This window comes from Streptomyces endophyticus, from assembly GCF_035798155.1.
Lineage (GTDB): Bacteria > Actinomycetota > Actinomycetes > Streptomycetales > Streptomycetaceae > Streptomyces > Streptomyces endophyticus.
The window spans coordinates 1-56,424 of the sequence record NZ_JAOZYC010000166.1 but is presented as its reverse complement, the minus strand read 5'-3'; the positions used below and the strand labels follow the sequence as shown (position 1 = coordinate 56,424).

Here is a 56,424-nt window from a genome sequence, read left to right as displayed (position 1 = left end):
GCCGAACACGTTCGGCATGATCAGCCGCGTTCCCGAACCGGTGAGCGACACAATCACACGAGGGGGCAGCCGAGTTGAACTCCAACGGTGCGAGCGCGTACACATACGACAACAGGGCCTGCCGGTACAGCTCTTGGCTTCGACAACCACTGAGCTACCGAGGGGCCCTGTCTCCATGCCCACGACCCGCGACGATCACCCGATCGAGACTCCCGTTCGACGCACACACCTCAAGATCGGAACGACAACAACCACTAAGTGAACACGGAGCCCCCGTTCCGTCCACCGGCCCGACAGTGACCGTGGCCCTCATAGGGCACCTGAAGGTACGTCGGCGCAGCGGAACAGTTCCCGGGCCCCGGCCCCGTGCAGGACAAAGTCAGAGCAAATTGATGGCCCGTCACAAAATGATGGACCGTCCGTGAAACGATGCCGAGTATGGATGACGGTGAAGAGCGGCAGCTGAAGGACGCGATGGCGGCCCTGCGCGAGGCGGAGGACGACGTGGCCCGTGCGCTGCGCGCCTATCTCGCTCCCGATCCGGTCACCGGGCGTCCCGTGCACGGCAGGATCGGCCGTGCCGCCCATCTCACCGGCTGGGGCGAGCAGCGGGTCAAGGAGATCGCCAACCCGGCCCTCGCCGAACGGCGCCGGGCCAAGCGGGCCGACAGCTGATCCTCGGCCCGTAGGCCACCCCGACCCGCAGCTGATCGTGTTCGGGGCTGCCGTCCGCGGTGCTCTGGGCGAGACAGCCAGGTGCACCCCAATCAGTGCTTTACCGGCTGGCTCCATCCCTCGATCAAGAGGATCCGCGCCTGCCTCTACTTACGACATCATCCGAGGCTTATGGATCAGACTGACTGGATATGACGTTGTTGTCGGTCCTATGGTCCTGGGGGGAATCATGGAACCCGTCACGCTGATAGCGACGGCGTTGGCAGCAGGCGCGGCTGCTGGCACACAGGACGCTGTGTCCGAGTCGGTGCGCGGCGCGTACCGGCGTCTGTACGAACTGGTCCGGGGCCGGCTGACCGGGCGTTCGGGCGAGCTCGATGGAGCCGTGGAAGCGCAACGTGCACGGAACGCGTCCGACGACGACCCGGTGGCGCCCGAGTTGCGTCAGCTTTTGGTCCTCATCGACGCAGCCCATGACCAGCAGCTGCAGTCGTTGGCCGACGTGGTGTTGCAGCGGCCGGAGGGGCCGACGGTGGACACGTCCAACAGCAATGGCTGGAACGTGTGGAACAGCAACAACAAGGGCGTGCAGAACGGCCCGCACGGGTGGCAGCAGAACACCTTCAACAGTTGAGTGACGGCATCGGCGCAACGTTTCCGGCCGTCGCCGGTCGCGCTGGGGGAGGGGCAGGCATGCGGCTCCTGGGGTGGCTTCTCGTCGTGTTCCTCGCGATCAGGGTGGGCCTGTGGGCTCTCTCGGCAGTGGGAGACTGGTCGGTGGCGCTGGCGGGTTCCCTGGCGTCCTTCTCGCTGGGAGTCCTGGCAGATGTCGCCGTGTTCGGCGCCTACACGCTCGGCACGGTCGTTGCACTGGGACTGGGGCTGACGCTCGTCCACGGCGTCATCGCGTTCCGTGACCGGCGCGGCCGCAAGGGCCAGGCTGTCCGGCAGGCCCGCCCCGAGGCAGACATCCCCCCGCACACGCCAGCCCGTCGTGCCGCTCCCGCCCCTGCCAACACGGCTCCGACACCGTCGCCTCCGGCAGAATCGGGGAACCCGCACACACCAGCCCGCCGTGCCACCCCTGCCTCTGCCAACACCGCCGCAGCCCCTGCAGACGCGGGAAACGCGCCCGACCTGTCGCTCCGCCCCTATCGCCGCCGCCGGACCAGTCCGCCGCCCCGCGCCGTCGGCCTCGGCAGGTCTGACGACCACCCGCAGCCTCGGCCCTGGAGCGCCGGAACGAGCGCAGCCCGCCTTCGCCCGAACCCCCAGGCGCCAGCACCGAGTGCCCCCCGTTCCTCAACGGCTGTCCCCGGCCCGCCCGGCCGCCCAGCGACACCGGCCACGGACACCGCCGAGACCGCAGCACGGACACTGCTCATCCTCGGCTGCCGGGGAGTCCAGGCAGGCAATGACAACACCCAGTTCAACTCGTACACCTACGAGTTGCAGGAGCCGTCCATCGACTTCTCGGCCGTCCTCAGGAAACCCGAGGTCCGCGAGGCATTTGAACGTCTGATCATGGACCCGGAGAACGAGGAGCTGCGGGCCGCGGCGGAACAGGCTCTGCGGGCGGGCCGCTGGGGAAGGCCCGAGGTGCTCGACCTCGGCCCCCTGGACAGGGCCTCGCTGGCATCCGGCACCGACCGTGACCTCAAGACGATGCAGGGCTTCATCACCATACGAAACTGCCAAGGGGTCCAACTAGGCGACGAATGCTTTCAGTTCAACGACTTCCTGTACGTCTGCCGGCGGTCGACCGTGGACACCCACGCTCTGCTCAAGGGGTCTTCCAAGGTCGCGAAGTCGTTGACCGAGGCGGTCGTCCCCAACCCCCAGAGTTGGGGAACGGCCGAGAGCCTGAATGCCACCGTGAAGGCCGCGCTCCTCTCCCACGAGGCGGTCGCCGCGATCCCGGACCGGTCAGTCCGCGTCAGCCGTGCCACCAATACTGTGCGGGACCGCGACGGCGTCAGCATCGGCAGCCGTTGCCGGACCACCGAGTTCAAGTCCCTCACGGTCGAAGTACGCAAGCCGTCCCGGATGCCCGACGGTGTACTGAGCGCTTCGAAACGGTTGATCCGACAACGGCAGAAGGCTCTGCGTGAGACCCCGCACGAGGCCGCGCCGCTTCACGCACCTACGCCAATAGCCGCCCCACGGACCTGGACCGAACGCGCACGGCCACCACGTGTCCGTAGGCGCAGGCTCTCCCCGCCGAGCCGGCAGAAGCCACAGGCTGTCACCGCCGCCCCGGATCGGTCGGCCGACGTCAGCGCCGGCAACCGTCCCCCGACCGCCGAGTCCAAGTCCCCCACGGCCGAAGGGCGCAAGCCGTCCCGCATAACCGACGATGCGCTGAACGCATCGAAACGTTCGCCCCGCGAACGCGACAAGCGTCTGCGCGAGGCCCCGCACGAGACAGCGCCGCTTGACCCCACCACGCCACTAGCCGCCCCCAGGGACTCGGTAAAACACGAACCGTCAACGGATGCCTATTGCGAGGTGCTGCCCGACCCTGCGGACCTGCCGGAGTCACCGTCCGAATCGCCAACGCGGAGTTCGCCCTCAGCCGGACACGGATTCAGCCTGTAGAACGCCACCGCGAGCAGTCCGCCACGGCATACCGCAGAGGACGAATCCGGTTCCTCGACGACGCCTCGCGCGACCCGCACGGGGCGCTCGGCAGGCGGCCGGGTCGAAACCCCTCGCCGCGGTGGTGAGCGCAGACCGACGCCCCGGGCCGACCGGCCCAGCAGTTGACCAGCGCAATCTCACACCCGCCGTCTTCCCGCGCACTGTTGAGGGTCCTGCGCGATCGTGTGGGCCATCTGGCTGCGCGGCAAGGGTTGGCGCCGCGCCGCCCCCCTCTTGGGGTTTTGGCCCGGGATCCGCCGGATGGGATGTGCCCTCGGTGGCGGCCTGGAGGGCTGGGCGCGGTGGTTCCTGGCCGGCCGCGGTGTGCAGGGTGTGTGTCTTCGTCGCCTGTCGGCGGGGCCGGCGCGGGGTCCGCTGCCGCGCGGTCAATGCCTGCTTCGCTGGCGCTTGTTCACGCTCGGTGGTATCTGTGGGGGCCATGTGAGGACCGCGGCCTCGTGGTCTCGGAGGCCGCACCGTGCATGCGCGTCCGCGGCCCGCTGGCCGGCCCGGACCGCCTGCTCGCTGCCGGACGGAGCCCAGTTCCGGATGACCGCGATCCCGCCGCCCGGCGTCCCCGGTCTGCTCTCCCGCCGTGAACTCACGGTCCTCGCCGACTGCTCCACCCTGCTGGTCCAGGACGACGGCGCCGGCCTGGGCGAACCCGGGCCCGCCTGGTTCGATGCACTGGCTGAGAACTGGATCAATACTGTTCCCGGCGTATCGGCGTATCGGCGTATCGGCGTATCGGCGTGGTCGGCGTCGGGGCCGCCCGCCCTTTCGAGGTTCCCGTCGCCGTGGACGTGCGCCGCACGCCCCCGGTAGGCGGCACGGAACTGCAACGGGCCGGTCACGTCACGCAGGCCGGCCTCGCGCTGCCCTCGGGACGCCTGCTGATCTCCGTGCAGGACACCCGCGGCACGATTCCCCGCATCCCTCTGGCCCCCGGGAACTACGCCGTGCGGATCTGCTCGCACGGTCTGGACACCCTTTCGGGGGACGGTCTGGAGGGTGAGGACCGCTACCACGTCGTGCTCTGGCCCACCGGCGTGGAGCTGTCGGCCCGGGTCCTCAAGCGCTGCCCCGGACCGCTGCCCGGCGGCTAGTACTTGCACCGCTCGGGCCCGTACGAGCCCAAGCGGACAGGACCGCTGCCCCACAGGGCCTGACCAGCGCGTGATCCGACGCGCCGCCGGTGATGAGGGAGAAGACGTACGTCTTCGGTCCGTAGCGCCGGCGAGGAGTGAGCCCGTCGGGCGGTAGAGGACTGGGCGACTGCAGACCACGAAGGTCGTCTCGGTGCCGGCACTCCAGTGGAGACCAACGTCCCGGCAGGCCGGGACGTTCACCCCTAATAGGTGGCACGTACATGAATGAGTATTGGGGGTGCCGGTAGGGCTGATGCCGCTCCTCCGGAGGGCGGCACCCCTGCTGGCTCTTTCACGAAGGAGCAGCCCGATGGGCATGGGTAAGAAGGTCGTTCTCGGCGGAGTCGGAACACTGGCCGCGGTCGGCATCATGTCGGCCGTGGTCAGTGGCGGGGGAGACGCCGAGGCGGAGGGCAAGAAGGACAGCTCGGCCAGCTCGAACTCATCGGCCGGCAAGAAGAGCGACGACAGCCCGCTGACCTCGTCGACCAACCAGAAGAACGCGCCGAAGGACGACATCAAGCTCGGCGACGTCACCGTCGACGAAGTCGGCTGGGCATCCGTGCCGGTAACGATCACCAACCACAGCTCCGACACCTCCGACTACACCGTCGAGATCGAGTTCCTCGACGCAGGCGGCCAGCGCGTCGACACGGCCACCGTCATGGAGACCAAGGTCGCTCCCGGCCAGGTCGTCAACGCAGACGGCCAGGGCCTCAAAGGAGTCCCCGCCGACGTCACGGCAAAGGTCATCAGCGTCGACCGCTACGCCTCCCTCTGACGCACGACTGCCGCCATCAGGTCCTCTGCCCCAGGAGCAGAGGACCTGACACGTCTAGCGAAGAGAGAAGCAGACCAGGCAGCCGCAAGACCACTTGCACGGCTTCGGGCCCTGGTCGACTGCGTGCATCGATGGCGGCCCAGCGCTGCGCCGAGTGTGCGCCGCCGTCGAGAGCAGCGCATCGATCGCCCCCAGGGCGGCACGCCGCCGCGTTGCGCCCACACTGGATCCGGGACGAGCGGCGCCATATCCGGACCTTCACCCTGTCTCCTCGCACTCAAGTCACCCCACTTTGAGGCGTCCCCACCAGATCAAGGCACCGCTATGAGCAACTCCACCTGGAACAACGGAACCGTCCACTCCGGCGACGAACAGACGCTGTGGGACGTCAAGAGCCAGAACGCCACCGCTGTGGCAACGAGTGGCCGCGTCGCGCTGAAGTACAAGCTCACCACGCACTACCTCTACTTCGAAACCGGCGGAGTCACCGGTACAAAGCAAGAACAGGTTCCCCTCATCCACGTGCACGACGTGGATGTCAGCCAATCCTTGATCCAAAAGAGCCGCAAGGTCGGCAACGTCCTGGTCCACGTGGTCCGAGACTCCGGCCTACGGGAAACTGCGGTACTCGACTCGATCCCCGAACCGATTGCCGCACGCGACTCCATCAACCGCGCCGTGCACCAGATGCGCGGAGTGGTCCACCAGCACCGCAAGGCCGAACAACAGCAGCTCAATACCCACAGGTTCGACGTCACTCCCGGCAGCGCCACCATGCCGGCTCCGACGATGGCCGGCGTGCCCATGCCCCCGGCACAGCCTGCCGCCGACCAAGACCCCCAGGCGGTCATGGGTCTGCTGCGCCAACTCGGTGAGCTCCGTGATTCGGGCATTCTGACTGCCGATGACTTCGAGGCGAAGAAGGTCGAGCTCCTCTCCCGTCTCTGAACACGTCACACTTCCGTCCCGTGAGAGGTGGGACGCAGCGTTACCCATGGACGTGTGTTGTCCATGGCTCGGGCCGCCCGCCTCGACATCGACGTATACCCCTCTAACCATCCGTCCGGTACCGGCCGGTTCACGGCCGTGCCTGTCGCTGGACCGTCGAGTGCGGCATCAGCTGGCTCATGAGAAACCCGCCCGTTCACAGCTGTTCGACGGGAGAATCCACGGCATGGACGCAGGACTCGCCGCGCTGCTCGGCACCGCCATCGGCGGAGCGCTCGGCGATGGCGGCGTGCTCGGTGCGGCTTGGCTCACCGGGCGTCTTCAGATGTCCGCTCAGCACACGCAGTGGCGACTTGAAGGCCGCAGGGAGGTGTACGGGGTGCTCCTCTCTGCGGCTGTGGCCTACCTGGAAGGAGCTGCGACTGCGTCAGCCGCCGTTTCCATGGAGACGGCGGCTGACGACGGATGAGCGTGCAAAAGAGTTGTTGGACGCTCTGCACCGGTCGCTGCCCGCAGTCGCCATTGAGGGGCCCGAGGTCGTGGCCAGCGCTGCCAAAAGGCTGACGAGGGCGGCCGACGACATCGACGCCGCAGTCGGTCTCTACCTGCTCTCGGCAGCGCACGGCACGAGTTCCGGGAACAGGGTGGTTGAGGCTACCGGACTCCAAAGGAACCAAGAAGCACATCGATCGCTTCACCCTGTGTGCTCGGGAAGCCTTGGATTCGCCGAGCATCGTGTACAAGAAGGCCCAGGCCTGACCTCAGCGCCGAACTGTCCCGAGTGAGACGCCAACGTCTTCATTGAGTCCGGTGCTGAGGTTGTTCCATGAAGCGCCTGGCGGCGTTCATGCGGTGGTGTGGGGCTGTGTGGTCAGGGTTGTGGTTGGTCGAGGTACTGGTCGGCCCAGGCGCTGATGATGTGCGCGGCGCGCTGTGCCTGCCCCCGTGCGGTGAGCAGGTGGTCGGCGCCTTCGAGGGAGATGAAGCTGCGGGGGTGGCGGGCTTCCTGGAAGATTTCGGCGGCGTTGTCGATGCCGACGGTGGTGTCGGTGGGGGAGTGTGCGACCAGCAGTGGAAGGTCCAGCTCGCCGATGGTCTCGCGCAGGTGGGCCTTGCGGACGTCTTCGACGAAGGCGCGTTTGAGGACGAGGGTGCGTCCGCCGACGAACCATTCGTGGGAGCCCTCGTGGAGGACGCGGTCCAGGACGGAGTCGTACTGGCGCTCGACGTGGCTGGGGTCGACGGGTGCGGCGATGGTGGCCAGGGCGCGCAGGCCGGGGATGTGGGTGGCGGCGGCGATGGCGGCGGCGCCGCCCCAGGAGTGGCCGACGAGGAGGTCGACGGGGGTGCCGCGCTCGGCCATGTAGGCGGCGGCGCGGATGGTGTCCTGGACCTTGACGGTGAAGGAGCCGTCTCCCCAGTCGCCGTCGGAGTCGCCGATGCCGAGGTTGTCGAAGCGCAGCATGCCGATGCCTTCGCGGGCCAGTTGTTTGCAGACGCGGGAGGCGGCGGGTGAGTCCTTGCCGAGGGTGAAGCCGTGCGCGAAGAGTCCCCAGCCGCGGACCTCGCCTTCCGGCAGGTCGATCACTCCGGCGAGTTCGGGGCCGACGACGCTGGGGAATCTCACTTTTTCTTTCATGTGTGGTGCTCACCTAGGCAGGAACTGATCGGGGGACAGGGGGCGGGGCGGACGCCGGCCGGCGCCGCTGCGGGCCGGTGAGCAGCATGCCATGTACTGATCACCGCTTTCGACTGGCCGGACGCCGGCCGGGCCGGGGGAGGTTCCGAGGCGGGTGCGGCGGGGCCGCGCGGGCCCGGTGGACGCCGCCCGTCCTATCCGGGGGCATCGCGACCTCACCCGGGGCATCGCGCCCTCATCCGGGGGGCATTGCGCGGTCGGGGGGCACGGTTGTGCCGGGGCGGGGAATGGGCGGCGGCTGTGGTGCGGGAGCGCGCAGGGCGGGTCGGGGGGGGGATTTCTTCGGCGGCCCGTGGCGGGGTGCTGGCGGGCTGGGCGTTCGTGTTCCGGCACGACTGGCAGCATGACTGGCGTCGCGTCAGGCAGTGCGGTTGTCCCGGGAGGTCTGCCGGACACGAGCGCCGGCCCGGCCCGCCTGCCGGCTTGATCGGCAGCCTGTCCGCCTGGCGGCGTGACTCGTCACAGTGCCGCCGTGCGGTGGCCCCGGGGGGGGAACGTAACCGGGGGCACGGGCGCCGGCCGGCCTGCCACGCGCTGATCGCCGCTTTCGACAGGTTCGGACGCCGGCCGGGCCGGGGCAGGTCCCGGAGCGGGGGGGCATGCCGGGTTCGCGGGCCGGCGGCTGTCCTGCGGGACCGCGAAAGGCACCACGCAGGACGGGGGGCGTGGCCGGCCCGGCCGCGCCCCCCCTCGTCCTGCGCGTGGCTGATCTCGCAGGCGGGCGGGCCGCGTTAGTCTCCTTGTGTGCAGGAAAGCCGCAGCCTCCGCGTCGAGGACCGGTGCCGGTGGGCGGCGGTGCTGATCGCTTCTTCCGCCGGGGGTGTGCAGGGTCTGAGGACGCTTCTGGGCGGGCTGCCCTGCACGCTTCCGGTTCCGGTGCTGGTGGCCCAGCATCTCCACCGCTCCCGTGAGACCCGCCTCGTGCAGATCCTGGCGCGTTCGACGCCGCTTGAGGTCGGGCTCGCCGAGGACGGGGAGCGTCCGCGGGCGGGCACGGTGTACATCGCCCCGCCCGACCGGCATCTGTGCGTACGCGCGGGCGGCGGGCTCGCTCTCACCCGTGAGGGGCGGGTCAACTCCGCGCGTCCGGCGGCCGATCCGCTCTTCGAGTCGGCGGCGAAGGAGTTCGGTCCCCGGGTGATCGCGTGCGTTTTGACCGGCGCGGACGGTGACGGTGCCCGCGGGGTGGAGGTGGTGAAGGCGCACGGGGGCACCACCGTGGTGCAGGATCCGGCGACGGCCGACTTCCACGGCATGCCCGCGGCGGCGGTCCGCACGGGGCGGGCGGACTTCGTCCTGCCCCTCGAGGAGATCGCGCCGGCCCTCACCCGGCTCCTGCGGCACGGCGCCGGCACCCTGCCCGGACCGGACCGCCCCGGGGCGTAGGCGGCGAGAGCGCGTGTGCGGGGGCGGTGCGTGCCGGGCGGGCGGCGACGGCGACGGCGACGGCGACGGCGACGGCGACGGGGGGTCCGACGCCGGTGGCGCCCGCGGGGCCGGTGGTGGGGCTGAACGGCCCGTCCTGGCCGGTGGTGGTCTCATCTCGAATGCGGCGGCCTGACTGGCTCGTTCGGGCAGCAACAGTGTCCGGTGGCCGGTGGTGGCCGGTGGTGGCCGGTGGTGGCGGAGGGTGTGGGGCCGAACGCCCGTCCTGGCCGGTGCTCTCTTCCCGGGTGCGGTGGCCGGGCTCTCTGGTCCGGGTGGCAGCGGTGTCCGGCGGCCGGTTGTGGAGGCGCCCGCTCGTCGCGTGGGGCGGTGTCCGTCACGGCTGCCCCAACGGGGCTCCGCGCCGGGGGTGTTGTGCGCGACACTCTGCGGGATGGATGAGCCCAGGAGCGCTGAGGCCGAGGCGGAGCACCCTGTGCTGGGGCGTCATCGCCGCACCTACCGTCCGCCGCGCCGGGGGCCCTGGGCGTATGTGCGCCTTGTGCTGCGGCTCGTGCCCTTCTGCGCCCTGGTCTTCCTCCTGGCGGTCCTCTTCGGCACGTTGTTCACCTGGGGGGATGATCCGGCCGCGGCCCAGGTGCCGGCCGTGCTGGCGCTGGTGGGGCCGCTCGCGGTGAGGGGCCTGTGGCACCGGCGCCACGCGCGCGTTCAGCTGCGCCTGTACGAGGGCGGGGTGCTGGCCGTCGCCTCCGGCGGCCGGGAGGCCGTCTATCCCTGGGCGTCGACGATGCTGTTCACGGACGGCGCGCGACGCTACAAGCTCGCCAACTCCGGGGGCACGGTCATCACGCTGGGGGCGGCCGACCGCGGCCCGCTGCTGAACGCGACCCGCATCCGGGGCCTGCGCACCGCCACGTTGATCAAGGGCCTCCAGCTGCCGGACGAGGACGAATGGGGCCCGGCGATCCGGCAGGGCGTGCGGGAGGCGCTCCTGGCGCCGGCCACCGCGGCGGTCCGCGGCGGCGCCGACGTGCCTTTCGGGGTCCTCGTGGTGAGCCGGGACGGGCTGCGGGTGCGGCGCCGGCGCGGCCGCGACGACGTCACGTCCTGGCAGGACATCGTCTCGATCACCGTCACCGACGGGGGCGGCCTGGAGGTGTCCTCGCGCGGCCCGGACTTCCCGACCCACTACGCGATACCCCAATACCGGGTCCCCCATCTCGAGGTCCTCCTCGCCATCGCCCACCACCAGCGCACCCACTGGACGCCGGCGGCCCCTGCCCCGCTGTGGGTTCTCAGTTTGTGGCAGGTCCTAGCGTTGTGATCTCGACCCGCTGCCTGTAATCCCGTAGTTGTTTGAGATTGATCTTGCATTTCGCAGAAGCGTGCCCTGGCCTGCGGTGACTACATCATCCAAATGTGTGGCCATGGCTCGCCGTTGTGCTGAACTGCAATCCCTTGGAACTTTGAGATTCCCCGGTCCTCTTGAGAACCTCTGTGGATATTCCCCCGGAAGTCGTTGGGTTCTCGGTGTTGGCTAGCGCTGTTGGCAGAGACGGGTCGGCGCACGCCGGGGCTTCCAGCTGTGACCCTGAGCGCCCGCGGAGGGTCGTCTGGAGAAGCTCCGCGGGCAGCACTTGCAGAGGGAAGCTGGACGTCAACTGCGGGAGACCTTCGTCCACTCAATGAGTTTTTGCAGGACCGACAGCAGTGCTTCATGCCGCGACGGTGGAAGAAAGATCCAAGTAAGGAATGTGGGCGCCATGAGCAGCACCACGAGTACCACGGGGAGCAGCCGCAGTGCCATCAACAGGTAGCGCGGACTGATGGACTCCAGAATTGCGAGGACCGGTGCCACTACAACTCCCTCCCCGTAAGGCACCTTGGCATGACATCCGCCACACGAATGTACCGGCGCCTGCCACTGGAAACATCCTTCACTCCATGTCCCTTCCTGTTGAATTCGCTCGTCGGAACGGTCCGCCCCGGCAGATGAGTTGGGAGCCGGCAAGCCTCTTCGTACGCCTGTTCTCTGGGCTGGTGGAAACGCCACAAGGGCAGGCGCGCCAACTGGTTGTCGTGCCGTGAGCGGTGCGGCATCGTGGGTTCTCCGGTGGTTTGTAGTTTCCAGGTCATCCCGGCGGTTGCCCGGTCTATAGATGTCCCATCACGCGACTTTCCACGGACTGACCAGCGGTGATGAGTACCAGAAAAATCACACACGGAATCTTCTCTTTGTCCGTGGACTAGAGGGCAGCTGGGCATCTAGGAGGCGCGCAGCACGGGCGCGCACCACTGTGAGCCTGGAGAGGGGGGCCAGGCATGGGGGCCGTGGAGGGGGCTGAAGGGCGGCAATCGCTCGTTGATCTAAAACCCGAAGACCAGCCGCACGACGGCAGCCTGGACGGCTCGGAGGTGATGGGCGATGGCACCCTCGTCGCGGACTCGGCGGCCGGGCCGGGCATGCTCCAGGGCCAGCCCGAAAGCGTGCTGTCCGGGAAGCACAAGCAGGAGCCCTCGATACAGGACGACGAACGCAGGGCTGCCGAGGGTGCCGACCGCATCGAGGCGGATCGGGTGCTTGTGGAACACCTTCGCGCGCGGGGGTTCACCGGCCCGTCGTATCAACAGTTCGAAGCGGCGCTCGTCGACTACGCGCTTCCCGTGCTGAAGGGCTGGATGCGCACCGGGGAAATCTTCAGAAAGTGCCGCGAGTATGGGCGCCCGGTCCGGGCGGACGAAACACTGGCGCGCTGGGAGCGGGACGAGCAGGAGGAGCTGGCCGCGCTTACGGTGGCTCACGCACTGAAGCAGTTTCGGGATCGCGCGCTCATCGCAGAAGGGTGGCGACCCACTGGTGGGGCGAGCATCACCACGTACTTTGTGGGTGCTTGCGTCCTCCAATTCCCCAATCAGTTTCATAGCTTGATGAGTGAGAAGCGGCGGTGGGAGGCCGGCGTGTCCAGCGCCTCGGCTGATGACCCCACCGGCCAGCCGCCTTTTGACGACCCCAGTCACCTGGCGGCCCTGCGCGATGAGGTCGACCAGATGCTTGGACTCTTGCCGCCGGAGCTGCGCAAGGCGGCCGAGATGATCCGCGACGGTTACACCCATGCGGAAGCCGCTAAGGCGTTGGGTATAACCCCAGGAGCATTGAGCGAACGGTTCCGCAGGATCCGGCCGCGAGCCCGCGCGACAGTGAGGAGGCCGGCATGACGGACAACCCGACATCTACGGGTGCCGCAAAGAAGCGGGTCCGTCGCGACGCGCAGCTTCAACGCGAAGCTGCGGGCACCCTTCCCCCGGAAGGTGCGCCGTACTTCGATGAACTACGGCGCACAGCCGCCCTGATAGAAGCCTCGTCGCTGGGCGCATCTGCATTGTTGGAAGATGACGTGCGTACAGTCTTGCGGCACCGGCAGCACTTGGAGGACCAGGAGCGGTCGATGACCCGCCTTCTGGAGGACCTCGCCGAGGATCCGGACTCGGCTCAAAGCGACTCCCGCAACAAACCCCCGGAAGCGGCGGGAAACAAGAGTGTCGTGGCCGGGACACCGCAGGCCCTGCCGCGCCCGGTCCAGAACGGGAGAACCCCCTTCGGGGCACTCGCCGAACCTGGTCCGGCCGACGCGAGCGAGGTGCGCCGCCTCCAGCAGCGGATCCAGGAGCTGGAGAGCGAACTGGCCAGAATCCAAGCAGAGAACGATGCGCTGACAGCAGCCGCTTCGCACGAGTCGCTACTGGAAGACATGGACACCTCGAGCGGCGAACGGGAGCCGATCTCACACGGCAGCAACCGCTAGGACCTGTCGTCGACATGCCTGAGCAGGGCGGCGTGGTGTGAGCAGCCATCGTGAACCGACTGAGGAGAAATCGGAGCCACTCGAGCCGCTGACGCCCCGTGCGGCCCTTGGCCCGTCTCGACCTCAGATACCGAACTGGGCCAGGAGATCACGGTGGAGGAGGTCGGCGGCGCCGCTTGCTTCCGTGTCTGATCCGGCGGGGGAGAGCACGGCGTGCACGGGCTGGGTGTGGTGGGAACGCCGCGAGTACTCGGGTACGCCTTCCATGCCGTGGCCCCAGTAGGAGGCTGTACTGGCTTCCAAGGGGCGGGGTCCATGCGGGGCGACGAGGGTGACGGTGAGTTGTTGCGTGGAGTCGAGGCGCAGCTCGCGCTGATGCTCTTGTACGAGAGCGACGATGTCGTAGCAGCAAGATTGCAGGAGGCGGTCGGAGACGGTAAGTGGCTGGGTGGCATCGCCTGGCTCGGCGTCTCTCCCACGAAGCCACTGGCTGATCGCGGCGACAACGGTTCCGTCGTGATGGAGCTCGACCAGGACCTCGCGGTTGAAAGGCAGCTCAAGTGTGCTGCACACCCAACGGCGCAGCCCAGGGCGGGGGTTGTACAGCGTGTCACCCATGCCGTGCAGGGCGGCTGGCACACGCTGCCCTGCAAGCAGCCGGGTTGTGCGGTCCTTGGCCCTCGTCAGCACGCCACGTGCCTGGTCCCGGTCCGGCTCGAACGCCCCGCGGGGCAGCGGGCGCTGGGGGCGGGAGACTGCCACGAGCCAGGCCGCAGGCGTCGGACTCTGCGCGCTGATCGACTGGACGGTGAAGTCGAGGTGCCGCTGGATCTCGTGTTCGGCCAGTCCGACGCGGGCAAAGCGTTCACGGTAGGCGCGCTCAAGCTGATGTTCCGCCATCCAGGCCGTGTGGTCGTTGGCCCGATAAGGGGCGACCGCAGCCTGCTGCTCCTTGTCGCGGGCCGCCGTGCCATAGACGAGGTGCGGTGCTGCCTCACTTGCCGGTACGTCGATGATCAGTACGGTCTTGCTGCCGTCGGTCAGCTCGACCATGTCGAGATCGGGGAGGTAGGGGTGCACGTGGTTGCGTATCCATTGGCGGTACTGCTCTGTGTTCGCACCGGCGGGCACACCGACAAGCTCGATGGTCTTGTCCTGAACCCCGAAAACCAGAAGCCCGCCACGCGTGTTCGCCATCGCGGCCACGTCCTTGGCCAACTCGTTCCAGCGGCCTTCCCGCGGAGGCTGAGGCAACTGCTCCTTCCAGTCCAGGTCGTCGAACTCCGGCAGCTGGCCTTCTGTCGCGCGGCGCACCATGTCGAAAGTGAGAGGCCCGGGCTCGGCCCCAAGGTGCGCGTGGATTCGTGTCCATGAACGTGTCATACGCGCACAGTAGAAACTCTTCTCGCGGTATGTCAGAGATTTGTCGGGTCCCCGGGCCTTGCTGCCCAGGCCCACTGCCTTCGGGCGGGCGCTGCAGGGGGGCTACCGCCCCAGGCGAAACGGCTGAGAGCACTCGGAAGGATAACGAGGAGCCGATGTCGGTGCCCGGTGACACCATCAAGGCCGTACGGACAGCTGGGGCGCCGCATCGCACACGACACCGCAGTCGCCCTCAACGAGCAGCTCGGGAGATGGGATGGACGTTGCCGCGGAATCGGCCCGGCTCAAGACGGCCGTGCCCTCGGTCTACCTGGACCAGTGGGTGTGGGTGCGCCTGACGCTCGCGGCAGGCGGCGCCCCGCGCGAGCCGTCGGACACGCAGGTTCTCGACGCCGTGCGCCACGCCGCCGAAGCAGGTGTCGTCTTCCCACTGTCCGCTACCCACTACCACGAGACAACCCGGATCACGCACCCCCGCCAACGCACAGACCTGGCGCGCACGATGGCGTCGATCTCACACTGCCGCACGCTCTGTTCCGAGCGGATCCTGCTGCGCGATCAATTCCTTGAAGCCATGCACATGAGCTTCGGTAAGCCGGCCTTCCGGCGCACACCACCCCAGCCCCTGGGCATCGGAGCAGGGTGGGCCTTCACCGGGAAGCGTCTGCAACTCCACCTGCGCCGAGCCACCCACATCGTCGACCCCGCCACCTTGCCGGAAGGAGTGGCAGACGGCTTCCGCCGGGCCACCCAGTACACGGAGTACCAGCTCCTGGCCGGACCCCAGGACGAAGACGTACCCCACCTGCGTCAACTGGGCTACCGGCCCGAGGAACTCGAAGAGGGCCGCCAGAGCAGGCTGGGTTGGGAGACGTTCTTCGCCGACCTGCTGGCCGAAGACCCCATCAGTGCAGCCGAGCTGCGCGTGCGGGTCCAGGCGCGCGAGATCATCCACGAACACCTCAGGCTGCTGACCGAACTGTGCGCCGAGTACCGCATGGACCTGCTCCAGGCCACCGGCGTGGACCCGGCCCGCCCCAAGGCATCCCGCGGCCGCATGACCGCGTTCGTCGACAGGGTCCCGTCCGTCCGCGTTGCCGTGGACGTGAAGGCTCACCGATTCCGCAACGCGGCCAAGGAATGGGACCTCAACACGGTCCACGACATCGACGCGGTGAGCCTGGCCGTGCCCTACTGCCATGCCGTCGTCCCCGACCGGGAGATCGCAGATCTGCTGGGCCGTTCGAAGGCCGGCCCGCGCAACGGTACCCACGTGCTGCGCGGCCTGCGGGACCTGCCTGGTCTCCTGGCCGACCTGACCCGCACGGCGGCGGCATCGCCCCACCGCGTCAGCGACAAGGACTGGATGGGGCAGGGCGAGGAGTTCTGCATGACCATGGAAGATCTCCAACGCCACGGAACCACGCCCGCCAGCAGCTGACGTCTGTCGCCGGCGTTGTCAGTGCGGCGTGCTTGAGTGAACGCGAAGCACACTTGTGTTTGCGAGACAGGCCCGACCGCAGGAGGACTTGCCACGTGGCAACGTACAGCCCCGACTATCTGAAGCGATTGCTGGTGGCCGTCGAGAAGTTCGAACAGGCTTTTGAGCAGTGGATGCAGACGCAGATCGAGTTCAATCATGCCGAGTCGCGCGGCTTGTTCCCCACCGTCAGGACCAAGGGCGGGCAGGATCAAGCGACCGTGCAGCGGCTTGAGCTGGATGTTGCGGAGGCGGCAGGCGGGGCTGCCAGAGCTGTCCACATCACAGGCGCGCAGATAGGCGTCGCCGGTATCGGAGCCGTCGACCCCGTTGCGAACTGGGCGCTCATGTCTGAGCCGAAGGCGCTCGTCTCCCCGAAGGATGTCCGGACCACGGCGGCGACGGTCCGCGGCCGCCTGAACGCGATGATCCTCGAGTCGGAGGCGGCAGCAGAGACGGCGCTACCTGCCTTCGCTCCGGCTCAACTGCACCCTGTGGTCTGGTCGGCTGCAGCGGCGCACTGGACGACACACCAGTACCGGGTCGCGGTGCGCGAGGCCGCGGAGGCACTCACCGTGCACTGGAAGACCCGCCTCGGCCGCTACGACGCGGACGACACCGTGTTCTGGCAGCAGACGCTCTCCGCGGGCGAGCCCCAGGAAGGCAGGCCCAAGCTCGTGTGGCCCGGCGATCCTTCCAGCAAGACCACCAAGAGCATGCGGGGCGGGCTGGAACCACTGGCGAAAGCCCTCACCAATCTGGCGACCGGACTCAACCTCACGGTCAGGAACGTCACCACACACACTCGCAACGAACTCAGCGAGCAAGAAGCCATGGAACGACTCGCTGCCTACAGCTACCTTGCCCGGCTGCTCGACACCTGCGACGCCCGCCATGCCGGTGATACGGCCGAGGCGGTCTGAGCCGCCGGAACGCCAAACTTGAAGACGCAGCCGGCCGAGGCGCACGAATCCGACAGCCCCCGGGGGGGGGGGCGACCGCGAAGCAGTCCTGCGTCCATCTGCCGTCAGCCGCCGATTTCAGTGTCCTCCAACAGCCCACGCGTGATGTCCTCGCTGCCCTCCTCGATGGCTGTCATGGCCGCCTGACAGAGCAGTTGGGACAGCAGCTTGAAGTAGCCGCCGGTGCGCTCATGCAGGTACTTCGCCTCGCTCACCAGGGCGTGCGGGGTGAGGTGGTGCAGGGCGAGGTCGTCTTCGAAGCTGCGCAGGATTTTCGGCCAGGTCTCCTGGTCGCCGGCGTAGAGAGGGATGGGGTCGAGCCAGGTCACCGGCAGCCGGCTGGGGTCGACCTGGGGGAGGAGCCGGTGTTCCTTGCCGCCGTTGTCGGTGAGGACGGGAGCGCGCTGGGACAGGCCCTTCATGACTTCCCCGGCGTGAACGGCTTTGTCCTGGGCCGCTTGCAGGATCGTGCGGGAGCCGGTTCCGCAGAAGATCGTGGTGATGCCGAGCTTTTCCCGCAGCTTCCCCAAGTAGAGGAGAAAGGGCACGAGCTGGTCGGGGTGGATCCGCTGCAGGCCGTCGACCAGGAGCAGTTGGGTTGAGCGCATCTCCATGACCCGCCACACGGGCTGGGAGAGATCCGGGGTGCGCCGCGGCTGCAGCAGCTCGTTCAGGTCCTTGGGCGCGGGCGTCAGCCCGAGGAAGTCGGCGATCTCCCAGACCCAGTTCAGTACATTCTCCGGGTCCTGGGGTGCGGTGATGTGCACGACCGGGATGCGGTCCTCGTCGTCGGGATACCGGTCTTCTACGGATCGCTGGAAATCCCGGCCGATGACCCGCAGCAGGAAGGTCTTGCCGGTGCCGGGCGGCCCGTCGATGGCCCGCTCCATCAGCCCCTCGCGGCGGTTGCCGTTGGCCAACAGCAGCCGGTGCGCCTTCAGCAGTGCCCTGTCGAAGGCCGGATGGGAGACCAGCCGCAGGTGCGCGTGGTAGCGCAGACGGGCGTCGTCGGACAGGACCGGGGTGCCGGCCGGAGCGAAGTTGGCCAGGTCGGGGCGCTCGATCACTTCGTGCACGTAGTTGGTCCAACCTTGCAGTGTGAAGACCCAGCGGGGCGCCATCGGTGCGGCACGTGCCTGGTCCAGGATCTGACGATCGAGTTCTGCGCGGGTGGAGGCCTTGGGGTTGGGCATCACGTGACGTCCTCCTTGACGAGGTGGTCGAGAGGCAGGACTTTCGGCTGGTGAGGGGACTCGAAGGCGCGGCGTGCCGCCGCCGGGGCTACGCGGTGTTCGGGGCAGGGGGCTCGGTGTTGTCGCCGGTGGGCGGAGGCTGGGGGCTTTCCCGGCCGGCGAGGGGCAGCGACGGGTAGGCGCTGACGGCATCGACGTCGACGGATACCCCCGCGTAGGGGTCCACCGGTGCCGCGGGCTCCGAGGCGACCTCCAGCCCCTGGAACGGGATCTTGGCGGTGGCCTTCTGCGTCTTGCTGGGGCCCTTGTGCAGGCCCCGGTGGAAGGCGCGGACCGCCTTCACGATGGCCAGTTGGTCGTCGCGGCGGCCCCCGTTTTCCGCGACCACCGCCGTGCCCTGCTCCCAGTGATCCTGAGTCCAGAGGTGGGTGAGCAGCCGCCGGTGGATGAACTCCACCTCGATCCATTCCTGCGTGTACACGTGGTCGTAGAGGTGGGCGACCTCCGGGTGGTACGGGTTGTAGCGGGCCTCGAAGCGGTCGTTGTGCTCGGCGAGCCCGGAGCGCTGGTCGATGAGCATCCGCATCCGCCAGTCGCTGCTCTGGTAGGTGCGGTTCTCGATGGTGATGCCGATGTCGGTGATCTTGACGTGGGCGGGGATGAGGAGCTTGCGGGCTTCCTCGGTGGTGATGGGCCGCGGCCGGTAGCCGGCCAGGGGCATCAGCTGCGCGTACATCTCGTTGGGCGACAGGGTCAGGCCCGGGGTGAAGGGGCTGCGCAGCCCCTTGTGCGGGGTCTGCTGGTAGTCGAGGGCCACCCACTGCTCGGCCATCTCCTGGAGCGTGTTGATGGGGTACAGCGGGCCCTTCTCGATCCCCAGGCCCCGGCGGGCGAACCCGGTGCCGGTCCAGCCGGCGACGTGCTGGCTGAACCGGTTGCCGATCGAGCGGAAGAACCGCTCCTTGAGGGGCTTGTCCGTCGGGGTGTCCTTGCGCGCGTACTCGATGGTGATGGCGAGCATGTCGCACACGTCCTCGAAGTGCTGGCTCAAATACGGGCTGCCCTGGTCGATGATGACCGTGCGCGGATGAATGACCGGACGCGCCGCGACCGCCCGGGCGAATCGCTCGTCCGCGGCCCGCAACTCCTCCAGCGGCAGCGCGGAGTTGGCGGCCAACGCCAACAGATCCCAGTCCGAACGCCAGGTCAGTGGGGCGAAACACTGCGCCAGCAGCAAGGTGAGGTCGTAGGCGCGCGTGGCGCGGCCGCCGACCCGTTTGCCCGGTGGCCCCTCCCCGGTGATCACCGGGACGATCATGACGGCGCAGTTGGAGCGGGACGCGACATCGATCGCCGACGTCAACTCGGCAGAGATCACCGATGCGTCGTCCCCGAGCGCCTTGACCTTCAGCGGGGAGGTGTCGATCTGCACCACCTGGCCGGGCCGGAACGCATGAGAGGGCCGGTACGGGCGAGCCGGTTTGCTGGCACGCCGGGCCCTTTGACGGGTCGTGGCCGCCAGGTGCTCGGCGAGCCCCGTGTCGGCCATGCGCCGGTAGAACGAGGCCCGCGCGAGCAGCAGACGCTTCCGCTCGTCCGGATCCGCCAACTCCTTCCGGTAGCGCTTCTCGATGACATCGACCACTTCCTCGAAGATGGCCTTGCCGTCCACGTCCGACCCACGACTGTGCGACATCACCACCTCCCGCATGACCTCGATGACCCGCGGATCCGTGCGATGGCCGCCCGAACGCCCCCGCCGCTCGACGAAAACCAGCGGGTTCTCGTTGGCGCGCTTCCATTTCAAGCGCATCGACTCCAGCGTCTTCGCGCTGACCTCGATACCCGCGGCCGCAAGCTCCTGCGCCTTGCGCGCATAACGCTGCTCCAGCGTCGTCTCACTCGGTTCGTAGCCCGCCCTGGGCGTGCTGCTCCCGGGCAGGACACCCGTGTCCAGCTCCACCATGTGCCGGTGCAACCTTTTGGCTTCCTTGCGCTCGGCCTTGGACGGCGAGTCCATCAGCGCAGGCAGGGGAGTTGCCGGCACGGGTCGGCCGTCGGAGTCCACCACGGCGAACCCCGGCGCGGAGACCAGCGCGCTGTACAGGACCTCCACCGGCAGGCGGGCCCCGTCCGCCAGCAGCAGCACTTCAGCCCCTTGGATGGCGACCACCTGATAGGCGACCTCCTGCCACAACACCCGGTCACCCAGGCGCACGTGCCCCGGAGTGAAGGCCTCTGCGCCACTCACGCGGCATCCCCGGCCAGCCGGGCCAGAGCCCACGGCCCCAGCGGCCGGTCCCAGTGGACGGCCAGGCGCCGCTGCCACACCAGACGGTAGGCCAGATCCGTTGCCAGGGCCGTGGGCACTCCGCTGTCCAACACGGCCTCGCGGATCGGCCGTTCGCGGTCGAAGGCCGCCTCGAGCGCCGCCTGCTCCCCGGCCGGGATCCTCACCGGCTGCCGGTAATCGCCCGCCAGCTCCAGATTCTCCAGGTACACCCCCTCAGGCACCCGGCGCACCGACACCTGCCAGCAGGCCGCCGCGGCGACACCGCGCAAAACCTCCAAGTCCTCCCGCCACTGCGGCCCGCACTTGTCCGGCTCAACGATCACCGCGTGCCGCGCCCCGTCTACGGTGCGCACCATGAAATCCGGGCGCAGGCGGCGCTTCCCCCGCGCTCCCTGCCACCGCAGCTCGACCGGTTCGCCGCCGATCCAGGCAATGTCCGGATCGAAGTCCAGCTCGAGTGCCACCCGGCGGCGGCGCAACGACCCGCACACCACATGACCGCCCGTGGTCGCCGACCACCACTTCGACAACTTGCCCGGACGCCCGTGGTAGGCCACCGGATCGGTGGGCGGCAGACGCTCCTCCAGAGGCATCCCCACCAGGTCAGCCGATGCCGTCGATACCAGCTGTTCCTGCTCGTTCAGATGATGCACCGTGACCACCCGCATCCCCCTCCACGTGGTGATGACAGATGACCACCACGGTGAGCGACATGCCCGACGAACCGTCGACACGTCCTCCTCACGAGGGGCGTGGTCTTGACAGACGCCACGTGGCGGGTTCGGAGACCGAAGCCCTTGACCGGAGATCGACCACAGCCGTGAAACGGGATCAGCCAGAGGGGACGGGATTCTTGTGAACCCCCGCCCCCTCCACCGCACGCGGAGCTACGATCCGGGCGTTTTGATGCGGGGGAGGACCGACATGCAGCTCACCTGGAAGTGGCTGGAGCCGGCAAGACTGAAAGTTGCGCACTTCGCTGCGCCGGAACGCGAGAGCATCTATGCGGCGTGCCTGGACGCCAGCCTGCTCGAACCGCACGTGGCCGGGCGCCTCGGCAAGCGCCCCGGCGCCAGCCACGAGGCCGTCGTACGCGAGATGCAAACCTCGCGGTGGCAGACAGCGGCAACTGAACGGGCAACGGGCCCTCAACAACGCGCCTATGACAAAGCCCTTGCATCGACAGCACGGATCGAGGGCTATCGGCGCGCCGCAATCGACGCCGCGGAGACGAACTGGTGGCCCACGTGCGTCCTCTTCGGGCTGACCAGCATCGGCCTCGTCATTGCCCTGGGATGGCTCGCCGCGCTCGGCGCCGTACTGGTGGCCGTGGCAGCAATGCTTTCCCTCATCCGGTGGCCCAGCGGGGCCCTGTTCCACCGTCGCCTGAACCTACTGGCCGGCTTCTACTGCATCATTTGGCTCTTCCGCCGCTGCCGCCTCGGAGTCCGGGCCGCCCGATGGGGCGCCATCCTGGAGACCAAAGGGACCCGGCCGCTTGTCGGGCACGTAGTCCTGCAACTCCTCGGTGATGACCCGGACTCCGTGTACGTCCCGTCCCGCACCGACGGACTGCGCGCGCCTCGGGCACCCGGCTACGTCGTCAGCAACAGTGCGATGAAACAGCTCAAGCGCAAACTGGACCACATCGAAGACGGCACCATCGCTGTCTGCGGTCCCCGCGGCACGGGCAAGTCGACGCTGCTGGAAGCCTGCGTCGAAGACGCACGATTCGGAGTCCTGGTCCAGGCCCCCGCCGCGTATGCCCCGCTGGACTTCCTCGTCTCGCTCTTCGTCCGGGTCTGCGTGCAGTACATCGACGACCAGGGCTACACCGTCCCCGAGCTCACCAGACTCTCGCCCATGCTGCGCCTGGCCCGCACGGCACGTCGCCGGGCCAGGCAGCTCGGCCGGTGGATCGTCTTCGCCCTGCCCGCGCTCGCGCTGTTCTGCCTGGGCCTGTCGGCCCCGGTCCGCGCGCTGTACGCCGACTATGCGTCCACCATCGCCGACCTCCTGCGCCAGCAGGGGGGCACCCTGCACAAGCAGGCTCTGTCCGTCTGGAACGGCCATGCCATCGGACTCGGCGTGGTCATCTGTCTGGTGGCGCTCGTCTGGTGGCACTCCCGGCACGACGTGTGGCCCGCGAGGCTTCTGGGCCGCCTGTGGAGACACAGCACCTTCATCGGCATGACCATCGCTGTCGTCTCGGTGGGCAGCGTCCTCACCGATGAACGGATGCGCCACCAGGCCGCGGACCTGCCCAAGGGGACCGTTCTCACCTGCCTGTGGCTCTTCCTTCTGTGGATGGTCCTGCACGGCGTCCGGGAAGTACTCGACGAACCCGGGGCACCCCTCAGCGGGCACGACATGAGTCTCGTCCTCAGACCGCCGGCCACAGCCGCCGGCGCATACCTGCTGTACGTCCTGGTCACGACGCCGCAGACCAACCAGCTCCTGTCCGACCCGGACAACCCGATCCGGCTCTGCGGGGTCATCGCCGGTGCGCTCATCGTCCGAGCGGGCTACTGGCACCTCAAACCCGCTGAGCCCGCCCTCGTGGCCCGCTGCCGCAACTACCTCTACCGCCTGCAGACCATCCAGACCACCGCCAGCACGTGGTCCGGCACCGCGCCACAACCCCTCGCCATCGGCGGCTCCCACGCCACCACCGTCTCCACCGTGCCGCCCACTATGCCCGAACTGGTCACCGAATTCCGAGAACTCCTCGGCGACATAGCGAAGCAGAAGACGCTGTTCGGCGACAGGGTGGTCATCGCGATCGACGAAGTCGACCGGCTCGGCTCCGACACCGAAGCCCTGGACTTCCTCCGTGAGATCAAAGCCATCCTGGGGGTCCGCCACGTCCACTACCTCATCTCCGTGGCCGAAGACGTAGGGGCCACCTTCGTGCGCCGCGGACTGCCCCACCGGGACGTCACGGACAGTTCCCTGGACGACATCATCCATGTCCCGCCGAGCACACTCGCCGAGTCCCACAAGATCCTGTCCGCACGCTCCGAGACGCTCACGGAGCCCTACGCCCTGCTGGCCCACTCCCTCTCCGGCGGCGTCCTGCGCGATCTCCTGCGCTACGCGCTCCAGATCAAGGAGACACAGGACAAGACTCAGGCCCATGAACTCCCGGACATTGCCTATGACCTCATCCTCGAGGAGCTCTCCGAAACCCTCGCCGGCTTCCGCACTCTTCTGAGCAAGCATCAGTGGACGCCCAGCACCAGCGACACGCTCACCGCGTTCCGCTTCCTGTGTAACCAGCTGCGCGATGCCTGTCCATGTACCGAACCGGAGCTGCGGCAGGCCCTCGACACCTTCGCCACCGAGGGCATCGAAGGCCATACAGACCCCGCCTCGGGACGCGAACTCACCGACGAGGCCCGCCAACTCGTCGACGAGGCATCAGCCTATGTGTACTTCTCGCTCACGCTTCTGGAGATCTTCGGCGAGAAGGGCCTCGAGTACCGAACGAGCCGGGCCAGAGCGTTCGGAGCCGACGGCGCCCCCGAGCGACTTGCCGAAGCCCGTCAGGAACTCGCCATTTCGCCCTACAGCGCCCGCACCCTCATCAACGGCATTCGCATGGCCTGGGAACTGCCCCTCGGCCCCGCCAATCGCCTGGACCTTCCCGCGTCCCGAGCCGCCTGCCCCCGTCACCGGGTGAGGCCGTAACACAGGTCCCTCATCCAACATGCCGTGTGCCTGCAACGCGGCCACGGCCGGACCATCCCGTCGACTGCTGAGCGGTGGCTCGCCCCGGAACCTCCACGGGGCGAGAGGCCCCTTCGCTGCCGTGTGTCAACGCAGACGAAGTGGAGCGGTTCGCCCGCGAGAGCGCTGGTCGGCAGTCGGACATAACGTGCGGGCGGCTTCACCCAGAGCTGGCATCTCGCAGTTCCGGGAACGCGGCCTCCCACACCTCCCGGACCGTGCGGGAGATCAGGGTGCGCAGGACCGGCCACTGCGCGACCAGAAGCTCGTGGTTCAGGTAGACGCACAGGTCATCGCGCAGGCCCTCGGCGAGCACGATGCGGTACAGGCCCATGCGTAGACGCGGCCGGTCGAGGCGGAACTCTCGCAGCCCGGACCAGGCTACGTGCAAGGGCAGGACCACCACCCCTTCCCGCGGGCCGACCAACTCCTCGAGCCGCCCCGGCAGGCGCTGTACGTACCGGGCGCGGTACAGGGCAAGGTAGGAGTCGTCGGCAGAGGGCACGCCTCCATTGTCGCCGAGGTGCCCAGCTCCACGCAGAGTCCGCCACGGCCTCGGCACCCGGTGGGCCGACGTGGCCCGCCGACGCCAGGCGATGATCGTGTGGAAGAAGAGGACACTCACACCGAACGTCGCGCCTCGAGTCCGCATCCACGACAGGAACCGGGAGATCGCGCCCGGCACCAGCGTGCACCTGGTCGGTGGTCAAACCGCAAGGACTCACGTGGTACGGGTCGCCACCGGCAGGGGCTCAGCCCTCCTCGCCTCGGACGCGGACCACTTCTACGCCGATGCCGTACGCCGCAGCGTCTTCTCGGTCACGTACGACGCCGGGACACTCCTCGACGTCTACGAGCACCGCTTCCCTGAACTGGCCAACGGCCCCGACCTGCTGGTACTGGCCCGCTATCCGGCGTTGACGCCCGCCCTGAACGGCATGGCGATGCGTCTCGATACACCCCCGGTGGACCGACCATGACCCCTGCGCCCCGGACCCGCCCTCCTGCCCTCGGTGACGGCCTCGTTGGGGCGGGTCAGACAGCGGGGGCAACGCCCCTCAGCCGTCAACCCTTGTTGCGAAAGGTGCTGAACGAGGCGAGAAGAGGCGGGAAGAGGGCAACTCCCGTGGTCTCTTCGGGCGCTTGAAGTTCCCTCATCGAGTCGACGCTGCTGCGCAACTTGAGTGATCCCTCGATTGGACATCGAGCCTGCCGTGCCCTGCGAGTGTCGCGTAAGGGCCGCCCGGCGCAACAACGTCACCACGGCGACACCGACCAGGAGCGCGGTGCCGAGTGCCGGGTGCTCGAACGCCATGTACGTCGCCCCGCTGCCGACCGTCAGGAGCAGCACCGTCCGTTGAACCATCTGCTCGCCCATGGCAATGAATCCCTTCCCTCGCCGACTACTTCCGTGGGTTGAAAGCACCCGGCGACCCCGGATCATCGGGATCCGGTCCGATGCACAGTGTGAAACCGAGGCCGTCAGACTTCGGTGCCGCACGCCCGAAGCGCTATCGCAGGCCGGGCGGCAGCAGGACCGCGCTGCGGAAGCGGCAATACGCCACCCTTCATGTGTGTTTGACATGCGTTCAGACGTGCGTTTCGGGTAGCGTGGCGGGTGGAGGTGGTGAGAGTGGCAGGCGAGTCGAACCGGTTGTTCGCTTCGGTGGATGCGCTGCTGGAGCAGGCGGCGCCGGATGCGCTGCCCGCCCCGGAGGAGCGCAAGCGCCTGCGGGAGAGTGCGGGTCTGAGTCAGGATCAGGTGGCCCGGGCCCTGGGTGTGCGCCGGGAGACGGTGAGTGGTTGGGAGGCGGGCCGTGCCGAGCCGCGCGCGCCCAAGCGTGCCGCCTACATCCGGCTGCTGGACGGCCTGGCCACCCGCTTCCCGGCACCCGACACCCCGGAACAAGACGCGCCCGCGCCCGAGGCCCCGCGTCGGCCCGCTCTGCAGCAGACGCCGCCCACAGCGCAACCCGCGCCCGCCGATGCAGCCCCTGCGGCGACGACGGTAGCCCCGCGTCCCACGCGCACCGCCCCCCGTCACGCCGCACCCGCAACACCGGCGGGGGAGGGGCGGTTCGCCCACGGCCCGCTGCTGGTCGTGGACGGTGACGGCCGGGCCTACGGTCTGGGAGGTCTCGTCCTGGACAGTCCCCTGGACGCAGGCCTCGCCGCGCTGACCCAATGGGCGCTGGACGAAGCACAGCTGGGCGCGGCCCGGCTACACCGCTCCGGCCGGGACGCCGACCCTTTGGTGGTACTCACCGCCACGGCCGCCGAAGCCCTGGGCCTGCCCGGCGAGTTGGCGGACCGGCGCAGCCTGCGCCTGCCGGACGCCCACCCGGTGGTCCGCGAACTGCTCTCAGCAGGCTGGAAACTGACCCGCCGCGGGTTCGGCCCGTGGCCGCGCGTCTACCAGAGCGCCGACGGGGCGCGCCGCCGGTGCGTGCAGTTCGCGATCCTGCCCTGGGGCGCCCTGGACGAGCGCACCTGGAAGCATGCCGACCAACTCCCCGCGCCCGAAATCGCCCAGGTACTGGGTACCTACGCCACCCGCGTGCTCACCCCGCGCGGCTCGGCCGCCGTCACCGGCCTGGAGCTGATGACCGCGCTGCGCCCGCCGACCCGCGCCGTCAAGGACGCGGCCACCGGCGCCTGGACCTCCGGGGCGGTGCCCGGCTCGCTGACCGAGCCGGTCGACTGCGCCCCGCCCGAGGCCCCGGACGGGCACCCGCTGGTGGCCGCCCGCTACCCGCGCTTCCACCAGCGCACCCCCGACGAGGTCCTCGACGAGGAGGCCTACCAGTGGGCCCGCCCGCTCACCGACACCGAATGCCTTCAGTCCCATGTGGTCGGTATCGACGTCAACATGGCCTTCGCCGCCGCCGCCAACCGCCTCACCGTTGGCCTGTCCGCCCCCGTCCACCTCCACCGCCCCGCCTTCGACCCCAAAACCCCCGGCAGTTGGCTCGTCGACCTCTCCCACATCACCTTCGACGAACGCCTGCCCAACCCGTTCACCCCCACCGGCGAAACCCCCACCGGCCCCGCCTGGTACGCCACCCCGACCGTCGCTTACGCCGCCGAACTCGGCCACCAGGTCACCCCGCTCGAGGCGTACGTACGCGAAACCAGCGGCCCCTACCTCGACGCCTGGTACACCCGGCTGCGCGACGCCTACCTCGCCACCATGGCCGACCTCGGCGTCACCCCCGGCCTGCCCGAGGACACCTTCCTGGCCGCCATGACCGACGCGTCAGATGCCGACCCTGCCGCCGCGGCCGTCCTCAGCGCCATCAAGGCCACCGTCAAGGGCGGCATCGGCAAACTCCGCGAACGCCCCCACGGCGGCGGCTGGCGCCCCGGCGAACACTGGCCCGCCCTGGCCCGCCCGACCTGGCGCCCCGACATCCGCGCCGCCGTCATCGCGAATGCCCGCATCAACATGCACCGCAAAATGCTCAAACTCGCCACCCACACCGGCCTCTACCCCGTCGCCGTCCTCTCCGACTGCGCCGTCTACCCCTCCACCGGCCCCAGCCCGCTGGACTTCCTGCCCCGCCCCGACGGCAAACCCCTGCCCGGCACCTTCCGCCTCGGCATCTCCCCGGGCATGGTCAAACACGAAGGCACCCAGAGCATCCTGTGGGCCGAATCCCTCCACGAGGAACACGGCCCCGACATCAACCTCGCCCGCCACATCAAAACCGGCACCGTCACCCACCACGACACCGGGGAATAACCAAACGCCATGGGACTGCTCACCGACAGCCTGGAGCGCGCCGAGGCCGCCCACCTCACCCGCCCCCTGCCCAAGACCGCCCGCGCCCAGATGCGCTACCTCACCAAACAGACCAAGGGCACCCGCGCCGCGGCCCAACTCCTCGGCGTCTCCCAGCGCACCGTGGAGCGCTACCTGAAGGGCCAGATCAAAAACCCCCGCCCCGACCTCGCCCAGCGCCTGGCCGACGAGGTCCGCAAGCGCTGGCAGCCGCGCGTGCGCGCCACGGCCCGTAAACAGGCCGCCACCACCGGCGGCATCGTCATCGACACCCGCGCCCGTTTCGGCTTCACCGCTGACCCCGGCACCACCGACGACGCCCGCCTGCGCGCCATCACCCAGGCCCTGCCCCCCGCCTACGCCGCCCGTCTCTTCGACGCCCACGCCGCCGGCGCCGACGACCGGCAGCTCCAGAACATCCTCGCCGAGGGCCTCCAGGAGATCTACTTCAAGGACCGCGGCCGCCGCGCCGACGGACTGCAGGTCGAGTTCACCGACCTCGACTACCTCGACGTCGACTACTGAGACCAGAGCAAGAACACAGCCGACCGTCCTGATGTGGTGGCTGTGCGGGGCATGCCGCCGGGACCTGGGCACCCGACAACGCGGCTGGTCCGAAGCAGGAGAGGCGTCGCACGAGCGCCCTTGTTGTCACCTAGACCGGTGGCTCCTGTGCTCCGTCCCCTTCATCCGCGCAGGGACTGGCTGTCGGAGGCTGCGGATAGCGTGACGAGGTACGGCCGCGTCTTCCGCGCGGCCGCCTCGAAGCAGAGAGGACGCGACCGTGGTGAGCGCGAGCAGCATCCTGCAGGCGGCGTGGGTGCCCGATGACGACCCCGAGCGGGACTGGGAGATCGCAGCCGATCTGGCCGTGGCCTGGGTTCGGCAACAATGCACTGAACAGGGTGCCAGCGGCGTGCTTGTACTCAATGCCTTCGGCGTAGAACAACAGATCCCGTCCCTGCGGCGTTTCGCGGCGCAATACGCCGTCACCACACCGCGAGCCTCCCGTGACCGTGTCGGCCGCGGCATCGGACCCGTGCTGGCATACGTTCCCGACGAGAAAACCCTCGACTTCGCCGCCGGCCTGGCCCGTGGCTCCGCGCTGGCCGTCGTCGAGGGTGCCCACCGTTTCCCGCTCGAAGGCTGGGCGCGCCAACTCGGCGCCATCGACCTCACTCGGCCCGATGAGCAGCCCGAGCAACTCGGCTCCGAGCTGGCCGCAGCCATCGATCGGCTGGACTTCTACAAGAACAACGGCTTCGGCGACCAGTTTGGCAAGCAGCAGGCCCAGCGCATCCTGCAGGACCTGCGCAGCGCCGGGCTGCTGGAGCGGGACGTCGTCCTGGGAGCACTGGCAGCCAAGGGCGCCTCGGACCGTGCGGTGCGGAACCTCGGCAAGTTGATAGACGCGCTGGACCGCCGCTGAGCCCCTGGGCAACGAACCGACTCACCTGAGCCTCGTTAACTGGCTTCATCCGCTGACGGCGAGCCTGTCGTCCGTCGTCGGTGACAAGCAGCGCGCAGACCGAGTGGCAACTGCCCCGCCGCGGCCGGCACAACGGCGCAGGCCGGTTCCGTTACCAGGGACCTCTATCACGCTACGACTGACTCGATGTGGCCCAGCACTTCAGAAGTCGAGTCGGCAGGAGATCAGGCGAGTTGAGCACGGCAGGGGTGTGCACGAAGGAAGTTCCATTCGGTCGGCCTCTCCGCCCTGACGGCCAGAACACCATGGAAAGACGCGGGCCAGGGGGATGCGCTGGGCCACGAAACAGGCGGATCAGCGCATGGTGCTCGGACATGTCTCGGCTCTTGAGGTTGCGGGCATGCTCTCCCGCCCACTCAGGTAGTTGATCATTCTGCGGAGCGTGTCCGGGTTGTCCTTGACCTTGCCGAGCGCAATGTTGCAGTCCATGCAGAGCAGCCCTCGGGTGAGCCCGCGGTCGTGACAATGATCCACATTGGCGTCGCCCATTCGGAAGTCGTCGGGATCAGCCTCAGTGAAGACGGTCAGACACGTGGCACAGGCGTTGTCCTGCTCATGCAGCATCCGGGCGACGTCCTCGAACGTCAGGCCGTAGCCCTTCTTCAGATTGCCCTTCGCGCTCTTGATCCGGACGCACTCGTTGCAGACGCGCCCCTCGCCACGGTTCTTGAAACCGTAGACCGCGTACTCGTGACCTGCCCGGCAGTGAGTGCTGCCTTTGCGGTACGGCACGTAGGGCGCCGAATCCGGATCGATCCCGCGTGCGCGCAGCTTCGAGTCGCGCGTGCAGCGCCGGCAACTGCGCACGCCGGACGTCGGGTTCACATAGGGAATGTTGTTGTCGTCGAAGTCGTGCCCATTCGCGCACCTGCCAGCAGGGGCCACGCCGTCGACACCCCGGCCGTCACCACGGCTCATGAAGGCCCCGCTTCCCAAGTCTCGCCACAGAATGGCGTGGGCGTGATGGACACACAGCTTCTTGTTCTCGCAGTCGTGTGTGACCGTCTGCCCCGCCACGAGAGGCTTGCGGGAGTAGCGCTCGAACATCCATCGCTGAACGTAGACGAGCGGATTCTCGCCTGCCGCGTAGCGGTCACCGTCGTAGTACAGGGGGCGGCCGTCCTTGTCCGTCATCCCCTGCCAAACCAGGCATCCCGACTCGGTGGCCGACACGTTCTGGAGCACCATCTCGATACTGATCGGGGGCCGCGAGCCAGCCCTCACGAAGGTTCCGTGCTTGCGGTGGTACCGGTAGCAGGCCTGACATCTCGTGCCGCCCATCCGGGTCGCGGGTTTCCCGTCACCGGACTCACACAGCTTCGACATGCGGCGCATCAGACCACAGGATCACGGCCGACCGGGAGGGAAGGAAGAGGGCAACCGCGGTCGGCGCACAGCGGCCGGCCGCGAAACCTTCGGCCGTGCGGGCCACCGGGTCTCCTGCAACGCGCCGCCGCCGTAGGGGCATTGGGCACCGGCGCGATCAGGGAGCGGCCTGCTTGCGGCGACGGCGGTGTTCGCGCTGCGCCTGGGCGCGGGCGCATTCGCGGGTGCAGTACTTGATGCCGCTGGTGCGGTTCTGACCGTAGGCGGCGCGCCCCCGCTGGCGGACGAAGGTGCGCCGGCAGGTCTCGTTGGCGCAGGTGCGCAGTGTGGCGTCCTGGGCGAGGTGGTTGTACAGCTGCAGGAAGGCGACCGACAGGATGGTGGGATAGCGGTCGCTCAGGTCACCGATTCCGATGCTGAACGGCTTCAGGGCCGCATTGAGGGTGCTGTGGAGGTCGCTGATCCTTGCCTCCAGCGTCAGTTCGCGCAGATGCTCCAGGTCGCGAGGGAAGACCTCGTGGTGGTCGGCGTTGGCCTCCCGCCACAGAGCGAGTTCCTCCTCGGACACCGCCTTGTCCACGAGTGCGTCGAGGCCGCCCTCGCTGCGCAGTGCGACCCAGGTGGCGACCGCCTCCTGGGCCTCGGAGACGAACAGCGTGGCGAGCTCGCCGTGCAGCGCGAACCCGTCGCGCGTGGGGTGGAGTTGCTCCTCGAGCCCGGTGTAGTACTCCCAGTCCTCGACGTCCCAGCTACCCGCGCTGAGGTCGCCGCCCAGGTGCCCGTACGTGCACATGAGGCGGGCGATGGCGTCGAGGTCGTCTGGGTCGAGGTCCATGAGCTCGTGCAGGTAGAAGTCCTCCGGCAGCGCAACTGTGGCGCCTTCGGATCGGAGGTGGGGGGCCCAGACGATCCATCCGTCTTCCGCCCGCGCCTTGGGTGCGGGTCTCAACTCGGGTGTGGGGACGGGCGTTCCGGGCCAGAGCGTGGGACGAAAGCGTGGGTCTACGTATGACGCCATGCGGGGCATCATAGCCATGAGGCAGTAGCACGAAAAGAGGAGCATTCGTATCACGCAACGTGAACTCTGCGGAGGGGAAACCTTGGTGACGCACTGGCAGGACCGCAAAGCGATCGGCGACGCCCACGAACAACGCGTCACCCAGGAACTGCGCGCCCACGGATGGACGGTCCACGGCTGCGGCCAGGGCGTCTACCCGCCCGCCATCCGCCGGGCGCTGGCCCGCACCGAATCGGCGCTGCGCTACTTCCCCGACCTGATCGCCGCCCGCGGTGACGAAGTGGTCACCATCGACGCCAAAGACCGCATGCCCAGCACCCACTCCGACCGGTACGCCATCAGCGCCGCCACCCTGCGCGCGGGCCTGCTCTTCACCGGCGCGCACCTCCCGACGCCGCTGTACTACGTCTTCGGCGACCTCAAAGTCCTCACGCCGTCCGAAGTCCACGACTACGCCGTGCATGCCCGCCCGCACCGCAGCGGGGCCTGGGTCCTGGTCGCCACCCATCGGGCGCACCCCTTCGAAGAAGTCTTCGGCGCCTCGACCGCGCTGGCGGCGTGAGGTGGCGAGCCTGGCGTCGGGGTGCCGCCCGGGGCCGTGCCGGCGCCTCGTCGTGCCTGCTCACGAGCGACCGAATCTCGTTGTCGTGCGGAGCGTAATTTGAGGCAAGCGCTGTGGGGCCCGATCGTCGAGGTGCCGGAACGCGGCACTGATCGAACGCGAACCTGGCTGGTGGAGGAGCAGATGGATGCGGCTGTTGGCTGAGCAGTGCCTCGATGCCGAGGTCATGTTCTACGGCCTGTGGATGCAGGACGTCGGTGCGTCGTTCGACGACGAGCCCATGTCCGATGCACCGTTTGCCTCCTCGGCCGGCGCCCGGGTGGTGGTCCACAGCGCGGGCCACACGCACTCGGCCGACTTCCGGGCGGAAGTCTGGGACGAGGAACCCCCGCCAGCCCCCGGCTCGTGGGAAGAGACCGTGCAGACACGGATCGACGCTCCCGCCGGGCGGCTGCGGCTGTGGACCTACGCGGCGGCGTCCAGGGAGGACATCCTCCTCGGCCGGCCCGGCCTGACTTGGGGCGTGCGGGTGCAGGTGCGCGGCAGGAACGAGGTGCGCGCCCTCGCGCAACTCGGTGTTCCGGAGGGCGTCGAGCACTATCTGGCGCAGTTCTGGCCGTTGTGCAGGTAGAAGTAGAAGAGGGCTGGCACTCTCCTGCCTGGAGCACGTCACGGAAACCTCCCCCGAAGCGAGGCACTCAAGATGGTCCGCCCCCGACGACGACCTGGCTCAACAGCCCCGTCGCCGACCGAGTTGGCGGGCCCGTCAGCCATCTGCACCTGCATCAGAAACCTGACCCGGGAAGGAGCGGCATGAGTGCAGGGCCGGATGTCCTGGACCGCTTCGTCCGCGACGCCCTCTACCTGGATGTGACCTTCCAGGAGTCGGCAACGCTGCGGCACCCCACGGACCAGGGCAACGAGCGCGAACACGCGGTCCGCACGCTAGTCGGCAGGTACATCCAGGACCGGGCCACGATCTACAAGCGCGTCGGGATCGAGGACTCCAGCACGGGGGCGTGGTTCCGTTCGCAGGACGTGGTGCTGGCCGCCCCGGAAGTGGCACCCCACCGCACTCTCCAAGACGACGGCCGGGTCTACATCGATCCGTCTGCCGCCCACACCGTCATCGAAGTCAAGAGCACCATCGACGGCACGGTCCTGCATACTGCGCTGGAGTCGATCGCGCAGGTCCAGACGGCCCCACGCCGACGGCAGGCCGAGATCCACCACCTCCGGTTCCCCAGCAGTACCGGGCAGGTCGACTACGTGCCGACCACGGCAGGGGTGTTCGCCTACAGCTCTACCTCCAAGCAGGCCAGGACAGTTGCCCGGTGGATCGAGGGCTGGTGTCGGGGGCGTTCCCCGGAGGAGTGGCCCAAGTTCATCACCGTCGCCGACCTCGGCCACTTCATGTGGTGCGACCCCCGCTCGGGGAGCAGCGTTCCCTGGCCGACCACGGGCGCCGAAGCGCTGATGTGCTTCCGGGCGGTGCGCGCACACCATCCGCTGGTCGCGCTGGCCGCCCACCTCAACTATCTGTCCCAGCTCTGGTGGGTGCCGGGAACGGAGTTCCGTCTGGGAGGAGTTGCCGGTCTGCCGCACGGCTTGCGCGTCGGCGAGCCCGTCTACCCTCCCGGCGTCATGGCACCGAGGGACACCTGCGCGCACGCCTGCCTGGACTGCCAGCGATTCGGTTCCCGCTGACGCATGCCCAGCGTGGCACCCGTGGAGACGTGACGCACGTCGGCCGCCCCGGAGCGCCGCACGGATCCGGGCCACCTGGGCCCGGCGCCGCTCGCCCACGGAGACTCGCCGTCGGCATTGAGGTCCGGCCGGCCGTCGTCCGCGGCACCCGCGCGTCGGCGGGTGGGCGAACTGGGCGGCGCAGGCACTGGGTTCCTCTCTGTAGCCCGAACCGGGCACCTCTCAGGGGCACCCGCTCACCGCCGTGCGGCCGTCTCGCCACCATGCCCGGCGCTCCGGACGAGACGTCGCGTGCTGCGCCGCGACACCGCGTCGGCGCCACGAGCGCGCCTGCCGAAGTCTGGCCGGGACCCGCGGGACCTGGGCTGCGCAACTACTGCTTCCAGTGAGCCAGTCGTTGCCGCGCCGGATAGGCACAACTCGGGTGCGGGGCGGGTGGGATGACTGAGACTCTGTGTGATCCGAATCCGGATCAGACAGAGGTTCAGGTCGTGATCATTCTCGATGCGTGCACCATCAGAGCCCTCGGCCTCAAGGACAGCAGCGTGGACTTCCTGCGGGCTCTTCGAGCGGTCGGTGAACGCGTCGCCATCCCCTGGATGGTGGCGGAGGAACTCCTTGCGCAGCGGGTCAGCCTCCACGAGGACGCCCACGCTGCTGCGAGCGCAGCGTTGAAGGGCTTCGCGCGCCACACCCCTTGGAACCCACGCACGCATCTTGATGATGCTGACTCCGATCGTGTCCGCGAGTACTGGCGGGCGGTGTACGACACGGTGGTGGAGACCCTGCCGCCCAGCCCGACGGCCATGCGCGACGCCCTGTATCGCGAGGCGAACGCTCTCCCACCCTGCAGGCAGGGCAAGGCAAAGAAGGGCGCGAGGGACGCCCTGATCTGGCTCACGGCCGTCGAGTTCGCTCGTGAAAACCAGGGCGAGACGGTCTACTTCGTCAGTGACAACACGACCGACTTCGGAAACGGCAGCACGTATGACTCGCCGATGGACCGGGATGTCGTCGACCTCGGTGACCGGTTCGTTCACCTCACGACGCTCGACGAGGTGCTCGAGCGGTTTACGAAGCCGGCCAAGACCGACGAAAGTCTTGCCACCGAGATCCTCCGCTCACCAACGGTGTGCAATGAGATTGCGCACTTGGCGGAGCGCACCCTCGGCCGTGACGGGAGGACTTTCCCGTGCACCACACTGGGCCGTGAGGTCGGTCAGGAGACCGCGGTCATGCCTGGCGTGGGCTGGCTGACAGTCAGGACGTCGCTTCGATCTGCGGAGAAGATTCAGGCGTACCGGATCGGTGACAACGAGTGGTACACGGCCATCGCCCGATGGCGTATCTCCGGCATGGCCTACTTCGGTGAAGATGAGTTCAGCGCCGGCTCAGCGGGCGCGTCCTGGACCACATCAGTCCTCTTCACCCCGAACGCATCCCGCCCCCGCCTGACGATTCTCCGCCACGACTTGCCTCTGCCTCTCCCCACAAAGGAGTTCGCGTCCCTCGAACTCACCCACGCGGTCACGTCGCTCACGCCATTGGCCGAGGCCGTCATGAAGCTCGGGCCAGCGCTTGAGCGTCTTGCACGGCTCCCTCGGGGCTACGACGGCGCACTGGCTAAGCAGGCTCGGCGGGGCGAACTGGAGCAGCGGCTGGCAGCCGAGCTGGCGAAAGAGCGAGACAGCGAATAGGCGCTGGTTGAGGCTCGGGCCGGAAGGAAGTGTGTCTTCCGGCCTTCTTGCTGCGTGGCCCGGCTGGGCGCATCGCCTCAGCCTGACTGCGGGAAGCTGGAGCCCTCGCCCACGTCGGGCAAGTCCTCGCCAGCTGCGGCCGCGTTGTCGCGGAGCACGCGTTGCACGGCGAAGGCCCAGTTCTCGATGCCCTCCAAGGACACGCCCTCGAACCAGACGTCGTTCTTGGTGTACATGACCCGGCCGGGTTCGGCGTCAGGAACTTGTTGGAGGAGCCTGGTCGCAGACGGGCCGGTCGGGTCTTCCCAGTGCTCGTGGAAGTTGCGGAGCAGCCGGATCATCTCCTCATCGGGAACGTCGGGCAGTCCCTCGCTCGGGAGTTCCAGCGCACACTTGCGCAGCTGGGCCGCCGCCGACAGGAAGAAGTACGTGTCGGCGGCGGCCGTCCACGTGACCCGCCAGGACATGCCGTCGCCGACTTCCCGCTCGGTGTGGGCCTTCCACCCGTCGGGGAGGGTGCCTGCCTCGCGCCGGTTGATGAAGAACTGCTCCGCTTGTGCCGCATTGAGGTCGCCGACCGCTTCGCGCAGCCGATCGGCCTGCAGGAGTGTCGTGAAGGCCCACATCATTGCGGCCTGGCGCCAGGTTGCCTCGTCCGTCACCTTGCTCATGGCCCGCGCCCCTGTCACGTCGTCGAAGAATTCCATGGTCCTCCCCGGTGCGGCAGGTTGCTCGCCAAGGCCCCTCCGAGGGGGTGACGTTCCCCGGCGGGAGGAGGCCACCTCCGGTGAGCTCCGGCCGAGGAGCGGGTTCCGTATGGTGCACCGCGGGGCCTGGCTTCACGGGACGCCGATGGCCCCGCCTTTGACGGGAAGGGCGCCGGAACGGGTGCAGGAGACCACGGGCTTCAGTAGTCAGCTCTTGCTACGGCAGATGACGGGCGAGGCCACGGAGGGGTGACTCCTTTGATCTGTTGACGCGTTCGAGGTCCCCTCACGGGACCTCTCCTGCACGCTGCGCCCACCTGCTGACATCCTCGCGCGTCGGACGTGGCGAACTCACCCAAAAGCAATCGTCATCGACATAATGAGGGCGAACCGTCCACCGGCGGGCCTCCTTTGAGGGTGAGGACCTCCTTCTGTGCTTGCTACCGATGCCGTGCCTGCCGAGATGGAAGAGCTCGATCCCGACCAGCGCACCGCCCTGGACGCGTTGGTCATCGCAGCCATCGCGTGGTGCAGCCCGGAAGGACAGGCGCGCGCCCGTGCCCGGCTGCTGATGGAGTGTCACGGCCGCTTCGAGCGTGCGTGCGGCGCATCCGGCAAGGGGGCGTCCTTCCCTGACTTCCTGGACCGGCTGGCCAAGGCCCCGGTCGGCGAGCTGCTGCCCGGGCCGACTTCGCGGTCGAAACTCTGGAACGCGCGCCTGCTCGAGGACGACGGCTCGGCCGCACCAATCCTGACACGGCTGGCGATGGAAGCCTCGGAACAGGACCAGCAGGTGCCTGGGACGGGCGCGGACCTGCGACACCTGCACAGCGTGCTGCGTGCCCTGGGCAAGCTGCCGTCAGGAACCCGGCTGTCACGCATCACGGCCGAGGCGGTGCAGCACGCGGTGTTTCGGGCACTCCAGCAGGCCGGCTTCACCGCCTACACCGAGGGCCGTCACGCCCTGATCACCCAGCCCGTGCTGGCACGCCGCGCCCTCGCCCGGCACACACAGCTGGTCGATCTCGGGGTGTACACGGCCATCTCGCCGATGCGGCAGTTCGCCGGATGGTGGGCTCCGTGCCCGTTCTGCCGGTGGACCATGCGCGCCGTCCCCAGAGGCCGCCACGCCGCCGACCTGAGCTGCGAGGACATCCGGCACACGGAGCGCGGCGCCCGGTTTCGGATGGCGCTGCAGGAGGGGCAGTGGCGGCTCACCCCCGCGGGCGGAGAGATCCGCGAAGCACCGCAACTGCGGCCGGTGGAGGGGCAGGTCGCGCTGTCCTACGGGCTGTGGCAGTGGATCGTCCTGCCGGGCCTGCTGGAGGTCGAGCTGAAGCACCGTGCCGAGAAGGCCGGCGCGCACGTGCACCTGTGGCCGTACGGCGACAGCTACGACCTGCACATCACGAAGAACGGCGTCACCTGGCGCGTCGACGTCAAGACCTGGGCGGATCCGCAGGGCATCGCGGAGCGGATGCGCGAGGACCCGGAGGGCTGCGCGGGGCTGATCGTGGTCATCCCCGAACACCTGGGCGGCTATGTGGGGGTCCTCGCCCGCGTCCTGGGCCCGCACGGCGCCCGGGTGTTGACCGACGTGTCCCTGATCGCCGAGGTGAGCACAGCATGAGCCGCGCCCTGGGCGCAGCCCTGGCCCTGACCGAGCACTACTTCCCGGCGCAGGACGCCGAAGGCCGGACCGTGGTCCGCATCGAGGACGCCCACGTCCTGCTGTCCGGGCAGGCCGCACACGTGTGGCCGCAGTGGGAGCACCTGACCTACGCAGAACAGCAGCGCATCGGCAGGCTCGTCGCCCAGCGCTCGCGCAGAGACGCCGACCTGGCCTCCCTGCAACGCCGGGTCCGCAAGGGATTCGACCAGGGGTGGGACGACCCCGTCGTGCACCGGTACGCGCCCGGGGCGCGCGAGGACTGGCGCATGACGACGGTCTACCCGCGGCACGGACAGCGCCCGCTGGAATCGGCCGACCGGCTGCTGGTTCCCGAACAGCGCCCGGTGCGCATCGAGGTGGCCACCGGGGGACCCTGGTCGGCCGCGAGCCCCCGGGGACCGGTCCAACTCGGCTTCGAGGACGGCCCGGTGGACTACGCCCCGCCCCGGGTAACCACCGTAGACGCCACCGGGCCGATCCCCGTCGACCCCGATCTGCTGGGATGGCTGACCCGCGCGGCGGACGACGCCATGGAAGGCGCCGCCTTCCGCGAGCACCAGGTCGGCCTCCTGCTGAGCGGCACGATGGGATCGGGAAAGATGCCGCCACCGTCCGCGGTCCCGATGGCCCCGGGGCCGCTGCGGCACCTGAGCGCGCCGACTGGAGTGGGAAAGAACGTCTTCGCCCGCGCCCAGGCCAAGCAACTGGCCCGCGACGGACACACCGTGGCCCTGCTGGTCAGCGACAACGCCGACGTCTTCGGCGAGGTGGCAACCCTGCGCCGGGAACTGAAAGCACTGCAGCTGGACGTGACGGTCACGCCACTGATCGCACCGGGCGGCCGCCACGAGTTCGCCCTGCAGACCGCGCACAAGGCCGTGGACGAGCACACCCCGCTGTCACAGATGCCGGACGAGCTACGGCAGCGGCTGGCCGAGGCCGGCTACGGCTGCGCCGTCCAGGACCAACTGGACGGACACGACAGGTTCACCGACGGCCAGGAGCCGTGCACCAGCCTGCGCCACAGCGACCCCGCCGAGTTCCCGGGGACGGCGCTGTGCCCGTTCGTGAGCCGGTGCGACAAGTTCTCCCACATCCGCGCCGCATGCTCCGCCCAGATCGTCGTGACCACCCATGCCTGCTTCCAGCGCGGCATGGTCAAAATTCCGGTCCTGGTCGACGGCGAACTGCGCCGGCAGATGAGCGTGCGGGAACTGCTGCTGCGCCGCGCACACCTGGTGATCATCGACGAGGTCGACGCCTACCAGTCCAGGGGCTTCGAGGCCTCCCAGAGCCTGGTACTGGCATCGGTCAGCGACCCGAACACCGCCCTGCGCAAGGTCCGCGACAACCTGCACCGCGCCCCCGCACGCCTGCGGGTGGAATCGCGGGGATCGCTCACCAGGGCCGTGTGGCTGGCCGAGCAGCTGCTCGACCTGGTCAGCAGCGGCGAAATCTGTACCGAGATCCGGCAGGCGCAGAAGCTGGCCGCTGGACAGGACCCACGCCGGGTCCGGCAGATCCTGCAGGACCGGCGGCGCTGGTACCAGCTCCACCGCTGGGACCGTGAACTGCTGGACAACTTGATCGGCGTCCGCGCCGATGCCAGCGCCGGCGCGGAACAGATGGACCAACTGCAGGCCCTGCTGCCGCCGGTCGCCGCCCGGCCGGAAGACCGTGTGGCCCCCGATGTCCTGCCTCAGCGGCTTCGTGGCATCCCCGGCCTGCTGGAACGGATGCTGAGCCTCGACGAGAGCGGCCAATGGGAACTCGACGCGATCAAGGAGCAGCTGCGGACGACCGTCGAGCACGCCGTCACACGGCTCGCCCAGGAACGCGCACGTCTCCAACACGTCCGACAGGGCGAGTCGGCAGACGACGACGCAGACCGCGGCAACAGTGAGGAGACGGACCAGGCGCAGTCCGCCCCGGTTCTCGCCGGCGGCGTGTTCCACGCGGTGATGATGAAGGCCTGGCTGAGCGCGCTGAACCACACCGTGTTCGACCTCGCCGACCGGGCGGGCGAACTCGCCGCACACGCCATCGACGGCGCCTCGGTCCTCGCCGACACCGTCGGCCACCGCGACACCGGGAACATCGTGCCCTTCGGCCCGCTGGGACAGCAGATCAGCGGCTTCCGGTTCGAGGGACTCGACGACCCCACCGCCAAGCCGCGCCTGCTCATGGAAGTCCTGCGCGGAGACCCCCACACCGAGACCGCCTACCTGGGCGACATCGTGTCCCTGGCGCTGGCCGGCCACCGACGGGTGGTGCTGGGCATGTCGGCCACCGGATACCTGCCGCAGGCCGCACGCACCCATCTGCTGGCCGAACCCCAATGGGCCATGCCCGACCCCCAGCGCGGCGGGCTGAGCATCTTCCGCAGCACCCCCGTCGTCGACAACCGCACCCTGGCCGTGGGCAGTACCCCCTTCCACGAGCGCGCCGAGCGCGTCGCCGCGCTCGCCCGCGGATATGCGCCGACCCTGGTGAAGGACCTCCAGCGGCTGGCGACCGACACGGCCACGGCCCACCGGGCCCGCGCACTGATCGCCGTCAACTCCTACCGCCAGGCCCGCATCTTCGCCGCCGCCCTGTACGAGGCCGCTCTCGCGCTCGGCCGCAAACTGAAGATCTTCGTGGCCACCTCCGACGAGGAGGACCCCGATCTGCCGCCGGTGCCCGACGCCGTCACCCTGGTCACCCGCGACCAGTTCTCCCAGCTCGCCGACCGGGGCGGCGACGTGCTCATCTCCCCGCTGCCGCGCACCGAACGCGGCCTGAACGTCCTGACCACGGCACCCTCGGGGAAACGCGAATCGGCCATCTCCCTGATCGCCCTCGCTATCCGCCCGGTGATGCCGGTCGACGAACCCGCCGCCCTGTCCGCCAGCGTCGCCGCCTGCGCCTGGCGCTCCGCTTCGCGCCACGACAGCACCACCACCCCCGCCGCCCGTCTGGCCGCCGCCCGCACCACGGCCCGCACCCGCCTGTGGACCATCCTCGCCGCCCCCAAGCGCTTCACTGCGCTCCCCGCCGACCTGCGCCGCGAACTGATCGCGACGGTCCTCGGGCAGTGCATCCAGCTCGCCGGACGCGGCCGGCGCGGACAGACCCACGTCGAACTCCACCTCATCGACGGCGCCTTCCACGACACCACCTGGGGCACCGACCTGCCCACCCTGGTGCGCGAGCTCTACGACAGCTACACCGCCGAAGAACTCGCCGGCACCGGCCGCGCCTACGGCTACACCGCCGAGGAACTCCTGCAGTACGCCCACGCCCCCCACCTGCTCACCGGGCTGCGCAAGGGGTACCCCGACCACTTCGGAGTGGCCGCATGACCGCGTGTCCCCCCGGCGACGAGCACCGCAAGCGTGCCGGCCTGCTGCAGTACCGCACCCATCCCAACGTCCTGGGCGCTGTCTTCGCTCACCGGCCCGGCCCGGTCGCCCTCGACACCTGGCACGACCTGTGCCGCGCCTACAGGGAACGGGTGGGCGACACACGACAGGACGTCCAGCCGCCCTACCGGCCCCTGGAAGCCATCCTGCGCGCAGTGCTGGGCACCTGGGCCCGCTGGGACGTCAGCAACGGCCAGGCACAACTGCTCACCGGCGCCGAGATGCCCGGCGAAGACCGCCGCGACGTCTTCCTCTACTGGGGCGAGGCCATCCTGCCCGACGGCCCGGGGCGCGCGGCCGTCCAGCGGCTGGCCGACGCGATCGCCGAAGCCCCGGCCGTGCCCTACCCCGACCTGCCCCGCCCCGTGGCCGGACGGCGCTCCCTGGACTGGTGGCCCGGGGAACTGGCCCGCTGGCGCCTGGCCGAGGACCTGGCCGCCCTCGAGTGGCAGCTCGGCGGCGCGCACCCGGCTCGCTTCCAGCTGTGCACCGACGGCACCCTCGCCGCCGTCGGCCACGAAGTGCCCAGCAGCCCGGACGGGGAGGGGCGGCAGCGCCGGCTCCTTCCCCGCATCAAGATCGGAACCGCCGCAGCGGGGCACTCCGCGCGCCATGCCGTCACCGTCAACGCCGTCACCACCCTGCTGGCCGACCGCTGGTACGGGGTCCGCACGGTCCTGCTGTCCAACCCCGAGCAACCCCTCGCCGTGGTCGCCCGCACCGACGGCCCGCCCTGGAGGCGCCGCCTCAATGTGCCCGCCGTCGCCGCCAGCCGCCGCCTGGCCGGACTGCCACGCCTGACCCACCGGGTGCCGCCCTTCCCCGAGGCCCTCGAGGAGGACCTCATCGCGGCCACGGCCGAGCTGGGCGCGGTGCGCGCCGTGGCCCCCGAAAGCGTCACCACCCCCGGCCTGGGCCGCGGCCACGGCATGGAGATGTTCCGCCGGATCGAGGAGCACATCGACCAGCACTGCGAGGCCTACCGGGACACCTCTCCTGTCTACATCGAAGTCCCCGGCCTGTCGGTCCCCACCGCCAAGACCGGGGCCCGCACGAGCGGCCCGATCCTTCCCCAGCACTTGCCCGCCGCCATGGATGCCGCCGGCATCGATCGCCTGCTGCTGGTGGTGCTCCACCACACTGACGAGGTCCGCTCACGGGTCCAACGCGAGATCGCACGCCAGTGGCACCTGGGCGACGACTTCGTCGCCTTCGACACCGAGGTGAAGCACGACGTCATCCCCGGCCGCGTGGACGTGCTCTTCCTCCACGACAAGGCAGGCGCCCTTGCACACGGCCCCGCCACCGCAGAACACCGCCAGCAGCAACTCGCCGAACTCCTCGCCCCCTTCCCCACGGAAGGAAAGGTCGTCGCCACCCTCTGCGAGACGCAGTGGGACCCCAACCGCAAGTACCCCACGCCCGAGGAGAGGCAGAAGGCGGAGGCCGAGGACGGCAAGTGGCCCTCCAAGCAGGCCCAGGCCCGGCTCGGCATCAGCGCGCAGTACATCAAGCAGGCCCCTGCGCCCGTGCCCACCCTCAAGAAGAACGGTGAACCGTGCTCGCCGTACTTCATCAAGAAGGCGACCGAAGCACGGGAGAGCGGACTCGTCAGCTCCACGGAGAACGCCCTGCGCGACCTGGTCCGCGGCCTGGACATCGTCGATCACCGCCTCGGCACCGCGTTCGGGAAACTTCCGCTCCACCCCTGGTGGCACATCGGCATCCACGTCCGCCGGCACGCCCAGCGACGCCAGTACGGTCACCGCAACACCAAACCCGCCCCAGTGACGATCACACTCGCGGCCATCCGGCCCGTCGACGGACCCGACGAGCCGTGGACCGCCTGGGCCTACTCGCCCATCACCTCGCAGTGGGAGCCCTACCGGCGCACGCGGCTCGCCGCCCACGCGGCTGACCCCGGATACGACGTCTCCGGCTTCCCCACCATCGGTGACGAGAGCCACCAGGCGTCGGCGGCAGCACAGATCACCGAAGCTGCGCTCACCGCTGCGCGCACCCAACTGCCCCTGCCCGGCCCCATGGTCATCTACGTCGACGGCGACACCACGGAATACATCTGGGCCGGCCTGCGCGACGAGAACCTCGCACACCCACCTCCCGCAGGCCTGCCCCGCCCCGCCTCCTGGCTGCCCGGACACGGCCTGCCCCCGGCCCAACGGCCCCTCGCCGTCGTCCGCACCATCAACGACCTCGAACGCATCGGCCGGCCGACCGGCGCGTACGTCTGGGGCAACAACGAGCAGTGGCGCCGGACCAAGACCAGCGAGAGCCCGTACCAACTCGTCTCCGACGACGGAACGGGCTACCTTCCCGACTTCCTCCTCACCACCGTGCCGCGCCCCTGGGCCGCCGGACCTCCCGGCCGCTTCGGCTCGGACTTCTCGCGCTTCGCCCCGGAAGCCGCCAAACGGCAGGGGAAGAACGGCTACGCCCACACCGCCGTACGCCTCACCGCGATCCCCACCACCGACGATGCCGATGCCGACCTCATCGGGAAGGCGGGCGTCGTCCTCATCAACCAGGGCGTCAGCTGGGACGGCCGGCAAACCGAGCCCACCCCTCTCCGGCTGGCGAAGCAGATCGACACCAATCACCCCTACTACCGGCGCAGTTGTGAGGAGCCCGAAGACTCCCCGCCGCCCCCCGCGGCCATGGACAGCTAGCCCCGGCGTCTCACGGCACAGGTCCGGAACCGCACCGAGCCCCGCCCGGCACATCTGCTGGGCGGAAAAGCGTCGGCCGACGGACCGGTCACGGCAGCGCAGCCGACATCGGTGCGGTGCCCCTCGCACCAGCGGAGGAAGGCGCGCGGGTCGGACTATGGAGAGGACGGGCTTCGTGTGGCAAACGGACACGCCTTGCGTGCAGACGCACGGCCGGCTGCCGACTGCCTCTACGCAGTCAGGGCTCCGGTACGCCGGGCGAAGGCCTGCAGTCCGGGGATGTCGCCGGGCTGGTAGAGGAGCTCGGCGGTCAGCGCCCGCATCGAGGGGCGGCCAACCTCCTGCGGGGCTTCGCGTTCGGCCGCACGCAAGGCCCTGAACGCGCGCTCGGGCTTGTCGAGGCGCTGCCAGGCGCGTGCGACGTCGGTGTAGTAGCGGCCGCGGCGCTCCGCCGATGCCAGGCGACCGGCCGGCAGCCGGCGGGCGTGGGCGACGGCCTGGGTGTCCTGGCCGAGGGCGTGGTGGATGCTGATCCGGTACGCGGTGCAGTGATCGAGAGTGTGCTCGCCCGCGGTGTAGAGGTCAGGTTCGGGCCCCTTGAGGCGGTGGGCGGCACTCTCGGCCTCGGCGGCGAGGTCGGTGGCGGTGGCCGCGTTGCCGCTCTGGGCGGCGGTGTAGGCGGCGGTCAGAAGCAGCGAGCCGTACACGGCCAGCGCCCCGGCGTCAGCGGCCGCACGGTCCGCCTCGAGGCTCAGCGCGGTGTGCTGGAGGAGGTCGACGGCCGCACCGGGGCTTCCGCCGCGGCGCATGGTGATGGCCAGCACGCGGGCGGCCTCGCCGATCACCGTGGACCTGCCGGCGTCCTGGGCGGCGTTCAGGGCGCGGTCGGCGGTCGCCCAGGCGAGGTGCTTGTGCTGCTTGATGGCGAGGCGGCTGGCCAGGATGTAGGCGTGCGCGGTGGCTGCGGCGGCCCTCTCGCGCTGGGGGCCGGTGGCCGCGGTGCGGGTTGCCTCGGCCGCCTTGACGATGTCGGGCAGCTGCGCGGCGAGCGCGTCGTACTCGGCGGCGCGGAACGTCCGGCGGGCGGCGGCGAGCTGCTCCTCAAGGGCGGTCAGGGCCACGGGGCTGCCGGTGCGGGACTGGTACAGGAGCCGCTCCAGATGGTCGGCGGGCTCATGGGCGGCCGCGCTGCCGGGGACGGCGAGGGCCGCGCCGACACCCAGGGCTCCTGCCAGCAGTTCGCGCCGTCGCACGGGATCACTCTCCTGGTTCGGTTTCCGGGCCACCCTAGTGCGGCCGGCGCGGGCCGGGACGTTTTCACGGGGGCGTGCCGCGACACCGAGCTCCTCGACGCTGAGGTCGAGCACGTCGGCCAGCCGGGCGGCGGTCTCCAGATCGAGTCCGGCACGGCCGGACTCGATGCGGCTGATCTGGGAGGCCGAGTAGCCCACGGTGCGGCCGAGGTCGGCCTGGCGCATGCCGGCCAGGGTGCGCGCGGCCCTGATGACCAGGCCCGCGCCGGGTGCGGTCTCGGTGCCCATGTTGCCTCCCCTGGCCGCCGCTTCTCCCTGGAAGGGATGCCCGGATTCGGGCGACGGCGCACGCACGATGCGTGCCGGTTCCGCACACCGTGTGCGCGACGCCCGCGATCGGCCATGACGCCGCGCGGGGGAGGGGAGTTGGGGACCGAGCGGCCGATGGGCGGCCGCCCGACGGGAGGATCTGTCATGGCGACAGCGGTAGCACTCCGCGATCCGCGGGCGTTCGTGGACCCGCAGGTGTGGGAGCGGGAGATCACGCTGATGGTGCGGGACAACCCGTTCGACGAGGTGATGGCTGAGCGGCTGTTCGGCCAGGCGGTCGCGTACCTGATCACGGCGATCGAGAAGTGGGGGCAGGGCCTGGAGATGTGCTGCGGCCGCCTGGTCGACATGGCGGTGCACGCGTTCATCCTCGACACGCGGCACTACCGCGAGTTCTGCGAGAAGCACTTCGGCAGGTTCCTCGAGCACATCCCGGAGATCGAGTTCAAGTACGACGGGAGCGTGGAACGCACCGCGCACATCATCGAGGACAACGGGTTCGCGGTCGACTGGCCCTTGTGGAAGCGGGACTTCGGCAAGTGCGGGCCGTGCCGGCCCGGGGAGAACTGCCACTGACCCAGCATCCCGGCGGCCCGGCACCACCCTCCCTGAGCGGTGCCGGGCCGCACAGCTCCGCGCACTCGTGTGCGTGAATCTGCGCGAGGGCCCAGTGGCACCCTGAGCCGCGCCGCTAGATTCTCGTCGCATGCACCGCACCGCGCCGTCGCACCTGACCGACTACTGGGACCGGTACAAGCCGCAGCACCTGCACGAGGGCCCGCCGCCCGAGGTGGACGCCTTCGAATGGACGCAGTACCCCGGCCATGGCCCCGGCGCGGAACTCCTCGGCTCCCCGGCCACGGCGCTCGAACTCGGCTGCGCGGAGGGCCGCGAAGCCGTCGTCCTGGCCCGCAGCGGCGTGCACGTCACCGCCCTGGACTTCGCGCCGGCACAGGTCAGCCGCGCCCGCCGCTGGTGGAAGCAAGTGCCCGGGCTCGAGGTCCGCGAGGCCGAGGCCTGCTCCTACCTGGCGTACACCCGCACGCAGTTCGATGCGATCTACTCGGTGTGGGGCGCGGTCTGGTTCACCGATCCGGAACAGCTCCTGCCCCTTGTCGTCGGCCGGCTGCGCCCCGGGGGAGTGTTCGCCTTTTCCCAGGCCGAGCCGGTTGCGGAGTATGGCCCGCAGCCGATGCGGGGCAAGTGGCTCGAAGGAGGCGACAGCGAACTGACCGTACTGCGCTGGCAGTACACCCCCGAGTCCTGGGCCGACCTGCTCAAGCGGCACGGCTTCACCCACATCGACGCGAAGGTTCTCCCGGCGCCCGAACCCGACCGACTCGGCACCTTGATCGTGCGCGCGGAACGCCCTGCAGGGCTGCCGCACCCATGATCGTCACAGCCCTACGGTCTGCGTGTCGACCACGACCTCGACGAACAGCGGGGTGAATCAGGCCGGCCAGCCCTCTGTGCACGACGACCGATCATAGAATGCGCGCGTTGCCTGGCTTGGGGGAGGGGCGAGTGACGCACGGGGCGGAACCAGCGGAACACCACGCGTCAGAGCCGTCACGGCTGTTCTTCGATTCCGCGCGCCTGGCTGGAGTCGGCCTCGCCGGTAGTGCTCCTGCGGCCATCAGCGTGGACGGCTCCCACCCCGCGGCACACCTGATCAGCCAGGAACAGCCCGTCGAGACGGTTGGATGGGACGATGCAGCCGAGCTTGCCTCCGCGCGCCTCCGCGAGCAGCCGGTCGTGCTGGTGGCTGGAATCACTGACCTCATGGCCGACGGCACTGCCGGTACGGATACCCCGCTCAGGACGGTGCTCGAGCGGCTGGAGTCGCCGTCAGACGATGCACTGCTCGGCCTTCTGCTGCCTGCCTCATTGATCACCTCGCGACGGCACCAGGGCTTCCGGGCATCTATGGCGCGCCGCTGGCAGCCGGCCGGCGTCATCTATTCCACCGGAGCGCTTCCCGAGGCCCACCCCTCCGAGCAACTCGTCCTGCTCTACGTGCGGCCACGTTCCGCGCAGACACGGAAAGTGCACGTCTTCCGCGTCCCGCGGACCGGAAGGGGCGCCGACGTGGAGCAAGAGCTCACGCACCTGCTCGCACAGCCGTCCGGGTCGACGGAACACGGCTACGTGCTGGCCCAGCCGTGGACAGCGGAGGCCAACTGGCGGTTCGACCCGTCCGCAGCCGCGCCCCCTCCGGCCGACGCCGCAGAGCCGGACGCGAACATGGAGGCGGAACGCTCCGCCCGCACCTTCGGCGACCTGTTCGAACGCGTGAAGACCGCCCGCAAGGACGCCTTCCCTCATCTCGACCAGGGGGCACCAGGGGCAGTGCGGCTCCTCCGGTTCCGGGACTTCTCCGCCGGAACGCTCGTGCCTGCCGAGGAGAACGATGCTGTGTGGGCAGAGATTCCCCCGGACCGCCAGCTGCAGGCCGGTGACATCGTCATGCAGAGCGTGCTCCACGAGTCCACCACGCGCGGCCCCGCCGTAGCAGTGATCGCGCCGGAGGACCTGCCCGCTGCCCTCGAGGGCTCGATGAACTTTGCATTCCGCCTCAAGCAACCGGTCGAGGACCACCATCTGCGACTGCTCGTCGCCTACCTCAACTCAGCGGTTCTGCAGCGATACACCGCAGGTGGGACCATCCGCCGTGTCCAGTGGAAGGCCATTCAGGACCTGCCGCTGCCCGCGCCGGACGAAGCCCTTGTGGATGCACTGGACGAGCTCAACGAGGCGCGGCGACGCACTCTGGCATGGCACCGTGAAGCGACCGCGCTGCGGCAGTCCTCCTTCACCGACCGCGATCGCGAGGCAGCCAGACAGCGCATCATCACCGAAGGCCGCGTGCTGCGTCTGCGAGTGGAGGCGGCATCTCAACTCGACGACGACAGCTACATCTACCGCACGACACTGCCGTACCCCATTGCCCTGCGTTGGCGCGAGGTCGAAGCGAAGGTAAGCATCACCGACGACCCCGGACCGGCCTATCAGGCAGTACTCGCGACCGCTGAGATCCTCTTCTGTTACTGCGCCCTGGTCGCGGCCGCTCTTGCCTACTGGGAGGGCGTCACGATCCCGAGGATGTCCGACATCCGCAGCCGTCTCACCTCGGGTGGCAACCCTCCAGGGTTCGGCGACTGGGTTGCCGTCCTGCAGGAACTGCCCTCAGCCGTTCGACACCTGGGGCTGCAGCCCAATCACCCTCTGACCGAGTTCGCGTCCTTCGGGGCCGACCAGGACGTCCTGGCAGCACGAGTGCGCATCTACGGCCAGCGCAACGACGAAGCACACGAGCGGCGGGCTGATGAACTCGACCTGCCCGGTGCCCTCCAGACCGCACTGGCAGACCTGAAGTTTCTCCTCAAACGCGCCCTGTTCCTGGCAGACCTGCCGCTGGCCCACGTCACCTTGGTGCGCTGGGATGCCTTGCGGGAGAAAGCATCGGTCGACCATCACCGCCTCATGGGCGACCACCCCATTGTGCCGATCAGCATCCTGGAGCAGGACCACCCCGGGCTCGAAGTCGGCAGCCTGTACGTCATCGACAGCGAACGACGCCTCCACCTGCTACGCCCGTTTCTCACACGCCAGCTCTGCAAACGGTGCAGGGCCTGGTCCACCTTCCACCTCGAGCGAACCCACAACGGGAAGGTATTCCTCAAGAGCCTCGAACATGGTCACCCGCTGCCTGTGGAAGAGCCTTCAATGCAAGCAGCGCTGCAGCAGGTCGGGTTGCTGTGAAGTGTTGGCCAGCGCAAGCCTGCTCGCATCCCGAGCACACTCAAGTTCCCGTCCAGCGCGTGAAATCGCTGCGCCACGGCGAGGCCGAGGACTCACTTGCCGTCCTGAGCCCACCCCCGCCGGCTGTCCGTCTTCCCTGCCGGCATCCGAAGCACCTGCCGGGCCCTCGACTCAACTCCCGAGGCCAGCAATAAGATCCAGCCCCGCAGTGAAGAACAGGTGCCCTGACCCGTACGCGATGCACAAGCCCGTGACCGAGGTCATCCGTCCCCGGGCATGCACGAGCGCTGCTGCAGGGAACCGACGCGGGATGCGATCCGGTTGTGCCGTGCTGCCAGTACGAGACGCCGCGGCCCCGCGAACCCGGCCGGCGCGCCGTCGGCGGAACGGCTGTGCCGCTCCAGCCACTGCAACAAGGCATCCTTGCCCGCATCGAAGTCGATGTCCCACACATCGGCCCGATGCTGCACCTGGGCCAGCCACCGGGCCCGATCACCCCGGGACCGCTGCCCGGCCTGCTCGAACCGCAGCATCAGCCAGGCCAGTTCCGCCGCCTCCGGCAGCACAATCAGCGGTACCGCTCGCGCCGAGCGGGCATCCAGACCCGCCGTCCAGGCCCGCTGCACCCACACCAGAGAGTCAGGCGCATACCCCCACCACTCGTACATGACCTGGCAGGCATCGGCGAACAGCTCCGGCCCGGCCAGCTTGAACTTGCCCTCCAGACGACGGCGTTCGCGCTGCGCCGCCACGCACTCCGGCAGCGCCCTGAGATCGACGGTCTCCGGCTCGCTGCCACGAGAGTCGTCCGTCCACCGCAGATGCCGTCCGCACACCTGCCAGCTGTCCGCCGACAACAGCCACACCGGATCGCCGATGCCGCGACGGCAACGGCACAACGGGCACCAGGGAACCGGGCTCCCGCCCTCTGCTTTCCACGTCCAGCGCCATACCGGCGCCCCCGCCCCCGCCCGCGACAGCAGACGGTGGTCGGCCAGCGACGGCAGCGCCCACCGCAGCAGCTCCACGCTCCGCCCGGCCAGCACGGCCAGGTACTCCCGTCCCGCCGCGTTCACGTCCATCTCGGTGTACTGCGGATACTTCTCGACCTGAGCCGGATCCGACGACCCGTCGCCCTGCCCGACCCGGTCGAGGAACTCCGCCAGCCCCAGCCCGTTGGCCCGGGCCAGCCGTGCGACGAACGACCCGGTCGATTCACCGGCGACCGGCCGCACCCGCACCGGCAGCGGACGGTGCGGACCCAGCAAGTGCTCGAGCGACATGGGCAGCCCCCTCCGCCGAAGCACAACGCTTCTCATTACGAGGCTCCGGCGCCGCCACTCCACCGGTCAAGAGCCCCTTACACCTTCGGGTGAACTCCCTTATACGCGTGGCGCGTCGCCCTGCCGGCCTGCTCACTCTCAAGCTGAGGACCGCCACGACACCGGGGGAGGACCACACGTGGCAACCCTGAACAGAAACGGGCTGAAGACCCCGTTGTACGGTCACCAGGACATCGCCGTCGACCACATCGTCACCGAGTTCTCCGCAGGCGCCACCCGCGCCACCGCCATCATGGCCACCGGCACCGGCAAGACCCATGTCGCACTCAACGCCGTGCACGAGACCGCCCCCGACGGCCGCGCCCTCGTCCTGGTCCCCACCCTGGACCTGCTGGAACAGACCGCAGGAGTGTGGCGCAGCGAAGGACGCCAAGGCCGCTACGTCGGCATCTGCTCGCCCGACGAGGTCCGTGGCCGTTCCATGACCGCCCTGTTCACCCTGGTCGGCACCCCGGAAGAGCTGGCAGAGACTGCTGCCGACACCGACGGCCCGCTCAACGTGTTCTGCACCTACCAGTCCCTGGGCAAGGTCGTCGAGGCGCACGCCGAGCACTACCTGCCGGCCTGGGACATGATCGTCGCCGACGAGGCCCACCACACCGTCGGCTCCATCGAAAAATCCTGGGCCACCGTGCACGACAACCGGGCCGTCCCCGCCCGCCACCGCCTCTACCTGACCGCGACCTACCGCAAGTTCGACCGTGACGCCGCCCTCCTGCACGGCGTCCCGACAGTCGAAATCGCCTCCATGGACGACCAGAGCCTGTTCGGCCCCATCGTCTACCGACTGTCCATGGCCGAAGCCATCCAGCAAGGCCTGCTCGCCGACTACCGCGTCGCTGTCATCACCATCAGCGACCGCCAGCTACGCAAAGTCCTCAAGGGACGCCTGTCCAGCTACACCGCCGAAGCCCTGCGCGCCGCCGCCTCCCAAATCGCTCTCCTGACCGCCCAGATGCGCTACGACCTGCTGCGCACCCTCTCCTTCCACCCCTGCATCGCCGCCGCCGAATCCTGCGCCGAGGCCCTCCCCGAAACCGCAGCCCACATCCCCGGATACGACACCTCCCGCCTGCAGGTCAGCACCGTCAACTCCAGACAAGCCCCCTTCGTCCGCCACCAGAACTACCAGGCCTTCCGCTCCATCCCCCTGACCGCCCCGACCGACCAGCCGCCGCAGCGGGCCGTATTGACCAACTGCCGCTGCTGCGCCGAAGGCATCGACATCCCGGCGATCGACTCGCTGCTGTTCGCCCACCCCAAGACCAGCAGCATCGACATCGTCCAGTGCATCGGCCGCACCCTGCGCCAGACCCCGGGCGAAGGCAAGATCTCCACCATCATCCTGCCCGTCTACGCCGCACCAGGACAGAAGATCTCAGACGCCACCCGGCGCACCAAGTTCAACCTGATCTACCAGGTCCTCATCGAACTCAGCGTCTACGACGAACACCTCTTCCACCGCGTCGAGTTCTTCAACGCAGACTACGAAGCCGTCGAACCTCAGATCGCCGCCCGCCCCGAACGCGTCGACGAGATCCTCGCCGTCCTCGGCCTCAACCACGTCGAAGCCCCCAACGAGGTCTGGGAGCTCGGCTTCGAAGAGGCCCAGCGCTACTACGACGAACACGGCGACCTCAACGTCGCCAGCCGCTACCTGAGCAAGGGCCGTTTCCACACGGGCTGGTGGCTGGGCCAGCAACGCTCCCTCAACTGCAACCGCATGCTGCTGCCCGAACGCTTCAAACGCCTGAGCGCACTCGGCATGACCTGGGAGCACCCGCCCCACAGCATCGAGTACAAACTCGACATCGCCCGCGACTACACCACCCGACACGGACACCTCGCCCCACGCACCCACGAACACCACGCCGGCATCGCCCTGGGCCGCCACGTCGCCGACTGGCGCAGAGAAGTCCGCCACCGCACCCTCCCGGACTGCTACCGACGCGCCCTCAACGACATCTACCCCTGGTGGGACGCCCGCTGGAAACAGGACTGGAAACGCACCTACGCGGCCGCCCTCACCGCAGCCCGCCGAGGAGAACTCGCCTTTCCCGACCTCAGCCCCGACAGCGACGACACCCCGCTCACCAACTGGCTCGACCAGCAGATCGACAAGCTCGGCAGACTCACCAGCATCCAGCACAACCTCCTCGGCGCACTCCCCATCAGCCACCCCCTCGCCCTCCTGCTACGGCCCCCGCGCGGCAGAAACGAACTCGCCTTCGCCCGCGGACTGCGCGCAGCCCGCACCTTCTGGCGCCAGAACCAGCACCTCGACGTCCCCCGCGACCACATCAGCTACCAGGACAGCGGCCCGATCCGCCTCGGCAACTGGATCCACGAGCGACGCCACAACCCCGCCCAGCTCACCGACGAACAAATCGAGGCACTCCAAGCCCTCGACATGCGCTGGATCTGAACCGGCCAACAAAGGACCCGACGCGCGCCTCGGCCAGAGATGGTCTCGCCGCCGCCCGAGGGCCCGCGGTGCCCTTGTACGCTGGGCGTGGGGTGCCTGGCACGCCCAGCGGCCGAGGCGCCGCCGGATTCGCTGAAGTCGGTGGGGCTGCCTGGGGTCGCCACCAGCGAGGCAACCACACCAACGGCCACTCGCTCCGGATCACCGCCCCGCTTGAAGATCAGGCGGCGCCCGCGCCCTCGCACCTCAACGAACCACCTGCCTGCCCAGCATGGAGAGCAGCAGCATCACCCACGACTCCCAGCCTCACTGCCAGCGCATACCTGTCGCCTCCAGGTCAGAAACACGATCAGGGGCCAACTTCCCCCGTCGATCCCGGCAGTTGGCGATGAAGACCCCCAACGCGTACTCCGCCCCGTCCACCGTCTCGACATGAGACCGCGGCACCTCCAAGTGCCCCTCACGCCGCGCGTACTGCCGAGCTGCCTCAAGATTCGCCGCCCACTTCTGAGCACGACTGCGCCGCTGCACAGGGGCGGCCGCCCGCTGCACAGGCTCAGCTGACGGTCGCAGCCCGAGCACCTCACTCAACATCCACTGCTGCGCCACACTCAAGCCGTCCCAGCGCATCGTCTGCTCGCGCGCCCACCGCCCCAGATCGTCCCCGGCCACGACCACAGCCCCCACCTCCGCCATCAGCGACCCACCGCCGGCCACATGAAGTCGGGCCAGGTGAAAGCACCGCTGCCAGTCCACCGGCCACCGTGGACACCACGCCGGATCAATCTCCTCGAGCTCCTTGCGCCGCTCCACACTCAACCCTCCAGAGCCCTCACCGCGCCGAGCCGCCGCACGCTGGTTCTTCAACCACACCCCGACCGCGAAGCCCTGCCACACCGCATCCCGCGGCGCCAGCAGGTGCCCGTGCTCCGCCGCCCACCCCTTCGCCGCATCCAGCCCCTCATCGAAGGCCAGAGAGTGACGCGACCAGACCATCCCGACCTCATCCAACGCCCGCACCCGCTCCACCGGCATCTGCCCCTGCCGGTGCTCCTGCCTCTGCGTCGCGATCCACACCCCCAACGGAAACCCATCCGGCGCACAGTGCCCGTACGGAACCCGCAGGTGCCCCTCGTCCGCCCGAAATGCCAACGCCGAAGCCAACCCCCGCCGCCAGTAATCGCCCTCCGGCCGCAGCACCCGCGCCGAGATGAACGCCGCCAACTGCACCGGATCCCGCTCCTGCGAGAACGACAGCAACGCCCCAGCCCGCTTGCCCGCCCCCGTCGCTGAGCCCGGCGCCGCACCGTCACCAGAGACCTGGGCCACCGCGAGCTGCTCGACAGCCTCCGCATCATGAGCCCGCAACGCAGTCAGAACCTTGATCAGATCCCCATAGGCCCGCGAAGCCAGCATGTCGTCCGGCTCCTCACCTGCACCCAAGAACACCGGAACCACCAGCGACGCAACCTTGCCCTCACCAGGCCGCATCCGCAGCGCCCGCCCCACTGCCTGCACCACATCCGGAACCGACCCCCGCACATCCGCAAAGACCACCGCGTCACACTGCGCCGTATCCACACCCTCACCCAGCACCCGCGCCGACGACAGCAGACACCGCTCCATCACGGCGTCCTCCACCACCCCGCCGCCGAACACATCAAGCACCGCACGGCGATGCGCCACCTTGTGCTCCCCACACAGCCACTCCGCCCACACCAGACCCGGCTGCGGATACGCGGCGCCATCCGCCTCCCACAGCACCCGAGCAACCCGCGGCACCCCCCGAGCAAACGCCTCCGCCTCACTCGTCCGGTGATGAAAAGTCAGCACCTTGCGCAACCGATGCTCCGCCGACGTCTTCAGCACCGCCGTCTGCAACGCCGCCAGCCGCTTCCCACGTGCCACATCCCCAAGCCGCTCACTACCCACGAGCTCAGCCGCCTGGACCTGCGGGTCAGAAATGTCGACACACACCACCTGGTACCGAGCAATCAACCCCCGCTCGATCGCCTCTGCCATCGGCAGCCTGAACACCACCGGGCCAAACACCGACTCGTCATCCATCGACGCCACCTCAGCAGCCCCCTTCTCAGATGCCTCCCACAACCGCGGAGTAGCCGTCATATACAAACGCCGCAGAGCCGGCACCTGCGTATCGTCATGCACCGCCGCCCACGGCTTCCCCCACACACCAGCCGTACGGTGCGCCTCATCCACCACCATCAGATCCCACGCACCGAGCCCCGCCTCGTGCGCACGCTCCAGCACCCCAGCCCCTACCGAGGCATACGTAGCAAAGACCGTGCTCGTCTCCGCCCCGCCCACCCAACCGGCCAGCTCGGCAGCATCGGTAGAGCAAGGCATGCCCAGCGACCGCCCCTCACGCCGATCGCACACCCCGAACATCCGCCCCGCGCGACCACCTTCACGCCACGCGGCAAGCATCTGTCCCATCAGGTCCAACGTAGGTACCACGACGAGCACCCGGCGGGCACGCAGTCCCTGCGCGGCACGGACGCCCACCAGGCTCTTGCCGGTCCCAGTGGCGGCGATCACCTGTGCCCGAAGCCCACCGGCTGGCCACCCCGAGTCAGCCGGGGTCCCCAGAGCGCGCACAACCGCATCCACTGCTTCGACCTGATGCGGGCGTAGACGCTGATGATCAGTCACGAACGTGCTCCACTCTCGATCAGTGCGGGGGTAGTAGCCCCTCAGATTAGATTTTATCCGCGGACATTTTGATGCAGCTTCCTGGAGACAGGCCGGATCACACCAGCCAGACAACCCCTTGAACTGTGCCCTGCAGCCCCCGGCCATGCACGCCATACGGGCAACAATCACCCTCACAGGTTGGTGTGTGACAAAGCCTGATGCCTCGTCACACACCATGATGAGAACCGTCAGTCCCTTGCAGTGGCGAGCCACCGAGACGCCCCTACCTGTTGCCAGCCTGGCCCGCGCCAGCGGGCCAGGTTCGGAGGCGAAGCCGCAGAACTAAGCAGGGGAGCGAAGCGGACCTGCCACCGGAGCGCTTCGCGCTCCGGCCAGCCCGCAACGCGGGCTGTTTTTCAGGCTGTTGGAGCGAAGCGGAGACAGCCGCGCGAGCTTGCTCGCGCCCGATCCGCAACGCGGATCGGA

Annotated in this window: 43 protein-coding genes; 30 read left to right on the top strand and 13 right to left on the bottom strand. The window is 69.1% G+C overall.

Going from position 1 to position 56,424, the window contains the following annotated elements; genetic code table 11:
• Positions 1-438 precede the first annotated feature (438 nt).
• The 8 genes from OKJ99_RS34370 (at position 439) to OKJ99_RS34335 (ending at position 6,661) form a co-directional block, all read left to right on the top strand.
• Positions 439-675, top strand: coding sequence for a hypothetical protein (locus OKJ99_RS34370; protein ID WP_326022143.1), 237 nt, complete (start codon positions 439-441; stop codon positions 673-675).
• Between the two features lie 229 nt (positions 676-904).
• Complete coding sequence (locus OKJ99_RS34365; RefSeq protein WP_326022142.1) at positions 905-1,309, top strand: hypothetical protein; 405 nt, start codon at positions 905-907, stop codon at positions 1,307-1,309.
• A gap of 59 nt (positions 1,310-1,368) precedes the next feature.
• Positions 1,369-3,273: an RIP homotypic interaction motif-containing protein gene (locus OKJ99_RS34360; RefSeq protein ID WP_326022141.1), complete on the top strand. Its 1,905-nt coding sequence runs from the start codon at positions 1,369-1,371 to the stop codon at positions 3,271-3,273.
• Between the two features lie 591 nt (positions 3,274-3,864).
• Entirely contained in the window at positions 3,865-4,140 is a 276-nt protein-coding gene (locus tag OKJ99_RS34355; RefSeq protein WP_326022140.1) for a hypothetical protein, read from the top strand.
• Entirely contained in the window at positions 4,113-4,421 is a 309-nt protein-coding gene (locus tag OKJ99_RS34350; RefSeq protein ID WP_326022139.1) for a hypothetical protein, read from the top strand. Before OKJ99_RS34355 ends, OKJ99_RS34350 begins: the two co-directional genes overlap by 28 nt.
• 352 nt (positions 4,422-4,773) lie before the next feature.
• Positions 4,774-5,244 carry an FxLYD domain-containing protein gene (locus tag OKJ99_RS34345; protein ID WP_326022138.1) on the top strand — a complete coding sequence of 157 codons (471 nt, stop codon included), beginning with the start codon at positions 4,774-4,776 and terminating at the stop codon, positions 5,242-5,244.
• Positions 5,245-5,568: 324 nt separating this feature from the next.
• Complete coding sequence (locus OKJ99_RS34340) at positions 5,569-6,192, top strand: PH domain-containing protein (RefSeq protein ID WP_326022137.1); 624 nt, start codon at positions 5,569-5,571, stop codon at positions 6,190-6,192.
• Positions 6,193-6,418: 226 nt separating this feature from the next.
• Complete coding sequence (locus OKJ99_RS34335; RefSeq protein WP_326022135.1) at positions 6,419-6,661, top strand: hypothetical protein; 243 nt, start codon at positions 6,419-6,421, stop codon at positions 6,659-6,661.
• A gap of 402 nt (positions 6,662-7,063) precedes the next feature.
• On the opposite strand, the gene OKJ99_RS34330 is transcribed toward OKJ99_RS34335, so the two are convergent.
• Positions 7,064-7,819, bottom strand: a complete 756-nt coding sequence (locus tag OKJ99_RS34330) for an alpha/beta hydrolase family protein (protein WP_326022134.1) — start codon at positions 7,817-7,819, stop codon at positions 7,064-7,066.
• A gap of 816 nt (positions 7,820-8,635) precedes the next feature.
• On the opposite strand from OKJ99_RS34330, the gene OKJ99_RS34325 reads away from it, so the two are divergent.
• Together OKJ99_RS34325 and OKJ99_RS34320 are read left to right on the top strand one after the other, a co-directional pair.
• Positions 8,636-9,277, top strand: coding sequence for a chemotaxis protein CheB (locus tag OKJ99_RS34325; protein WP_326022133.1), 642 nt, complete (start codon positions 8,636-8,638; stop codon positions 9,275-9,277).
• Positions 9,278-9,710: 433 nt separating this feature from the next.
• The gene (locus OKJ99_RS34320; RefSeq protein ID WP_326022132.1) at positions 9,711-10,601 is read left to right on the top strand and encodes a hypothetical protein; all 891 of its coding nucleotides are present in this window, start codon (positions 9,711-9,713) and stop codon (positions 10,599-10,601) included.
• Between the two features lie 333 nt (positions 10,602-10,934).
• On the opposite strand, the gene OKJ99_RS34315 is transcribed toward OKJ99_RS34320, so the two are convergent.
• Positions 10,935-11,135, bottom strand: coding sequence for a hypothetical protein (locus tag OKJ99_RS34315; protein ID WP_326022130.1), 201 nt, complete (start codon positions 11,133-11,135; stop codon positions 10,935-10,937).
• 464 nt (positions 11,136-11,599) lie between these two features.
• Here OKJ99_RS34315 and OKJ99_RS34310 point away from each other — a divergent pair, with 464 nt between their 5' ends.
• Together OKJ99_RS34310 and OKJ99_RS43825 are read left to right on the top strand one after the other, a co-directional pair.
• The gene (locus tag OKJ99_RS34310) at positions 11,600-12,493 is read left to right on the top strand and encodes an RNA polymerase sigma factor (RefSeq protein ID WP_326022129.1); all 894 of its coding nucleotides are present in this window, start codon (positions 11,600-11,602) and stop codon (positions 12,491-12,493) included.
• Between the two features lie 347 nt (positions 12,494-12,840).
• Complete coding sequence (locus OKJ99_RS43825) at positions 12,841-13,080, top strand: hypothetical protein (protein ID WP_407700821.1); 240 nt, start codon at positions 12,841-12,843, stop codon at positions 13,078-13,080.
• A 123-nt stretch (positions 13,081-13,203) separates the two neighbouring features.
• On the opposite strand, the gene OKJ99_RS34300 is transcribed toward OKJ99_RS43825, so the two are convergent.
• Positions 13,204-14,397: an AlbA family DNA-binding domain-containing protein gene (locus OKJ99_RS34300; RefSeq protein WP_326022128.1), complete on the bottom strand. Its 1,194-nt coding sequence runs from the start codon at positions 14,395-14,397 to the stop codon at positions 13,204-13,206.
• 322 nt (positions 14,398-14,719) lie between these two features.
• On the opposite strand from OKJ99_RS34300, the gene OKJ99_RS34295 reads away from it, so the two are divergent.
• Both OKJ99_RS34295 and OKJ99_RS34290 read left to right on the top strand, forming a co-directional pair.
• Positions 14,720-15,904, top strand: a complete 1,185-nt coding sequence (locus tag OKJ99_RS34295) for a hypothetical protein (protein WP_326022126.1) — start codon at positions 14,720-14,722, stop codon at positions 15,902-15,904.
• A gap of 95 nt (positions 15,905-15,999) precedes the next feature.
• Positions 16,000-16,866, top strand: coding sequence for a TIGR02391 family protein (locus tag OKJ99_RS34290; RefSeq protein WP_326022125.1), 867 nt, complete (start codon positions 16,000-16,002; stop codon positions 16,864-16,866).
• Between the two features lie 104 nt (positions 16,867-16,970).
• Here the strand turns inward: OKJ99_RS34290 and OKJ99_RS34285 are convergent, their stop codons facing one another.
• The 3 genes from OKJ99_RS34285 to OKJ99_RS34275 all read right to left on the bottom strand — a co-directional run bounded on the left by OKJ99_RS34285 (position 16,971) and on the right by OKJ99_RS34275 (position 21,059).
• Positions 16,971-18,098, bottom strand: coding sequence for an ATP-binding protein (locus OKJ99_RS34285; RefSeq protein WP_326022123.1), 1,128 nt, complete (start codon positions 18,096-18,098; stop codon positions 16,971-16,973).
• An 88-nt stretch (positions 18,099-18,186) separates the two neighbouring features.
• Entirely contained in the window at positions 18,187-20,349 is a 2,163-nt protein-coding gene (locus tag OKJ99_RS34280) for a transposase (protein WP_326022121.1), read from the bottom strand.
• Complete coding sequence (locus tag OKJ99_RS34275) at positions 20,346-21,059, bottom strand: TnsA-like heteromeric transposase endonuclease subunit (RefSeq protein WP_326022120.1); 714 nt, start codon at positions 21,057-21,059, stop codon at positions 20,346-20,348. Before OKJ99_RS34275 ends, OKJ99_RS34280 begins: the two co-directional genes overlap by 4 nt.
• A gap of 256 nt (positions 21,060-21,315) precedes the next feature.
• Here OKJ99_RS34275 and OKJ99_RS34270 point away from each other — a divergent pair, with 256 nt between their 5' ends.
• Positions 21,316-24,081 carry a hypothetical protein gene (locus tag OKJ99_RS34270; protein ID WP_326022119.1) on the top strand — a complete coding sequence of 922 codons (2,766 nt, stop codon included), beginning with the start codon at positions 21,316-21,318 and terminating at the stop codon, positions 24,079-24,081.
• A 199-nt stretch (positions 24,082-24,280) separates the two neighbouring features.
• Here OKJ99_RS34270 and OKJ99_RS34265 read toward each other — a convergent pair whose 3' ends face one another.
• The gene (locus tag OKJ99_RS34265) at positions 24,281-24,625 is read right to left on the bottom strand and encodes a hypothetical protein (protein ID WP_326022118.1); all 345 of its coding nucleotides are present in this window, start codon (positions 24,623-24,625) and stop codon (positions 24,281-24,283) included.
• Between the two features lie 70 nt (positions 24,626-24,695).
• Here OKJ99_RS34265 and OKJ99_RS34260 point away from each other — a divergent pair, with 70 nt between their 5' ends.
• From OKJ99_RS34260 to OKJ99_RS34245, 4 genes are all read left to right on the top strand, one after another.
• On the top strand, positions 24,696-25,100 hold the full coding sequence (locus OKJ99_RS34260; protein WP_326022117.1) for an MBL fold metallo-hydrolase: 405 nt from the start codon (positions 24,696-24,698) through the stop codon (positions 25,098-25,100).
• Positions 25,101-25,753: 653 nt separating this feature from the next.
• Positions 25,754-27,862 (top strand): telomere-associated protein Tap, encoded by a 2,109-nt coding sequence (gene tap, locus OKJ99_RS34255; RefSeq protein ID WP_326022115.1) that lies wholly within the window; start codon positions 25,754-25,756, stop codon positions 27,860-27,862.
• Between the two features lie 9 nt (positions 27,863-27,871).
• Complete coding sequence (gene tpg, locus OKJ99_RS34250) at positions 27,872-28,426, top strand: telomere-protecting terminal protein Tpg (RefSeq protein WP_326022114.1); 555 nt, start codon at positions 27,872-27,874, stop codon at positions 28,424-28,426.
• A 262-nt stretch (positions 28,427-28,688) separates the two neighbouring features.
• Positions 28,689-29,330 (top strand): hypothetical protein, encoded by a 642-nt coding sequence (locus OKJ99_RS34245; RefSeq protein ID WP_326022112.1) that lies wholly within the window; start codon positions 28,689-28,691, stop codon positions 29,328-29,330.
• Between the two features lie 354 nt (positions 29,331-29,684).
• Here the strand turns inward: OKJ99_RS34245 and OKJ99_RS34240 are convergent, their stop codons facing one another.
• Both OKJ99_RS34240 and OKJ99_RS34235 read right to left on the bottom strand, forming a co-directional pair.
• A complete protein-coding gene (locus OKJ99_RS34240) occupies positions 29,685-30,578 on the bottom strand; it encodes an endonuclease domain-containing protein (RefSeq protein ID WP_326022111.1) in 894 nt (297 codons plus the stop codon).
• Positions 30,579-30,873: 295 nt separating this feature from the next.
• Complete coding sequence (locus OKJ99_RS34235) at positions 30,874-31,551, bottom strand: hypothetical protein (RefSeq protein WP_326022110.1); 678 nt, start codon at positions 31,549-31,551, stop codon at positions 30,874-30,876.
• A 268-nt stretch (positions 31,552-31,819) separates the two neighbouring features.
• On the opposite strand from OKJ99_RS34235, the gene OKJ99_RS34230 reads away from it, so the two are divergent.
• The 4 genes from OKJ99_RS34230 (at position 31,820) to OKJ99_RS34215 (ending at position 35,700) form a co-directional block, all read left to right on the top strand.
• A complete protein-coding gene (locus OKJ99_RS34230) occupies positions 31,820-32,296 on the top strand; it encodes a PDDEXK family nuclease (protein ID WP_326022109.1) in 477 nt (158 codons plus the stop codon).
• A 187-nt stretch (positions 32,297-32,483) separates the two neighbouring features.
• Entirely contained in the window at positions 32,484-32,927 is a 444-nt protein-coding gene (locus OKJ99_RS34225; protein WP_326022108.1) for a hypothetical protein, read from the top strand.
• 182 nt (positions 32,928-33,109) lie between these two features.
• Positions 33,110-34,003 (top strand): DUF6602 domain-containing protein, encoded by an 894-nt coding sequence (locus OKJ99_RS34220; RefSeq protein WP_326022107.1) that lies wholly within the window; start codon positions 33,110-33,112, stop codon positions 34,001-34,003.
• A 440-nt stretch (positions 34,004-34,443) separates the two neighbouring features.
• Positions 34,444-35,700 carry a PIN domain-containing protein gene (locus OKJ99_RS34215; RefSeq protein ID WP_326022106.1) on the top strand — a complete coding sequence of 419 codons (1,257 nt, stop codon included), beginning with the start codon at positions 34,444-34,446 and terminating at the stop codon, positions 35,698-35,700.
• 77 nt (positions 35,701-35,777) lie between these two features.
• On the opposite strand, the gene OKJ99_RS34210 is transcribed toward OKJ99_RS34215, so the two are convergent.
• Positions 35,778-36,407, bottom strand: a complete 630-nt coding sequence (locus OKJ99_RS34210; protein WP_326022105.1) for a hypothetical protein — start codon at positions 36,405-36,407, stop codon at positions 35,778-35,780.
• A 433-nt stretch (positions 36,408-36,840) separates the two neighbouring features.
• On the opposite strand from OKJ99_RS34210, the gene OKJ99_RS34205 reads away from it, so the two are divergent.
• From OKJ99_RS34205 to OKJ99_RS34195, 3 genes are read left to right on the top strand one after another with little or no spacing between them, the layout of a single operon-like run.
• Entirely contained in the window at positions 36,841-38,037 is a 1,197-nt protein-coding gene (locus OKJ99_RS34205; protein WP_326022104.1) for a restriction endonuclease-related protein, read from the top strand.
• A complete protein-coding gene (locus tag OKJ99_RS34200; RefSeq protein WP_326022103.1) occupies positions 38,034-41,423 on the top strand; it encodes a hypothetical protein in 3,390 nt (1,129 codons plus the stop codon). Before OKJ99_RS34205 ends, OKJ99_RS34200 begins: the two co-directional genes overlap by 4 nt.
• The gene (locus OKJ99_RS34195; protein ID WP_326022101.1) at positions 41,420-44,170 is read left to right on the top strand and encodes an RNaseH domain-containing protein; all 2,751 of its coding nucleotides are present in this window, start codon (positions 41,420-41,422) and stop codon (positions 44,168-44,170) included. Before OKJ99_RS34200 ends, OKJ99_RS34195 begins: the two co-directional genes overlap by 4 nt.
• A gap of 230 nt (positions 44,171-44,400) precedes the next feature.
• On the opposite strand, the gene OKJ99_RS34190 is transcribed toward OKJ99_RS34195, so the two are convergent.
• Complete coding sequence (locus OKJ99_RS34190) at positions 44,401-45,711, bottom strand: helix-turn-helix transcriptional regulator (protein ID WP_326022100.1); 1,311 nt, start codon at positions 45,709-45,711, stop codon at positions 44,401-44,403.
• A 186-nt stretch (positions 45,712-45,897) separates the two neighbouring features.
• Between OKJ99_RS34190 and OKJ99_RS34185 the strand changes: the two genes are divergently transcribed.
• The 3 genes from OKJ99_RS34185 to OKJ99_RS34175 all read left to right on the top strand — a co-directional run bounded on the left by OKJ99_RS34185 (position 45,898) and on the right by OKJ99_RS34175 (position 49,515).
• Positions 45,898-46,329: a glycine-rich domain-containing protein gene (locus tag OKJ99_RS34185; protein WP_326022098.1), complete on the top strand. Its 432-nt coding sequence runs from the start codon at positions 45,898-45,900 to the stop codon at positions 46,327-46,329.
• A 130-nt stretch (positions 46,330-46,459) separates the two neighbouring features.
• The gene (locus OKJ99_RS34180) at positions 46,460-47,146 is read left to right on the top strand and encodes a class I SAM-dependent methyltransferase (RefSeq protein WP_326022096.1); all 687 of its coding nucleotides are present in this window, start codon (positions 46,460-46,462) and stop codon (positions 47,144-47,146) included.
• A 131-nt stretch (positions 47,147-47,277) separates the two neighbouring features.
• A complete protein-coding gene (locus OKJ99_RS34175; RefSeq protein ID WP_326022094.1) occupies positions 47,278-49,515 on the top strand; it encodes a restriction endonuclease subunit S domain-containing protein in 2,238 nt (745 codons plus the stop codon).
• A gap of 260 nt (positions 49,516-49,775) precedes the next feature.
• Here OKJ99_RS34175 and OKJ99_RS34170 read toward each other — a convergent pair whose 3' ends face one another.
• Entirely contained in the window at positions 49,776-50,798 is a 1,023-nt protein-coding gene (locus tag OKJ99_RS34170) for a TniQ family protein (protein ID WP_326022093.1), read from the bottom strand.
• Positions 50,799-50,976: 178 nt separating this feature from the next.
• On the opposite strand from OKJ99_RS34170, the gene OKJ99_RS34165 reads away from it, so the two are divergent.
• A complete protein-coding gene (locus OKJ99_RS34165) occupies positions 50,977-53,283 on the top strand; it encodes a DEAD/DEAH box helicase (protein ID WP_326022091.1) in 2,307 nt (768 codons plus the stop codon).
• Positions 53,284-53,589: 306 nt separating this feature from the next.
• Here the strand turns inward: OKJ99_RS34165 and OKJ99_RS34160 are convergent, their stop codons facing one another.
• The gene (locus OKJ99_RS34160) at positions 53,590-55,956 is read right to left on the bottom strand and encodes a DEAD/DEAH box helicase (protein ID WP_326022090.1); all 2,367 of its coding nucleotides are present in this window, start codon (positions 55,954-55,956) and stop codon (positions 53,590-53,592) included.
• Between the last annotated feature and the right edge of the window lie 468 nt (positions 55,957-56,424).

What these genes read in the sequence shown, in the direction of transcription:
- OKJ99_RS34370 (WP_326022143.1), top strand. Translation starts at nt 439, where the DNA reads ATGGATGACGGTGAAGAGCGGCAGCTGAAGGACGCGATGGCGGCCCTG.
- OKJ99_RS34365 (WP_326022142.1), top strand. Translation starts at nt 905, where the DNA reads ATGGAACCCGTCACGCTGATAGCGACGGCGTTGGCAGCAGGCGCGGCT.
- OKJ99_RS34360 (WP_326022141.1), top strand. Translation starts at nt 1,369, where the DNA reads ATGCGGCTCCTGGGGTGGCTTCTCGTCGTGTTCCTCGCGATCAGGGTG.
- OKJ99_RS34355 (WP_326022140.1), top strand. Translation starts at nt 3,865, where the DNA reads ATGACCGCGATCCCGCCGCCCGGCGTCCCCGGTCTGCTCTCCCGCCGT.
- OKJ99_RS34345 (WP_326022138.1), top strand. Translation starts at nt 4,774, where the DNA reads ATGGGCATGGGTAAGAAGGTCGTTCTCGGCGGAGTCGGAACACTGGCC.
- OKJ99_RS34340 (WP_326022137.1), top strand. Translation starts at nt 5,569, where the DNA reads ATGAGCAACTCCACCTGGAACAACGGAACCGTCCACTCCGGCGACGAA.
- OKJ99_RS34335 (WP_326022135.1), top strand. Translation starts at nt 6,419, where the DNA reads ATGGACGCAGGACTCGCCGCGCTGCTCGGCACCGCCATCGGCGGAGCG.
- OKJ99_RS34320 (WP_326022132.1), top strand. Translation starts at nt 9,711, where the DNA reads ATGGATGAGCCCAGGAGCGCTGAGGCCGAGGCGGAGCACCCTGTGCTG.
- OKJ99_RS34310 (WP_326022129.1), top strand. Translation starts at nt 11,600, where the DNA reads ATGGGGGCCGTGGAGGGGGCTGAAGGGCGGCAATCGCTCGTTGATCTA.
- OKJ99_RS34300 (WP_326022128.1), bottom strand. Translation starts at nt 14,397, where the DNA reads ATGGTGCGCCGCGCGACAGAAGGCCAGCTGCCGGAGTTCGACGACCTG.
- OKJ99_RS34295 (WP_326022126.1), top strand. Translation starts at nt 14,720, where the DNA reads ATGGACGTTGCCGCGGAATCGGCCCGGCTCAAGACGGCCGTGCCCTCG.
- OKJ99_RS34285 (WP_326022123.1), bottom strand. Translation starts at nt 18,098, where the DNA reads ATGCCCAACCCCAAGGCCTCCACCCGCGCAGAACTCGATCGTCAGATC.
- OKJ99_RS34275 (WP_326022120.1), bottom strand. Translation starts at nt 21,059, where the DNA reads ATGCGGGTGGTCACGGTGCATCATCTGAACGAGCAGGAACAGCTGGTA.
- OKJ99_RS34270 (WP_326022119.1), top strand. Translation starts at nt 21,316, where the DNA reads ATGCAGCTCACCTGGAAGTGGCTGGAGCCGGCAAGACTGAAAGTTGCG.
- tpg (WP_326022114.1), top strand. Translation starts at nt 27,872, where the DNA reads ATGGGACTGCTCACCGACAGCCTGGAGCGCGCCGAGGCCGCCCACCTC.
- OKJ99_RS34240 (WP_326022111.1), bottom strand. Translation starts at nt 30,578, where the DNA reads ATGGTGCTCCAGAACGTGTCGGCCACCGAGTCGGGATGCCTGGTTTGG.
- OKJ99_RS34235 (WP_326022110.1), bottom strand. Translation starts at nt 31,551, where the DNA reads ATGGACCTCGACCCAGACGACCTCGACGCCATCGCCCGCCTCATGTGC.
- OKJ99_RS34225 (WP_326022108.1), top strand. Translation starts at nt 32,484, where the DNA reads ATGCGGCTGTTGGCTGAGCAGTGCCTCGATGCCGAGGTCATGTTCTAC.
- OKJ99_RS34220 (WP_326022107.1), top strand. Translation starts at nt 33,110, where the DNA reads ATGAGTGCAGGGCCGGATGTCCTGGACCGCTTCGTCCGCGACGCCCTC.
- OKJ99_RS34215 (WP_326022106.1), top strand. Translation starts at nt 34,444, where the DNA reads ATGACTGAGACTCTGTGTGATCCGAATCCGGATCAGACAGAGGTTCAG.
- OKJ99_RS34210 (WP_326022105.1), bottom strand. Translation starts at nt 36,407, where the DNA reads ATGGAATTCTTCGACGACGTGACAGGGGCGCGGGCCATGAGCAAGGTG.
- OKJ99_RS34200 (WP_326022103.1), top strand. Translation starts at nt 38,034, where the DNA reads ATGAGCCGCGCCCTGGGCGCAGCCCTGGCCCTGACCGAGCACTACTTC.
- OKJ99_RS34195 (WP_326022101.1), top strand. Translation starts at nt 41,420, where the DNA reads ATGACCGCGTGTCCCCCCGGCGACGAGCACCGCAAGCGTGCCGGCCTG.
- OKJ99_RS34190 (WP_326022100.1), bottom strand. Translation starts at nt 45,711, where the DNA reads ATGGGCACCGAGACCGCACCCGGCGCGGGCCTGGTCATCAGGGCCGCG.
- OKJ99_RS34185 (WP_326022098.1), top strand. Translation starts at nt 45,898, where the DNA reads ATGGCGACAGCGGTAGCACTCCGCGATCCGCGGGCGTTCGTGGACCCG.
- OKJ99_RS34180 (WP_326022096.1), top strand. Translation starts at nt 46,460, where the DNA reads ATGCACCGCACCGCGCCGTCGCACCTGACCGACTACTGGGACCGGTAC.
- OKJ99_RS34170 (WP_326022093.1), bottom strand. Translation starts at nt 50,798, where the DNA reads ATGTCGCTCGAGCACTTGCTGGGTCCGCACCGTCCGCTGCCGGTGCGG.